At 64.9% G+C, this 57671-nt stretch carries 47 protein-coding genes, 1 tRNA gene and 1 riboswitch (1 of these 49 running past the window's edge); of the genes, 30 read left to right on the top strand and 18 right to left on the bottom strand.

Annotated elements, in window-relative coordinates:
* From xdhB to PEP31012_RS18960, 6 genes are all read left to right on the top strand, one after another.
* On the top strand, positions 1–1097 hold the 3' portion of the coding sequence (gene xdhB, locus PEP31012_RS18985) for a xanthine dehydrogenase molybdopterin binding subunit (RefSeq protein WP_150590859.1). Its footprint begins 1252 nt before the window's first position; only the last 1097 of its 2349 coding nucleotides appear in the window; the start codon falls outside the window, past its left edge; it ends in the stop codon at positions 1095–1097.
* The gene (gene xdhC / locus PEP31012_RS18980; RefSeq protein ID WP_150590858.1) at positions 1097–2176 is read left to right on the top strand and encodes a xanthine dehydrogenase accessory protein XdhC; all 1080 of its coding nucleotides are present in this window, start codon (positions 1097–1099) and stop codon (positions 2174–2176) included. The genes xdhB and xdhC overlap by 1 nt, the downstream gene beginning before the upstream one ends.
* 88 nt (positions 2177–2264) lie before the next feature.
* Positions 2265–3305 (top strand): adenosine deaminase, encoded by a 1041-nt coding sequence (locus tag PEP31012_RS18975; protein ID WP_150590857.1) that lies wholly within the window; start codon positions 2265–2267, stop codon positions 3303–3305.
* A 305-nt stretch (positions 3306–3610) separates the two neighbouring features.
* Positions 3611–5035 carry an NCS2 family permease gene (locus tag PEP31012_RS18970; protein ID WP_246171381.1) on the top strand — a complete coding sequence of 475 codons (1425 nt, stop codon included), beginning with the start codon at positions 3611–3613 and terminating at the stop codon, positions 5033–5035.
* Positions 5036–5054: 19 nt separating this feature from the next.
* The gene (gene guaD / locus PEP31012_RS18965; RefSeq protein ID WP_150590856.1) at positions 5055–6392 is read left to right on the top strand and encodes a guanine deaminase; all 1338 of its coding nucleotides are present in this window, start codon (positions 5055–5057) and stop codon (positions 6390–6392) included.
* Between the two features lie 340 nt (positions 6393–6732).
* A riboswitch (yybP-ykoY riboswitch) is annotated at positions 6733–6917 on the top strand.
* A gap of 16 nt (positions 6918–6933) precedes the next feature.
* On the top strand, positions 6934–7491 hold the full coding sequence (locus tag PEP31012_RS18960) for a TMEM165/GDT1 family protein (RefSeq protein ID WP_150590927.1): 558 nt from the start codon (positions 6934–6936) through the stop codon (positions 7489–7491).
* A gap of 287 nt (positions 7492–7778) precedes the next feature.
* Here PEP31012_RS18960 and PEP31012_RS18955 read toward each other — a convergent pair whose 3' ends face one another.
* On the bottom strand, positions 7779–8387 hold the full coding sequence (locus PEP31012_RS18955) for a DUF4136 domain-containing protein (protein WP_174978307.1): 609 nt from the start codon (positions 8385–8387) through the stop codon (positions 7779–7781).
* A 202-nt stretch (positions 8388–8589) separates the two neighbouring features.
* Between PEP31012_RS18955 and pepN the strand changes: the two genes are divergently transcribed.
* Positions 8590–11301: an aminopeptidase N gene (gene pepN, locus PEP31012_RS18950; RefSeq protein ID WP_150590854.1), complete on the top strand. Its 2712-nt coding sequence runs from the start codon at positions 8590–8592 to the stop codon at positions 11299–11301.
* 121 nt (positions 11302–11422) lie between these two features.
* Here pepN and metE read toward each other — a convergent pair whose 3' ends face one another.
* Positions 11423–13729: a 5-methyltetrahydropteroyltriglutamate--homocysteine S-methyltransferase gene (gene metE, locus PEP31012_RS18945; RefSeq protein WP_150590853.1), complete on the bottom strand. Its 2307-nt coding sequence runs from the start codon at positions 13727–13729 to the stop codon at positions 11423–11425.
* A gap of 135 nt (positions 13730–13864) precedes the next feature.
* Here metE and PEP31012_RS18940 point away from each other — a divergent pair, with 135 nt between their 5' ends.
* Positions 13865–14788: a LysR family transcriptional regulator gene (locus PEP31012_RS18940; protein WP_150590852.1), complete on the top strand. Its 924-nt coding sequence runs from the start codon at positions 13865–13867 to the stop codon at positions 14786–14788.
* A gap of 34 nt (positions 14789–14822) precedes the next feature.
* Here the strand turns inward: PEP31012_RS18940 and PEP31012_RS18935 are convergent, their stop codons facing one another.
* From PEP31012_RS18935 to PEP31012_RS18925, 3 genes are all read right to left on the bottom strand, one after another.
* Positions 14823–15416, bottom strand: a complete 594-nt coding sequence (locus tag PEP31012_RS18935) for a class I SAM-dependent methyltransferase (protein WP_150590851.1) — start codon at positions 15414–15416, stop codon at positions 14823–14825.
* Positions 15417–15473: 57 nt separating this feature from the next.
* On the bottom strand, positions 15474–16892 hold the full coding sequence (locus PEP31012_RS18930) for an MFS transporter (protein ID WP_150590850.1): 1419 nt from the start codon (positions 16890–16892) through the stop codon (positions 15474–15476).
* A gap of 512 nt (positions 16893–17404) precedes the next feature.
* Complete coding sequence (locus tag PEP31012_RS18925; protein ID WP_150590849.1) at positions 17405–18325, bottom strand: LysR substrate-binding domain-containing protein; 921 nt, start codon at positions 18323–18325, stop codon at positions 17405–17407.
* 135 nt (positions 18326–18460) lie between these two features.
* Here PEP31012_RS18925 and PEP31012_RS18920 point away from each other — a divergent pair, with 135 nt between their 5' ends.
* From PEP31012_RS18920 to PEP31012_RS18910, 3 genes are all read left to right on the top strand, one after another.
* On the top strand, positions 18461–19744 hold the full coding sequence (locus PEP31012_RS18920; RefSeq protein ID WP_150590848.1) for an aspartate carbamoyltransferase: 1284 nt from the start codon (positions 18461–18463) through the stop codon (positions 19742–19744).
* Positions 19745–19992: 248 nt separating this feature from the next.
* Positions 19993–21006 (top strand): class 1 fructose-bisphosphatase, encoded by a 1014-nt coding sequence (locus PEP31012_RS18915; RefSeq protein ID WP_150590847.1) that lies wholly within the window; start codon positions 19993–19995, stop codon positions 21004–21006.
* Between the two features lie 212 nt (positions 21007–21218).
* Positions 21219–21294, top strand: a tRNA-Thr gene (locus PEP31012_RS18910).
* 130 nt (positions 21295–21424) lie between these two features.
* On the opposite strand, the gene PEP31012_RS18905 is transcribed toward PEP31012_RS18910, so the two are convergent.
* Complete coding sequence (locus PEP31012_RS18905) at positions 21425–22057, bottom strand: DUF1415 domain-containing protein (RefSeq protein WP_150590926.1); 633 nt, start codon at positions 22055–22057, stop codon at positions 21425–21427.
* Positions 22058–22329: 272 nt separating this feature from the next.
* Here PEP31012_RS18905 and PEP31012_RS18900 point away from each other — a divergent pair, with 272 nt between their 5' ends.
* From PEP31012_RS18900 to hmpA, 3 genes are all read left to right on the top strand, one after another.
* On the top strand, positions 22330–23535 hold the full coding sequence (locus tag PEP31012_RS18900; RefSeq protein WP_150590846.1) for a hypothetical protein: 1206 nt from the start codon (positions 22330–22332) through the stop codon (positions 23533–23535).
* 327 nt (positions 23536–23862) lie between these two features.
* A complete protein-coding gene (locus PEP31012_RS18895; protein WP_150590845.1) occupies positions 23863–25440 on the top strand; it encodes an ankyrin repeat domain-containing protein in 1578 nt (525 codons plus the stop codon).
* Positions 25441–25798: 358 nt separating this feature from the next.
* The gene (gene hmpA, locus PEP31012_RS18890) at positions 25799–27001 is read left to right on the top strand and encodes an NO-inducible flavohemoprotein (protein WP_150590844.1); all 1203 of its coding nucleotides are present in this window, start codon (positions 25799–25801) and stop codon (positions 26999–27001) included.
* Between the two features lie 105 nt (positions 27002–27106).
* On the opposite strand, the gene PEP31012_RS18885 is transcribed toward hmpA, so the two are convergent.
* The 6 genes from PEP31012_RS18885 to PEP31012_RS18860 all read right to left on the bottom strand — a co-directional run bounded on the left by PEP31012_RS18885 (position 27107) and on the right by PEP31012_RS18860 (position 33007).
* The gene (locus tag PEP31012_RS18885) at positions 27107–27934 is read right to left on the bottom strand and encodes a phosphodiesterase (protein WP_150590843.1); all 828 of its coding nucleotides are present in this window, start codon (positions 27932–27934) and stop codon (positions 27107–27109) included.
* A 7-nt stretch (positions 27935–27941) separates the two neighbouring features.
* Positions 27942–28985 carry an ABC transporter ATP-binding protein gene (locus PEP31012_RS18880; RefSeq protein ID WP_150590842.1) on the bottom strand — a complete coding sequence of 348 codons (1044 nt, stop codon included), beginning with the start codon at positions 28983–28985 and terminating at the stop codon, positions 27942–27944.
* A gap of 43 nt (positions 28986–29028) precedes the next feature.
* Positions 29029–29844 (bottom strand): ABC transporter permease, encoded by an 816-nt coding sequence (locus PEP31012_RS18875; protein ID WP_150590841.1) that lies wholly within the window; start codon positions 29842–29844, stop codon positions 29029–29031.
* Between the two features lie 5 nt (positions 29845–29849).
* Positions 29850–30674, bottom strand: a complete 825-nt coding sequence (locus tag PEP31012_RS18870) for an ABC transporter permease (protein ID WP_150590840.1) — start codon at positions 30672–30674, stop codon at positions 29850–29852.
* 81 nt (positions 30675–30755) lie between these two features.
* Positions 30756–31769, bottom strand: coding sequence for an extracellular solute-binding protein (locus PEP31012_RS18865; RefSeq protein ID WP_150590839.1), 1014 nt, complete (start codon positions 31767–31769; stop codon positions 30756–30758).
* 194 nt (positions 31770–31963) lie between these two features.
* Positions 31964–33007 carry a LacI family DNA-binding transcriptional regulator gene (locus tag PEP31012_RS18860; RefSeq protein ID WP_246171380.1) on the bottom strand — a complete coding sequence of 348 codons (1044 nt, stop codon included), beginning with the start codon at positions 33005–33007 and terminating at the stop codon, positions 31964–31966.
* Between the two features lie 440 nt (positions 33008–33447).
* On the opposite strand from PEP31012_RS18860, the gene PEP31012_RS18855 reads away from it, so the two are divergent.
* From PEP31012_RS18855 to PEP31012_RS18800, 12 genes are all read left to right on the top strand, one after another.
* Complete coding sequence (locus PEP31012_RS18855; RefSeq protein ID WP_150590837.1) at positions 33448–34014, top strand: SRPBCC family protein; 567 nt, start codon at positions 33448–33450, stop codon at positions 34012–34014.
* A gap of 152 nt (positions 34015–34166) precedes the next feature.
* The gene (locus tag PEP31012_RS18850) at positions 34167–35639 is read left to right on the top strand and encodes a 2-hydroxymuconic semialdehyde dehydrogenase (protein ID WP_150590836.1); all 1473 of its coding nucleotides are present in this window, start codon (positions 34167–34169) and stop codon (positions 35637–35639) included.
* Positions 35640–35727: 88 nt separating this feature from the next.
* Positions 35728–36162: a RidA family protein gene (locus PEP31012_RS18845; protein WP_150590835.1), complete on the top strand. Its 435-nt coding sequence runs from the start codon at positions 35728–35730 to the stop codon at positions 36160–36162.
* Positions 36163–36208: 46 nt separating this feature from the next.
* Entirely contained in the window at positions 36209–36763 is a 555-nt protein-coding gene (locus PEP31012_RS18840) for a 3-hydroxyanthranilate 3,4-dioxygenase (RefSeq protein ID WP_150590834.1), read from the top strand.
* Positions 36764–36800: 37 nt separating this feature from the next.
* The gene (locus tag PEP31012_RS18835; protein WP_150590833.1) at positions 36801–37796 is read left to right on the top strand and encodes an amidohydrolase family protein; all 996 of its coding nucleotides are present in this window, start codon (positions 36801–36803) and stop codon (positions 37794–37796) included.
* 209 nt (positions 37797–38005) lie between these two features.
* Positions 38006–39199: an ABC transporter substrate-binding protein gene (locus PEP31012_RS18830; RefSeq protein WP_150590925.1), complete on the top strand. Its 1194-nt coding sequence runs from the start codon at positions 38006–38008 to the stop codon at positions 39197–39199.
* A gap of 197 nt (positions 39200–39396) precedes the next feature.
* Entirely contained in the window at positions 39397–40269 is an 873-nt protein-coding gene (locus PEP31012_RS18825; protein WP_150590832.1) for an alpha/beta hydrolase, read from the top strand.
* Positions 40266–41186 carry a branched-chain amino acid ABC transporter permease gene (locus PEP31012_RS18820; RefSeq protein WP_150590831.1) on the top strand — a complete coding sequence of 307 codons (921 nt, stop codon included), beginning with the start codon at positions 40266–40268 and terminating at the stop codon, positions 41184–41186. Before PEP31012_RS18825 ends, PEP31012_RS18820 begins: the two co-directional genes overlap by 4 nt.
* A gap of 8 nt (positions 41187–41194) precedes the next feature.
* Positions 41195–42169, top strand: a complete 975-nt coding sequence (locus PEP31012_RS18815; RefSeq protein WP_150590830.1) for a branched-chain amino acid ABC transporter permease — start codon at positions 41195–41197, stop codon at positions 42167–42169.
* On the top strand, positions 42166–42936 hold the full coding sequence (locus PEP31012_RS18810; protein ID WP_150590829.1) for an ABC transporter ATP-binding protein: 771 nt from the start codon (positions 42166–42168) through the stop codon (positions 42934–42936). Before PEP31012_RS18815 ends, PEP31012_RS18810 begins: the two co-directional genes overlap by 4 nt.
* On the top strand, positions 42933–43643 hold the full coding sequence (locus PEP31012_RS18805) for an ABC transporter ATP-binding protein (RefSeq protein ID WP_150590828.1): 711 nt from the start codon (positions 42933–42935) through the stop codon (positions 43641–43643). Before PEP31012_RS18810 ends, PEP31012_RS18805 begins: the two co-directional genes overlap by 4 nt.
* A gap of 212 nt (positions 43644–43855) precedes the next feature.
* Positions 43856–44215, top strand: a complete 360-nt coding sequence (locus PEP31012_RS18800) for a helix-turn-helix domain-containing protein (RefSeq protein ID WP_017234237.1) — start codon at positions 43856–43858, stop codon at positions 44213–44215.
* 119 nt (positions 44216–44334) lie between these two features.
* Here PEP31012_RS18800 and PEP31012_RS18795 read toward each other — a convergent pair whose 3' ends face one another.
* The gene (locus PEP31012_RS18795) at positions 44335–45291 is read right to left on the bottom strand and encodes a LysR substrate-binding domain-containing protein (RefSeq protein ID WP_150590827.1); all 957 of its coding nucleotides are present in this window, start codon (positions 45289–45291) and stop codon (positions 44335–44337) included.
* Positions 45292–45302: 11 nt separating this feature from the next.
* The gene (locus PEP31012_RS18790) at positions 45303–45977 is read right to left on the bottom strand and encodes a TetR/AcrR family transcriptional regulator (RefSeq protein ID WP_150590826.1); all 675 of its coding nucleotides are present in this window, start codon (positions 45975–45977) and stop codon (positions 45303–45305) included.
* 817 nt (positions 45978–46794) lie between these two features.
* Between PEP31012_RS18790 and PEP31012_RS18785 the strand changes: the two genes are divergently transcribed.
* Positions 46795–47061, top strand: coding sequence for a hypothetical protein (locus PEP31012_RS18785; protein ID WP_150590825.1), 267 nt, complete (start codon positions 46795–46797; stop codon positions 47059–47061).
* Between the two features lie 229 nt (positions 47062–47290).
* Here the strand turns inward: PEP31012_RS18785 and PEP31012_RS18780 are convergent, their stop codons facing one another.
* The 3 genes from PEP31012_RS18780 to PEP31012_RS18770 form a co-directional block, all read right to left on the bottom strand.
* Positions 47291–48658 (bottom strand): DUF3100 domain-containing protein, encoded by a 1368-nt coding sequence (locus PEP31012_RS18780; protein ID WP_150590824.1) that lies wholly within the window; start codon positions 48656–48658, stop codon positions 47291–47293.
* Between the two features lie 420 nt (positions 48659–49078).
* Positions 49079–50593 (bottom strand): aldehyde dehydrogenase family protein, encoded by a 1515-nt coding sequence (locus PEP31012_RS18775; RefSeq protein WP_150590823.1) that lies wholly within the window; start codon positions 50591–50593, stop codon positions 49079–49081.
* Positions 50594–50692: 99 nt separating this feature from the next.
* Positions 50693–51667, bottom strand: a complete 975-nt coding sequence (locus PEP31012_RS18770) for an NAD(P)-dependent oxidoreductase (RefSeq protein ID WP_246171385.1) — start codon at positions 51665–51667, stop codon at positions 50693–50695.
* A 296-nt stretch (positions 51668–51963) separates the two neighbouring features.
* On the opposite strand from PEP31012_RS18770, the gene PEP31012_RS18765 reads away from it, so the two are divergent.
* Together PEP31012_RS18765 and PEP31012_RS18760 are read left to right on the top strand one after the other, a co-directional pair.
* Complete coding sequence (locus PEP31012_RS18765) at positions 51964–52893, top strand: LysR family transcriptional regulator (RefSeq protein WP_150590821.1); 930 nt, start codon at positions 51964–51966, stop codon at positions 52891–52893.
* Between the two features lie 520 nt (positions 52894–53413).
* On the top strand, positions 53414–54478 hold the full coding sequence (locus PEP31012_RS18760) for a porin (RefSeq protein ID WP_150590820.1): 1065 nt from the start codon (positions 53414–53416) through the stop codon (positions 54476–54478).
* Between the two features lie 247 nt (positions 54479–54725).
* On the opposite strand, the gene PEP31012_RS18755 is transcribed toward PEP31012_RS18760, so the two are convergent.
* Positions 54726–57002 (bottom strand): autotransporter outer membrane beta-barrel domain-containing protein, encoded by a 2277-nt coding sequence (locus PEP31012_RS18755; RefSeq protein WP_150590819.1) that lies wholly within the window; start codon positions 57000–57002, stop codon positions 54726–54728.
* A gap of 182 nt (positions 57003–57184) precedes the next feature.
* On the opposite strand from PEP31012_RS18755, the gene PEP31012_RS23730 reads away from it, so the two are divergent.
* Positions 57185–57343, top strand: a complete 159-nt coding sequence (locus PEP31012_RS23730; RefSeq protein WP_174978306.1) for a hypothetical protein — start codon at positions 57185–57187, stop codon at positions 57341–57343.
* Positions 57344–57671: the final 328 nt, after the last annotated feature.

Here is a 57671-nt window from a genome sequence, read left to right as displayed (position 1 = left end):
TCGTCGCGCAACTGGAGCAGACGAGCGAGTACCGTGCGCGACGCGACGCGGTGCGCGCGTTCAACCGCACCAGTCCCGTGCTGCGCAAGGGACTCGCGCTCACGCCCCTGAAGTTCGGCATTTCGTTCAATGTGCAGGCCTTCAACCAGGCGGGCGCGCTGGTGCACATCTATCGTGACGGCTCGATGCTGGTCAATCATGGTGGCACCGAGATGGGCCAGGGCCTGAACACGAAGGTCGCGCAGGTGGTGGCGCACGAACTGGGCGTCGATCTCTCGCATGTGCGCGTGACGGCGACAGACACGAGCAAGGTGGCGAACACGTCGGCCACGGCCGCCTCGACAGGCGCCGACCTGAACGGCAAGGCCGCGCAGAACGCCGCGTGGCAGATTCGCCAGCGTCTGGCCGCGTTTGCCGCGCAGACGTACGGCGGCTCGCCCGACGACGTGCAGTTTGCCAACGATGTCGTGAGCGCGAACGGCCACGACATCCCCTTCCCCGATCTGGTGGAAGCGGCCTACTGGGCGCGCGTGCAGCTTTGGTCTGACGGCTTCTATGCGACGCCAGGCCTGTCGTGGGATGCCGCGAGCATGAACGGCAACCCGTTCTTCTACTTCGCCTACGGCGCGGCCGTCTCCGAAGTGGTACTCGACACGCTCACGGGCGAATGGCGGCTGCTGCGCGCCGACGTGCTTCACGATGCCGGCAAATCGATCAACCCCGCGCTCGACATCGGGCAGGTCGAAGGGGCGTTCATTCAAGGCATGGGCTGGCTGACGACCGAAGAACTGTGGTGGAACCAGGCGGGCAAGCTCATGACGCATGCACCGTCCACGTACAAGATCCCCGGCATCAGCGATTGCCCGACGGACTTCCGCGTGGCGCTGTTCGAGAACACGAACGTGTCGGATTCCATCCACCGCTCCAAGGCCGTCGGCGAGCCGCCGCTGCTGCTGCCGTTCTCGGTGTTCAACGCATTGCGCGACGCCGTGGCGAGCGTGAACGACTATCGCGACGAGCCGGTGCTCAATGCGCCGGCAACGTCCGAAGCGCTGCTCACGGCGATCACCGAGCTGCGCACGCGCAGCGCCGCCTGATGCATCGCTGGGTCGACGCCGCCCATAAGCTGCTGGTCCGCGGCGAGGCCGCGGTCCTGGTAACGATCGCGCGCGTGGAAGGCTCCGCGCCGCGCGAAGCGGGCACGCATCTGCTCGTGACGCGCGAGCACGTCTGGGAAACCATCGGTGGCGGCCATCTCGAATGGCGGGCGATGGACGTCGCCCGCCAGTTGCTGCGCCAGTACGGCCATCAAGGCGCGCGGCACGTCGAGCGTTTCGCGCTCGGCCCGAGCCTCGGGCAGTGCTGCGGCGGCGCGGTCACCCTCGCCTTCGAGGTGCTCACGCTGGCCGATCTGGCGTGGGTGAGCGACCTGCACAAGCGGCTCGCGGCCGGTGTTGCCAGTCTGCGCAGCGTGGCGTTCGGGGCGCCCGGGGCCGATGCGGCGGCCAGCCAGCAGCAGGGCGGCCCCGTCCTGCTGAGCGCACTCGACCCGAACGAGCCGCTCGCGCATCCGCACACGCTCACCCGCGACGCCGACGACGCCGCCTGCTCGTTCTGGCAAGGCAGCGACGGTTGGCTCTGGCTGAGCGAGCGGCTGGCGCCGAGCGATTTCCATATTGCGCTGTTCGGTGCCGGCCACGTGGGACAGGCGCTCGTGCAGGTGCTGGCGACGCTGCCGTGCCGCGTGACCTGGGCCGACGAGCGTACCGAAACCTTCCCGGAGACGGTGCCGCCGAACACCGTCGTCGAGTCGACCGACACCCCCGAGGCCGTCGTCGATGAGGTGCCAGCGGGTGCGTATTTCCTGGTCATGACGCACAACCATGCGCTGGATCAGCGCCTGTGCGAGGCCATTTTCAAGCGCGACGACTTTGCCTACTTCGGCCTGATCGGATCGATGACCAAACGCCGTCAGTTCGAGCATCGCCTGCGCGATCGCGGTGTGCCGCCCGAGCGTTTCGCGCAGATGATCTGCCCCATCGGCGTGGCCGGCATCACCGGCAAGGCGCCGGCGACGATCGCGATTGCCGTCGCCGCGCAACTCCTGCGCGTGCGCGAACAACAGATGCAACACAGCGGGCCGGCCGTACCGCAGCACACCGGCGATCCCGTTTGACGGCCGTGCCCCGCACCTGGGACACCGAGTACCTCGTCGTCGCGGGCGACGGTAAAATCCTGCCCATCCCCCTCAACAAGACCTATTCATGCCACTCACGCCCGAACTCGCCAAGACCCTTTGCGCCATGCCCAAGGCGGAGCTGCACGTGCATATCGAGGGCACGCTGGAGCCCGAACTGATCTTCCGGCTCGCCGAGCGCAACCACGTCACGCTGCCCTACCCGAGTGTGGAGGCCCTGCGCGACGCCTACGCCTTCACCGATCTGCAGTCGTTCCTGGACATTTACTACGCGGGCGCGAGTGTCTTGCTCACCGAAGACGATTTCTACGACATGACGCGCGCCTATCTCGCACGCGCCGCCGCCGACAACATCCGCCACACCGAACTCTTTTTCGATCCTCAAACGCACACGGCGCGCGGCGTGTCGATGGCCACGGTCATCAACGGCATCGAACGTGCGCTGGCCGAAGCCGAGACGCAATACGGCATGACGAGCCGATTGATCCTTTGCTTCCTGCGCCATCTGCCGGAAGCAGACGCCCTCCAAACACTGGAGACGGCGCTGCCGTACTTCAACAGCCACGGGCACCGGCTCGTCGGCGTGGGCCTCGATTCGTCAGAGCAGGGCCATCCGCCCGCCAAGTTCGCGCGCGTGTTCGCGCGGTGCCGCGAGTTGGGACTGCACCTCGTGGCGCACGCCGGAGAAGAAGGACCGCCCGCGTATATTTACGAGGCGCTGGACGTGCTGCACGTCCAGCGCGTGGATCACGGCGTTCGCGCGATTGAGGACGAGGCGTTGCTCGATCGCCTGGCCCGGGAGAAGATCGCGCTGACGGTGTGCCCGCTGTCGAACGTCCGTCTCAAGGTGTTCGAGCACATGGGTCAGCACACGCTGCACGCGTTGCTCAAGCGCGGGCTGGCCGTCACGATCAATTCGGATGACCCGGCGTACTTCGGCGGCTACCTGAACGAGAACTTCCTCGCCACGTTCGACGCCCTGGACATGACGCTCGATGACGCTTACACGTTGGCAAGGAACAGCTTCGAAGCCTCGTTCATCGACGACAGCGAAAAGCAACGGCTAGTGAGCGAACTGGAGCGTTTTCGCGCCGCGCAAGCCGGGTAAGCGCTCACCGGGACCCGTCGACCGGCCGCCCAGGACACCCTCGATACCAACCCCGCCCGAAGGCGGAACCGCACCCCAAAAGTTGGCGATCCACTTTTGGGGTGTTTTCATTCCCGCACGACGCACACCGCGCCCCCATGCATCGCCACATCACCTTGCGATGATGTGGAACATGCTGCGTGGGGAATATTTTCGCCGAGGCCCGATGCTATTTTTCGAGCGTGCCCAGATAGTCGTCACGCGGTGCCCCCACACCCGCGGCGTCACGCGAGCACGACACCTTAGAACATCGGAGACAACACCCCATGGACTCATCGCTCAGCCCTCCTGCGGGCAGTGCCGCGCCCGAAGCGGCCCACGACAGCACGCGCGTGGCGGGCGCGCAACCTGTCTCGACCCTCGACCGATATTTCGGCATCACCGCGCTCGGATCGACGTTCCGCACGGAAGTGATCGCAGGTATCACGACATTTCTCGCGGCGATGTACATCATCGTCGTCAACCCGGCCATTCTGTCGAAGACCGGCATGGCGTTTCCGGCAGCCTTGACCGCGACGGTGCTCATCAGCTTCTTCGGCAGTTGCGCGATGGGGCTCTACGCCCGCAATCCGGTGCTGGTCGCGCCGGGCATGGGACTGAACGCGCTGTTCGCGTTCACGATGGTGCACGGCGTCGGCATGCCCTGGCAGACGGCACTCGGCTGCGTGTTCTGGTCGGGCATCCTCTTCGCGCTGCTCGCCGCGCTCAATGTGCGACGCTTCGTCGTCGAGGCGATTCCGGCGAACCTGCGCTATGCGATTTCGTGCGGCATCGGCCTGTTCATCACCGTGATCGGCCTGGTCAACGCCAGGCTCGTGGTGGGCGACCCGGTCACCGTCGTGCGTCTGGCCCACTTGTCGCCGCCGACGGTCACGTTCCTGATCGGGCTGGCGCTCACGACCGTGCTCGTCGCGCGCCGCGTGAACGGTGCGTTGATGATCGGCATCATCGCGACCACGCTCATGGCCATTCCGGTCGGGCGCCTGTGGGGAGACGGCAGCGCGTATTTCCCCAAGGAAATCGCCACGGCCACGCTGGTGAACTTCCACGGCTTCTTCGCCGCCCCCGACTTCTCGGGCATCGGCCAGCTCGACCTGCTGGGCGCGCTCAAGGTCGCGTACCTGCCGTTCATCTTCGTGATGCTCTTCACCGCGTTCTTTGATACGCTCTCGACCTTCATGAGCATTGCCGAGGCAGGCAACATGAAGGATCGCAACGGCAATCCGCGCAATATGCGTCAGGCCATGATCGTCGATTCGTTCTCGGTGCTGATCTCCGGCCCGCTCGGTACGAGTCCGGCGAACGCCTACATCGAATCGGCCGCCGGCATTGCGCAGGGTGGACGTACCGGGCTGACCGCCGTCGTCTGCGCCTTGCTGTTCCTGCCCTTCCTGTTTGTGTCCCCGATGCTCTCGCTGGTGCCCGCCATCGCGACGGCGCCGGCGCTGATCCTGGTCGGGGTGTTTATGATGGAGTCCGTGGCGCGCATCGAATGGCACCGCATGGACGAGGCGATTCCGAGTTTCATCGCCGTGGTGATGATTCCGATTTCGTACTCGATCACCGACGGTATTGCCTATAGCTTCCTCGCGTTCGTGGTGCTCAAGCTGTTCACGGGCCGTGTGAAGGAGATCAAGCCGGCGATGTGGATCGTCGCCGCGCTGGCAGTGCTGCTGCTCACGCAAATGTAACGACGCAAGGACCCTGTACATGTCCACGACACACCAAGCCCTGCGCGCCGTGCGCGCGCAACTGGTCTACTTCACGCACGATCCGTCGCGCGCCTACCTCGACGGCTCGCCCGGCACCGTGCACCATACCGACGGCCTCATCGCCTTCGAGAATGGCCGCATCACCGCCGTCGGCGACTACGCCACGGTGGCGCCCACGCTGCCCGACGGCACGCCGATCGACGATCTGCGCGACAAGGTCGTCACGCCCGGCTTCATTGACACGCACATCCACTATCCGCAGACGGACATGATCGCGTCGCCCGCGCCGGGGCTGCTGCCGTGGCTCGAGAGGTACACGTTTCCGACCGAGCGCCGGTTCGAGAATCCGGCGTACGCGGCCGATGTCGCACAGTTCTTCCTCGACGAGCTGCTGCGCGTCGGCACCACGAGCGCGCTCGTGTACTGCACGGTGCATCCCGGCTCGGTCGATGCGTTCTTCAAGGCCAGCGACGCGCGCAATCTGCGCATGATCGCCGGCAAGGTGATGATGGATCGCAACTGCCCCGACTTCCTGCGCGACACGGCCGAGAGCGGCGCGCGCGACAGCGAGGCGCTGATTCAGCGCTGGCACAACCAGGGACGCCAGCTCTACGCGCTTACGCCACGCTTCGCGCCGACATCGACCGAAGCCCAGTTGGGCGTTTGCGGCGAACTCGCCACGCAGTACCAAGACGTGTTCATCCAGAGCCACGTGGCCGAAAACACCGACGAGGTCGAATGGGTGCGCTCGCTGTTTCCGGGGCACCGCAGCTACCTCGACGTGTACGACCACTACAAGCTGCTGCGCAAGCGCGCCGTGTACGGCCATTGCATCTGGCTCGACGAGCATGATCGTCGCCGCATGTTCGAGACGGGCACCGTCGCCGCGCACTGCCCAACGTCGAACCAGTTCCTCGGGAGCGGCCTGTTCGACTTCGCTGCGGCCGAAGCGAGCCGCATGCCGGTGACGCTCGCGACCGACGTCGGCGGCGGCTCGACCTTCTCGATGTTGCAGACGATGAACGAGGCCCACAAGGTGGCGCGGTTGTCGGGCTATCACCTCTCGGCCGAACGCATGTTCTATCTGGCCACCGAAGGCGCCGCGCACGCGCTGGATCTGCACGGCACCATCGGCACGCTGGCCGTGGGCGCGGAGGCCGATTTCGTGGTGCTCGACCCGAAGGCCACGCCCCTGCTCGCCCGTCGCACGGCACTGGCCGAGTCGCTCGAAGAGCTACTGTTCGCATTCGCCATGCTCGGCGACGATCGTGCCATCGCCACGACCTACGCCGCCGGCCAGCCGGTGCATCGCCGCGCTGACGCGTTGACGCGTTGACGCGCCAAGCGCGCCTGGCGCCCGCACGGACGTTCGGGCGTTTGGGCGTTTGGGGCGCTCGAGACGTCCGAGACGTTTGAGACATTCGAGACGCTGCGAGACATCACGGAGCGTCACGACTTACGCGAGAGAACGCGCGCCGTCGCCTTGGCTCGACGCGCGTTCCCTCGCGGTCACCGGTCGCGCGCAAGGGGCATGCGGCCGGGGATCTCCTTGGGCAGCCAATCGGCTGCCCTTTTTTCCATGCCCGGCATACGCCCGTCAGGTGCTCATCAAGAGCCAATTCAGCGGCCAACCCAACCCCGTCATGCCCTCGTCACGCGACGAATGCTATAATCCGCTCCGATTCATTGGGGAGTAGCCGCCCTGTCAGGGACACATGTCATCGACAGGGGCGTACGTCAACAGACTTGGCCGGTTCCGGCTATGGCGTGCGCAGCCCTCGGGCCTGGCGAGACCGATGACGATGCTTCCGCCATCCGGGCCGGGACGCATGGTCATTGGCTCGCGCATTCACGGCCCGGCGGAGATTCATAACAAGATGTCCCCTTTCCTCGTCTCGACCGGCGTAGTCGCCCTCGCCGAAATCGGCGACAAAACCCAACTGCTGTCCCTCGTGCTCGCCGCGCGCTTCAAGAAGCCCGTGCCGATCATCCTCGGTATTCTCGTCGCCACGCTCGTCAATCACGGCTTTGCCGGCGCCGTCGGCGAATGGCTCGCCACGGCGATCAGTCCGGTCATCATGAAGTGGGCCGTCGTCGCGTCGTTCCTCGGCATGGCAATCTGGATTCTCATCCCCGACAAGCTCGACGACGACGAGACCACCACGCGCCGCAAGTTCGGCGTGTTCGTGACGACCGTCTTCACGTTCTTCATCGCCGAGATGGGCGACAAGACGCAGATCGCCACGGTGATGCTCGCCGCGCGCTACCAGGACTTCTTCGGCGTGGTGGCCGGCACCACGCTCGGCATGATGCTGGCCAACGTGCCGGCCGTGCTCGTGGGCCACAAATTCGCCGGCCGTCTGCCGACCAAGGCCGTACACGCCGTCGCCGCCGTGATCTTCGCGGTGCTCGGCATCATCACGCTGCTGCAGTAAACAGCAAACGCCGAGGCAAGGCGCACGTCTCGATGACGCATCGCTTCGCCTCGGCGCGAGACACTCGCTTGCCGTTCGTCGGCTTCACGTCTGGGCCCCGGCCTGACCTCTGGATGTCCGACCGACGTCTGGTCGGTATCTGCCCTGGTACCGGCCCGCTTCCTGTCCGCTTCCTGTCCGCTTCCTGTCCGCTTCCTGCCCGCTTCCTGCCCGCTTCCTGCCCGCTTCCTGTCGGCTTCCTGTCGGCTTCCTTTCCGCTTGCTGTCCGCTACCGGCCCGATCTCCGCCTAGCGCCCGACCTTCTGCTCGACATTGACCGTGCGCCCGCTCGGGAACGGCAACTGCCCGAGCGCGGCGTCAATCAGGTATGGCATGGCGGAGGCGAGCGACGTGCCCGCGTCGCTGGTGTTGGCCTGCACGCGGTAGACTTCCTTGCCGCTCGCCCGGTCCGTGAAGCGCAACTGCAAACCGGCCAGCCCATACGGATAACTGCGCTCGACGTACGCCGGCGGCGCACCGAACGGATAGCCATATCCGCCCCATGGACGTCCCCAAGGCCCCCATGGGGCGGGCGCAAACATCGGATCGTAGACCGGTTCGGTCACACGCATCATCTGCTGGGTGATACCGTAAGTCATCCCGATCAGGTAGTGCGCACTCGACGGGCTCCGCTCGCTGAAGCCGTCTCCGGCCAGACGCGTGCGCAGCCACTGCTCGTAAGTCGCGTGCTCTTGATTGTTCTGCTGTTCGGGCGTGCGCGTGAGCGCGTAAGTCCGCGGGCCATCAAAACCCGGTGCATCGCCGAACGCAGTCACCTGGCTCGTGACCGTGCTGGCGCACCCCGCCAGCAAGACGCTGACGACGGCCAGCGTCGCCAAGGCCCATCGTTTCCCCATGATCGACTGCTCCATTGAAAGGCCAAAGGCACACCGCTGTGCGCCGCTCGCGCCGATTTAAGCACAGGACGCCACAACGCGCACATCCGACAACTTTGACGCCAACACGGAAGCAAAATTCAGCAAATCGCATGCGCGAACGCGAACGCCCCGCCACTCCGTTACAATTTACCCATCCTTGGCCGTCCGCAAAACACCGTCCATGCTCAGAACCGACCTCGCAGGCGTCATCCAACGCTCCGACTATACGCCCCCGGCGTATCTGATCGACACCGTCCAACTCGACTTCGACCTCGCCCCCGACGTCACCACCGTGACCAGCCGACTGCGCATCCGCCGCAACCCGGCCGGTCCCGGCGGCGCGCTCGAACTGGTGGGCCAAGGCCTGCAACTGGTGAGCCTCTCACTCGACGGCAAGCCCTGGCCCGACTATCGCATCGGCGAGGAAACGCTGACGGTCGACGCGCCGCCCGAGGCGTTCGAACTCACGCTCGTCACGCGCTGCCGCCCGCAGGAAAACACGTCGCTCATGGGGCTGTACGTCTCGGGCGGCAACTTCTTCACGCAATGCGAAGCCGAGGGCTTTCGCAAGATCACGTACTTCCTCGACCGTCCGGATGTGATGGCGACGTACACCGTGACGCTGCGCGCCGATCGCGAGGCGTATCCGGTGTTGCTGGCCAACGGCAACCTGATCGACCAGGGCGATCTGCCCCACGGCCGTCACTTCGCCGTCTGGGACGACCCGTTCAAGAAACCCAGCTACCTGTTCGCGCTGGTCGCCGGCCGGCTGGTGTGCCGTGAGGCGCGCCTCGTGGCCGGCGACGGCCGCGAGAAGCTGCTTCAGGTCTGGGTGCAGCCGCACGATCTGGAGAAGACGCAACATGCGATGGATTCGCTGATCAACTCGATCCGTTGGGACGAGCAGCGCTTCGGCCGCGTGCTCGATCTCGACCGCTTCATGATCGTGGCCGTGAGCGACTTCAACATGGGCGCGATGGAGAACAAGGGCCTGAACATCTTCAATACGAAGTATGTGCTGGCCGATGCCGCCACCGCGACCGACGACGACTTCGGCAACATCGAAGCCGTGGTGGGCCACGAGTACTTCCACAACTGGACCGGCAATCGCGTGACTTGCCGCGACTGGTTCCAGTTGAGCCTGAAGGAAGGCCTGACCGTGTTCCGCGATCAGGAGTTCTCGGCCGACATGATGGGCTCCGAATCGGGCCGCGCCGTCAAGCGCATCGATGACGTGCGCGTGCTGCGGCAGGCCCAGTTCCCGGAAGACGCCGGCCCGATGGCGCACCCGGTGCGCCCCGAGAGCTACGTCGAAATCAACAACTTCTATACGGTCACCGTCTACGAGAAGGGCGCCGAAGTTGTGCGCATGTATCAGACACTGCTCGGGCGCGACGGCTTCCGCCGGGGTATGGACCTGTACTTCGAGCGTCACGACGGCCAGGCAGTGACGTGCGACGAGTTCCGCGCCGCGATGGCCGATGCCAATCAACGCGATCTCACGCAGTTCGGCCGCTGGTACAGCCAGGCCGGCACCCCGCGCGTGACGGTCGAAGCCGCCTATGACGAGGCCGCGCGCACCTATACACTCACGCTCGCCCAGCGCTGCCCGAAGGTCGGCGTGGAGCTGCAGGACAGCACGCTCGTCAAGCAGCCATTCCACATCCCGTTCGCCGTCGGCCTGCTCGATCGCGACGGTCGCGACATGGCGGTGCGACTGGCCGGCGAGGCCACCGATGCGCCGGCGGCCACCACGCATGTGCTCGACTTCACGCAGGAACGGCAAAGCTTTACGTTCGTCGACGTGCCGCACAACCCGATGCCGTCGCTGCTGCGCGGCTTCTCGGCGCCGGTGATCGTCGAGTACGAGTCCACCATCGATGAACTCGCATTCCTGATGGCGCACGACAGCGATCCGTTCAACCGCTGGGAAGCGGGGCAACGGCTGGCAACGCGCCAGTTGCTGGCGCTCGTCGAATCGATTCAGATGGGCCAGTTGCCGAGCGTAGACAGCTATGTGCTTGAAGCCTTCCGCCAGGTGCTGCGCGACGAAACGCTCGACCCGGCCTTCCGCGCCCAGGCGCTCACGCTGCCGGCCGAGTCGTACCTCGGCGAGCAGATGACGGAAATCGACCCCGCCGCCATTCACGCCGCGCGCCAGTATCTGCGTCAGCGTCTGGCGGCGTCGCTGCATACCGAGTGGCTCGCGGCGTATCACAACCATCGCGTGCCGGGCGCCTACCGTCCAGACGCCGCCTCGGCCGGCGAGCGCGCGCTGAAGAACCTTGCGCTGTCGTACCTGATGGAACTGTCGGATGCCGCCGTGGCCCAGACCGCCCGCACCCAGTACGACTCGGCCGACAACATGACGGACCGTTTCTCCGCGCTCACCGCCCTCGTGCAACGCGGCGGCGCCGCGCGCGAAAGCGATGCGGCGCATGGGTCGAACCACGCCGCCGAAGCGCTGGCGGACTTCTATCAGCGCTTCGAGCACGAGCCGCTCGCCATCGACAAGTGGTTCGCGCTGCAAGCCATGCAACGCGGCGACGGCAGCCATTGCGTGATCGACGCCGTGCGCGCCCTCATGGCGCATCCGGCCTTCACGCTGAAGAACCCCAACCGCGCGCGTTCGCTGATTTTCAGCTTCTGCAGCGGCAATCCTGCGCAGTTCCATGCGGCCGACGGTTCCGGTTATCGATTCTGGGTCGAGCAGGTCCTCGCGCTCGACGCGCTGAACCCGCAGGTGGCCGCCCGGCTGGCTCGCGTGCTCGACCGCTGGCGCAAATACACGCCGGCCCTGCGCGAGCGCATGCGTGAGGCGTTGCAGCAAGTCGCTCAGCACGCGGCACTGTCGAAGGATGTGCGCGAGATCGTCGAAAAATCGCTCGCCTGAGCTTGACCTGAGCTGACCTGGGCTGACCGGCCCCGCAAAGCAAGAAACGCCGCCGATGCGCCCCTGCATCGGCGGCGTTTTGTTTTGTCGGGAATACCCCATGCAGGAGATGACGGCGACGTCAGGCAGCCAGCGCCGGCCGCTGCCCCGCCGACAGACGCTTGCGCACGGCATTCGCGGCGGCGACCATATTCGTCAACGCGCTATCGACCTGCGCCCAGTCTCGGGTCTTCAGACCGCAGTCGGGATTGATCCACAGACGCTCGGCTGGAATGCGAGCGAGCGCCGCCTCGATCAGACGCTCCATTTCCGCCTGCGACGGCACGCGCGGCGAGTGAGTGTCGTACACGCCGGGGCCGATCTCGTTCGGATACGCGAAGGCTTCGAAGGCGCCAAGCAGTTCCATGTCGGAGCGCGTGGTCTCGATGGAGATCACGTCGGCATCGAGCGCCGCAATCGACGGCAGAATGTCGTGGAATGCCGAATAGCACATATGCGTGTGGATCTGCGTGTCGTCGGCCACGCCCGACGAGCACACGCGATACGCATGCACCGCCCAAGCCAGATACGACGGCCAATCGCGCTCGCGCAGCGGCAGCCCCTCACGCAACGCAGGTTCGTCGATCTGAATCACCCGCACGCCCGCCTTTTCCAGCGCCGCCACTTCCTCGCGCAGCGCCAGCGCAATCTGCAACGCCGTGCGTTCGCGCGGCTGGTCGTCGCGCACAAACGACCATTGCAGCATCGTTACCGGCCCGGTCAGCATGCCCTTGACCGGCTTGTCGGTCAGTTGCTGCGCGTAAGCGCTCCACGTGACGGTCATCGGCTCGGGCAGGTACACGTCGCCATAGATCACCGGCGGCTTCACGCAGCGCGAACCGTAGCTCTGCACCCAGCCTTGCTCGGTGATCACGAAGCCCCACAGCAGATCGCCGAAGTACTCGACCATGTCGTTACGTTCGGCCTCGCCGTGCACGAGCACGTCGAGCCCATAGGCTTCCTGCCGCTCGACGGCCAGACGAATCTGCGCACGCATCGTCTCCAGGTAATCGAGATGCGACAGCGCGCGTCGCTTGAAGTCGGCACGCGCCCGACGAATCGCCGACGTCTGCGGGAACGATCCGATGGTCGTCGTCGGCAGTACGGGCAGCTTGAGCCACGCGCGCTGAGCGCTGGCACGCGTTGGGTAGTCGGACGCACGGCGCGCGTGCGCGTCGGTGAGCGCCGCCAGACGCTTTTGCACCAAGCTGTTGTGAATGCGCGGCGACGTCCGGCGCGCGGCCTGCGCGGTGGCATCGGCGACGAAGGCGGCGCTTACGTCGGCGCTCGCGAACGCCGCAGCGTCCAGCGAGCGGCGCAGCAGCGCTACTTCAGCAAGCTTCTGCACGGCAAAGGCGAGCCAAGTGCGCACTTGCTTGTCCAAACGCCCCTCGCTCGCCAGATCGACCGGGCAGTGCATCAGCGAGCCGCTCGACGCCACCCACAGCCGTTCCCCGAGCGCATCCGCCAACGGCGCGAGCAGCGCCCTCGCCTTCGTCAGATCGCAACGCCAGACGTTTCGGCTATCGACCACCCCCACAGACAGCACCTTCTGTTGCGGCCACTGCGCGACGAATGTGTCGAGTTGCTTCGGTGCACACACGCCGTCGAGATGCACCCCGGCCACGGGCAACGCCGCCAGCAGCGCCGCGTGCTCGCTGACATCGCCAAAGTACGTGGCGAGCAGCAATGATGGGGCGATGGGCACGAGACGGTGATACACAGACGTGAAGGCGTCGCGCCACGGCTCGGGCAGGTCGAGCGCCAGGATCGGCTCGTCGATCTGCACCCATGTCACGCCCTGCGTCTTCAGGCGCGCCAACACCCGCTCATATTGCGTGAGCAGGTCGGGCAGCAACGAGAGACGGTCGGCCAGGCCGTTCTTCTCTTTGCCCAGGTACAGGAGCGAAAGCGGGCCGAGCAATACCGGCTTGACGCTTCCGCCCTCGGCCAGCGCTTCCGCCACGTCGTCGAACAGCCACTCGGTGCCCTCGCCGAAACGCGTCTGCGGCGAGTATTCCGGCACGAGATAGTGGTAATTCGTATCGAACCACTTCGTCATTTCCATCGCGCTTTGACCAGCATCGCCCCGCGCAGCGACGAAGTAGTCGTCGAGGCTCAGCGCTGCGGGCGCCCGGCCAAAACGCGCCGGCAGCCCGCCGACGAGCGCCAGCGTCGAGAGCACGTGGTCGTACCAATGGAAGTCGCCAACGGTGATCCAGTCGAGCCCCGCCTTGCGCTGCGCGCGCCGGTTGGCCGCGCGAATCTGCCGTCCGGTCTCCTGCAACGCCGTGGCGCTCATCTCGCCGCGCCAGAACGCCTCGACGGCGAATTTGAGTTCACGGTGTACGCCGATGCGCGGCAATCCGAGTACGTGGGCCTGAGCCATGGGGGTGTCCTTCCGGGAAGCGTGCGATGTCGCGAAGTCGTCGTCTACGGGCAATGCCCGTCCAGGCTGGCAGTATCCGGGCCATCCGTGTATTATTCAAACGAAAGTTTTTGCCATTTATTATTAATTTTATTCATGCAACGTACCCCCATCGAACTACGCCATCTGCAGACGTTGCTCGCGCTGCGCGATACGGGCAGCGTTTCGCGTGCGGCGTTGTGGCTGCACCTGACGCAGTCGGCGCTCTCGCATCAGATCAAGGCATTGGAAGATTTCTATGGCTTGCCGCTGTTCGTGCGCAAGTCGTCGCCGCTGGTGTTCACCGCTGCGGGCAAGCGGCTGCTGGCGTTGGCGGAAGAAGTCGTACCGGCGCTCGACGAAGCGGGCCGCGACCTCACGCGGCTTGCACAAGGCACCCAGGGCACGCTGCGCATCGCGGTCGAATGCCACACGTGTTTCGATTGGCTGATGCCCGCGATGGATGCCTTCCGGCAACGCTGGCCGGAAGTCGAACTCGATATCGTGTCGGGCTTTCATGCCGACCCCATCGGGCTGTTGCATCAGGACCGCGCCGATCTGGCGATCATTTCCGAACGTGAGGAAGGCGAGGCGGTCGACTTCCACCCGCTGTTCCGTTTCCAGATGATGGCGCTCATGGCGAACGACCATCCGCTCGCCGGCAAACCGTATCTCGACGCCGTAGACTTCCGTGACGAAACGCTCATCACCTATCCCGTGCCCGACGACATGCTCGATATCGTGCGTCAGGTGCTGCGTCCCGCAGGGATCGAGCCGACACGCCGCACCACCGAGTTGACGGTGGCGATTCTGCAACTGGTGGCGAGCCGCCGCGGGCTGGCGGCTCTGCCGCTGTGGGCCGTGTCGGGATATCTCGAGCGACGCTATGTAAGCGCGCGCCCGATCACGCCGCAAGGGCTCACCGCGGAACTCTGGGCGGCAACATTGCCGGCGATCACCACGCGTCCCTATATCGGCGAGTTCGTCTCGCTCATGCGCGAGACGAGCCTGCTCACGCTGGCGGAAATCGAATTGCTCTGATACGGCGTCGCGCGGTCAATCGCCATGCCCGGTGTCAGGCCGGGCACCGTACGACCAGACGGCACACTCGCTTACCGGAACTCGCGCTGGTGACGTCTTCCTCGTGCAAGGCAACGCCGCCGTGAAGGGCAGCGCGCACCACGTCGGGCGAGAAGGCACTATAGAGCCGTCCGTCTGCATGGCGAAGATCGTCACCCTCGGTGACGCGCCATGAAACGTAAAGCACGCCCCCAGGACGCACGAGCGCCCAGAGCCGGACGGCCGCCTGCGGCACTTCATTCGCGGGCAGATGCATCAGCACCGTCTCGCACACCACGTTATCGAACTGCGCCGTCACGCCTTCCAGTCCCGGGAGGTGCCCGACGTGAAACGTCACCGACGGAAACGATTGACGCGCCAGCTCGACCAGTGCTGACGAACTGTCGTAGCCCACCACGTCGAACCCTTGCTGCGCGAGCCAGGCGGCATCGCGTCCGTTGCCGCAGCCCACATCGATCGTGCGTCCACCGGGGACGAAATGGCGCACCAGCAATGCGTACATGTCGTCCGGCGGCGGCTGGTTGCGCCAGTCCTCGTTGTAACGAACGGCGTTGGCCTCGTAGGCCGCTGCTGTTTGCAGATCCGTCATGATCGGCGACTCCGGAAGCAAGCGGGGAATGACTGCGTCAGCGCGCGGCGCTATGCCTTACTGCGAGATCTTCTCCAGCGCGATGTCACGCGTGCGCGGGCCCATCAGGCCGATGGCGAGCATGACGATCAGCATCGCACAGGAGATGAACACGAACACCCCGGTCACCCCGAAATGGCGCAGCGCGGCGGCGATCAGGAACGCCGTGAAGATCGCAGAGAAGCGGCTCCACGAATAGACGAAGCCGACGGCGCGCGCCCGAATCCCGGTGGGGAACAGTTCGGTCTGATACGCGTGATAGCTGTAAGACATGATGTTGTTCGCGAGCGTCAGGCCGATGCCCATCGCCACGAGCAGGAACGACGACGTCACCTGCGAGAACGCGATGCCGCACACGATACCGATGCCGGCCGTCCACACGATCGCGTGCTTGCGCTCAACCTTGTCGGCCATCCACAGCCCGATCAGCGGACCCACGGGGGCGGCCAGTGCGATCACGCTGGCGTATGCCAGACTCGTCGTCACGGTAATCCCCTGTTTGATGAGCAGCGTCGGCACCCAGTTGGCGAAGCCATAGAAGCCGACCGTCTGGAAGATGTTGAACAGAATCATCATGATGGCGCGCTTGCGATATGGCGGCACCCACATGTCGCGAAACGCGCCCTTCGGCACGACCTGCTCCGGCTTGCCCGGGAGCGGCAGCGGCTTGCCGTATTCGCGGGCGACCTTCGCTTCCAGTTCGCAGAGGACGCGGTCCGCCTCGTCGAGACGTCCCTTTTGGGCCAGCCAGCGCGGGCTCTCCGGCAGCGCACGACGAATCCACCAGATGAACACCGCGCCGTGGGCGCCGATGAGCACCACCCAGCGCCAGCCCTCCAGGCCAAGGAACTCGCGCGGCACAAGCCAGTAGGCGAGCAGCGCAACGACCGGCACCGCAGTGAAGCCGACCGCCTGTTCGCACGCGAATGCCCGGCCGCGAATCTGCTTGGGCACGAGTTCGGCGATATAGGTGCCGATCGTCACCAGCTCCACGCCGATGCCGAGGCCCACCACGAAGCGCCAGAAGTTGAGGCCCGTGGCGGTGTCCTGGAACGCCATGATGACGTTGGCCACCGTGTACCAGAGCAGCGAGCCGGTGAACACGGCGCGGCGGCCGAACCGGTCGGCGAGAAAGCCGCAGGCGATGGTGCCGATGAACAGCCCGGTGAACAGCGCGGCGATGAAGCTTGCCACGCCAGTCATACCGAACAGGCCCTGCGTCGTGGGCGTCAGGATGCCGCTTTTCACCAGCCCCGGCGCAACGTAGCCCGTGTAGAGCAGGTCGTAGAGTTCGAAGAAGAAGCCGAGACTGAGCAGCACCACCAGTTTCCAGACGGTGCGTGTCGGGGGCAGACGGTCGAGGCGGGCGGAAATATCGCCGGCGCTCAGGCGAGTTGCCGCCGCGGGGGCTTGGGCGGCGCGAGGCATGGAAGGCATTGAAGCGTCAGGGGATAGCATGGAAATCGTCTCCGGGCCCGTTCGGTCATGGCCGAACAGATCATTGTCCGACGCGTTCTGGCCGACCGGCTGGCAGGCAATCGCCAGACGAGCCGTGGCCGGCGCATCGGATACACCACGAATCGACAGGCAAGGGGGCGAAAATGTGCCACGAATGACACCGCGCCTGTCAGCTTTGCCACGTACTACGAAAAATGGCGATATTCATCAAGTCCGCGCACCGCGCACGATGACCGGAACGTCGGACAGGAACCGAATGCAGCCACCGAAACGAACGTCGCTGCCGGGCCGTGCTCCCGAAGACAGCATAGCGACGCGGTTTGCGCCCTGCCGTGCCGTCTTGGCAAGGCCGGCGTGACCGTTTGCGAAGTGAGGCGCGCGCGGCGGATCGCCGGTCCTGCGCGTCGGCGTGAGCCGTTGCGGGGGCGCCTCGGGCCGCCGGTGTGCCGCCGACGAGCCGATGAAAGGCCTTCGCGCGTCGCGAGTTTCCGTTACAGCCCGGATCCCGCCTGCCCTTGAGCGAGGAAATTCACCACGGCGGCCGCCGTCGCGCTCAACTGCTCGCGCGAGGGGAACACGAGCCAGAGCTGGCGATGCGCCCATTCGTCGGTCAGCGGGCGCACGACCACATCGAGCTTGCCCACGTAGAGTTGACCGACCTGCTCGGGCGCGATGGCAATGCCGAGACCCGCATGCGCCATGCGGCACAACGCGTCGAGACTGGACACGCGAATCTTGATCCGCAACGGCGTTCCCGCCGCGCTCGCCTGCTGGCGCAGCAACTGCGTGAGTGCGCTGTTGCCTTGAAGGCCCACCAGCGTCTCGCCCGCGCAAGCGGCGAACGGAATCTCGCCCGTGCGCGCGGCCAGCGGATGCCCGACGGGCAGAATCACGGCGAGCCGGTCGCGGCGGTACGGCACCATCGTGAACGCCTCGATGCCTTCGACGGCGTTGCAGATCCCCACGTCCACCGCCCGCTCGGCCACGCGCTGGAGCACTTCGTTGCTGTGCTGTTCGTCGAGTTCGACGTCCACGGCGGAAAACACGCGACCGAACGCGGCGAGATCTTCCGGCAGAAACTGTACGATGGCCGACAGGTTCGCCGCCATGCGCACGCTGCCGCGCGCCCCTTCGTGGAACTGCGACAACTCCGCCCCCAGCGATTCGATGGTGCCGAGAATGTGTTCGGCGTAGCGGCGCACCGTCTCGCCGACCGGCGTGACGGTAATGCCGCGTTGATGACGCTGGATGAGCGGGAGGCCGACGATCGCCTCGATGTCGGCAATGCGCCGGCTGATCGCCGACGGCGCAATGAATTCGCGCTCGGCGGCACGCGCCATACTCCGCTCCTGGCACACGGCCACGAAAAGGCGTAACGAGGTGAGGTCTAGCTTGCGGAGAAGGTTTTCCATACCCTGACGGCAATACGCCGAAAATGCCGGAAACGCCCGGCTGGCGTGGCCCCGCGCGGGGCACGTCTTTTGCTGGACAAACAACGAATCGGCGCCTATTATACGCATCGCGTACACCTCCCTGCCGACCCGACCATGAGTGCACAGCAGACTTTCCTGCGCGACGCGATGCGTCGCCTGAACATGACCCGCGACAGCTTCGCCGAGCGCATCGGTGTTCGCCGGCGCGCCCTCGACACCTGGCTGCTGCCGGAGGACTCGAGCGAATATCGCACGATGCCGAGCATTGTGGAGAAATTCGTCGGCGAAATCCTCGGTCGTGAAGCACCGTCCTCCGAATCTACGCAAAGCGCACACAAACCGCTGCGTGAACGCATGGGCCTCGACGGCAAGCCGCATCTCATCTCGGTCGACCAGTTCTCGCGCGATTCGCTCGAAGCCCTGTTCCACGTCGCCGATATCATGCAACCGATTGCGCGCCGTCAAAAGATCTCGCGCGTGCTCGAAGGCGCGGTGCTCGGCAATCTGTTCTTCGAAGCCAGCACGCGCACCCGCGTGAGCTTCGGCGCGGCCTTCTGTCGTCTGGGCGGCTCGGTGTGCGATACGACGGGCTTCACGTTCTCGTCGATGGCCAAGGGCGAATCGATCTACGACACGAGCCGCGTGATGAGCGGATACGTCGACGCGCTCGTCGTGCGTCACCCCGAAAAGGGCTCGGTCGCCGAATTTGCCCGCGCCACCAACATTCCCGTGATCAACGGCGGCGACGGCCCAGGCGAGCACCCAAGTCAGGCAATTCTCGACCTGTACACGATCGGGCGCGAATTCTCGCGTCTGGGCAAGTTGGTCGACGGCGCCCACGTCGCGATGGTCGGCGACTTGCGCTATGGCCGCACGGTGCACTCGCTCATCAAGCTGCTCGCGCTGTACCGCGGCCTGAAGTTTACGTTGATCTCGCCGCCGTCGCTGGAAATGCCGACGTACATTCTCGATCAGATCTCGCAGAACGGCCATGTGATCGCGCAGAGCCACTCGCTGGCCGATCTGAAGGGTGCCGATGTGGTCTACGCCACACGCATCCAGAAGGAGCGCTTTGCCGACGAGGCCATCGAGGGCTACACGCCGGACTTCCAGATCAACGAGGCACTGATCAATCAGTATTGCGACGCCCGCACGATCATCATGCACCCGCTGCCGCGCGACAGCCGGCCGGGCGCCAACGATCTGTCGACCGACCTGAATCACGATCCGCGCCTGGCGATCTTCCGCCAGACCGACAACGGCATTCCGGTGCGCATGGCGATCTTCGCGATTCTGCTCGGCGTGGACAAGCAAGTGCAGCACAGCATGCGCGACGCTGCCTGGCGTTCGCCGTCGCACATCGGCCCGGACGACGCGCTGTTCGACGGTCTCGACTGATCGACGGATCGATCCGCGCTCGCCCGGCCAACGCGCGGATTCCCTGTGGATTGCGCGCAACCCACGTGCGGCGCCCCTTCTGATGTTCGGATAGTGCTCGGCCCGCCCTCGGATCACGCTGAGCCGCGCATCAGCCAAACCCGATATTGCACTGCCCCCAAGGATTTTTCGCGGGGGCCGTGTGTCTTTACGAGTAAAATTGCGTCCATCTCGAATTGGTACGCTTTTTTGCTTTCCCGGAGGCCCACATGCGGCGCAAGACCCTAACCCAATATCTCATCGAACAGCAGCGGGAGTTCGACAATATTCCTGCCGAGCTGCGTCTGCTGATCGAAGTGGTCGCGCGCGCGTGCAAGTCGATCAGCCATGCCGTGTCCAAGGGCGCGCTTGGCGGCGTGCTGGGCAGTGCCGGCAGCGAGAACGTACAGGGCGAAGTGCAGAAGAAGCTCGACGTGATCTCCAACGAGATCATGCTCGAAGCGAACGAATGGGGCGGGCACCTGGCGGCGATGGCGTCGGAAGAGATGGAAGACGTCTTCCACATTCCGAACCGTTATCCGCAAGGCGAGTATCTGTTGATGTTCGATCCGCTCGACGGCTCGTCGAACATCGACGTGAACGTGTCGATCGGCACGATTTTCTCGGTGCTGCGTTGCCCGGATGGCGTGACGGATCCGACCGAGAAGGACTTCCTGCAGCCGGGCACACAACAGGTGGCGGCCGGCTATGCGGTGTATGGTCCGCAAACGGTGCTGGTGCTGACGACGGGTCACGGCGTGAACTGCTTCACGCTCGATCGCGAGATGGGCTCGTGGGTGCTTACGCAGGAAGGCATGCGCGTTCCGGAGGACACCAAGGAGTTCGCCATCAACATGTCGAACGAGCGTCATTGGTATGCGCCGGTGCAGCGTTACATCGACGAACTGCTGCAGGGCAAGGAAGGCGCGCGCGGCAAGGACTTCAACATGCGCTGGATCGCCTCGATGGTGGCGGACGTGCATCGCATTCTCACGCGCGGTGGCGTGTTCATGTACCCGGCCGACAAGCGCGAACCGGACAAGCCGGGCAAGCTGCGCATCATGTACGAAGCAAACCCGATGAGCTTCCTGATCGAACAGGCCGGCGGCGCGGCGACGAACGGCGTGCAGCGCATCCTGGAGATTCAACCGCAGAAGCTGCATGAACGCGTGGCTGTGTTCCTCGGCTCGAAGAATGAAGTCGAGCGCGTGACGCGCTATCACCACGAAGCGGACGCGAAATAAGACTGAGTGAGGCCGAACAAGGCGGGATGATCGTCGTTGCGAAGACCTCATGGCGCGAGTGTGCGATTGGGAAAATAGCTTCGCGACGACGAAAGCGTGGAATGTCTGAAATTTCAAAGATTTACGCGTAACTTACGCAGAGACGGTAAAAAATCTTTGGAAAAGGTAGTGACAAGCGCGCAAAGTCTGCTATTATCTCACTTCTTCGCAGCGCCGGAGTAGCTCAGTCGGTAGAGCAGCTCATTCGTAATGAGAAGGTCGGGGGTTCGATTCCTCTCTCCGGCACCAGCGACTTCTTCAGTCCCTGGTCATGCAAGCAAGACGTAGTCTTTAGCAGTCAACAAAAAAGCCGCCCGAATCTGTCGCGCGGCTTTTTTGTTTTTCTCGTTCGGATATTGATCGAGACATCCCCCAGCGTTCAGCGCTTCTCTTGAGCATCATCGGCCGCACCGCCGATCGCATTGTCGTTCGCCCCGTCCTCATCCTCCGCCGTCTGTGCCATCCACGCGTGATAACCCGCCACGCCCATCTGCCGCATCAGGGCTTCGTTGCGCTCGAAGATCACCTCGGCCTCCGGGAACGCCTCGACGGCGCGATCGATGCTTGACTCGCGCAGCAAATGCCATATCGGATACGGCGAGCGGTTCGTGTAATTCTCCACGTCGTCCGGGGACGTGCCCTCGAATTGATAGTCCGGATGAAAGCTCGCGATCTGCAATTCGCCTTCGAGACGCAACGACTTGAGCATGCGCTGCGCGAAGAACAAGGCGTCGTTGTACTCGTGAAAATCGAGCAGCGCGCCCGGCATGATCAGCAACGTCGTGTCCACGGCTTGCGGATCGGCCTGCGCCAACCCCTGCAACTCGCGTTCGAGATCGAGTAGCACGCCCTGTGCATCGCGCGCCGCGCTCACGACGTAGCGAATCTGGTCCTTGACGTGCACGGCCTTCGCAAACGGGCAAAGGTTTAGCCCGATCACCGCGCGAGTCAGCCAATGGCGCGTCGCCGCAATCACGGCCTCGGGGTCTTGAGCGTCCACCGAGGGGCGCATGGCGTCGGTGGTTGGGAACGTCTTCTCCGTCATACAGGGAATGGGCGATAAATCATGAATACCGCATTGTAATTCCCCGCGCGTCCCGTTCGCCTGTGCTCTCGCATGTCCTCTCTCGTTTTCTCCCGCAGTGCCTCCCACATGCCTCCCACATGCCCGCCACATTTCCGCTCGCATGCGCACCACCGATAAACCCAGGGCACGAATGCCAAAACCGACCGGCGGCATATGCGCCACCATGCGGCTTTTCCACCGCCACGCACCCAACGACTATGCCCGGTCCGTCGTCTCTTCCCTCTCCCGCCGCCAGCACGCCCGAAATCCTCTCGCCCGCCCCTGCCCTTGCCGAGAACGACGCCGCTCGCCGTATCTACAATCGAGATACGGCACCGCTCACGGCCATGACGCTCAGTCAATTGCTCGACGCACAGCGCTCGCGCCGCTATCGCACGCAAGATATCTGGCTCGCACTGGTCGACCCGCAAGCCTATGCAAGTCGCGAGCTGCGGCTCGCGTGTGAGAGTGCCTCCCCCAACGGACCGTTGTTCCTCCAGATGGCGACGCTGCTCACCACGCCCGAGGAAGAACGCACGCTGGATCAATTGATCGACGTCGGCATCTTCCTCGTGCCGGCCCGTGCCCGGCAACTGCGCGCCGACGACACCGCCTTGTTGCGAAGCGACGAAGGCCTGAAACTCTGGCTGCAATACGCCGCGTCGCCGACCTGCTATCTGAGCGTGTTCGACGGCTCCGACGTCTTCGGCGAAGCCACCACCAAAAGCCGCGCGCGCATCGACAAGATCCTTCGCGTGCTGGTGGCGGTCGGGCGCGACACGACCGACGCCACGCCGGCGAACCCGACCGCCACCGCCCCTCGCAATCCCCTCGCGCATTTGTGCAGCCAGACCGCACCGCAATGGCTGCGCCGCCTGCTCCAACTCGGCGCGTGCCCCGAGCAGACGAACGAGCAGGGCATGCCGCTGACGGTGGTCGCCATGCGCGCGCAGGCGCTTCGCCTGTACACCGCCGATCATGATCCCCTCGATCCGCACGACTCGCTGCACCAACTCGCGCAACTCCTCAGGCGCCAAGGTGCGGATCTCACCCAATCGAATCGCGAAGGCATGCCCGCGCCCGCCTTGCTCACGTTTCACGGACTTTGCGGCGCCGCCGAAGCCCTGCTCGCTGCCGGGGCCGATCCGAACGCTCCCGACCGGAGCGGCAACACGTTGATGCACCATCTCGCATACGTCGTCCGCTTGCAAGACACCCCGGTCAGGCTCGATTACGCCTGCCTTGCACGTCACGCCCTCGTCGTCGCGTCGGGCTACGGCGGCGACATGACGCGCGCCAACCATGCGGGACAAACGCCGCGCTCGTGGGTCCCCGACCCGTTGCCTGCCGCCCCGCAAATCGGCGATCAGCGCCTCGACACCGTGAGAACCACTGCGCGTCGACGGATTCGTGCACTGATCTAGCTTGCCCTCCGGCCCGCGTTACGCCGTCATCCGGCGCGCACGCCGCCTCTTGGCTGCCCTCGCAATGCGACGTGGCATCGGGCATCGGGCATCGGGCGTCGGGCGTCGGGCGTCGGGCGTCGGGCGTCGGCAGCTTGCCAAACCGCGCTTGCCTCGTCTTGCGCATCCCCACATTGCTTCGCATCCCTATCCTCCATGCCTAAATCGCCACTGGCTGCGCCGTCCTTTTGTGCCGGCGCTGCTTGCCCGAGTCCCACAGCGCAACCCAATCCTTCAGGCGTCGCGCCTAACGATGCAGTCGCCCCCGCCTCCTCGGCCGTGTCCGACATGACGCTCGATCGCCTGCTGATTGCCAAACGAGACGGCCATTGCTCGCCGCAGCAGGCATGGGAAATATTGATGAACCTGAACACGACGGCTGGCCGAGCGCTACGCGACAGTTGCCTGATCTCCGGCGCGTCCCGCCCCGAGGAATTGGCCTTTTCGATGGCCACGCTGTTCTGCATGCCTGCCCAGGACCGCACCCTGGCCAAACTCGACGACGCCGGCATCTTCATCGACCGGACCCGACGGGATCGGTTACGCCCCGAGGACGCCGCCTTGCTGTTGAGCGATGAAGGACTGCAACTCTGGCTGCGCTTTGCCGCAGCGCCATCGGGCTACCTCAGCGTGTTTGTCGATTCGATCCTGAACGCCCCCGCCCCCGCCGAGCCGACAGGGACACTCGCCGCGGCGCTCCGGGTGCTCGTCGCCTGCGGCCGCGACACGACCAACGACGTCGCGGCGTCCGACGTCCCGGGCAACGTCCATCTCCCGCTCTCGCATGTTTGCAGCCAGGTCGCGCCCGAATGCTTGCCGTCACTGCTGAGCTACGGCGCCGACGTCAATCAGCGCACCGCCAACGGTGTGCCGCTCGTGGCCACCGCCCTGGCGGCCCAGGCCCAACGACTTTATGCGCAGGGCCACGATTTGCTGGTCCCTCATGTGTCGTTTCACCAACTTGGCGCGATGTTCCAGTCATATGGCGCCGATCTGTCGCTGCGCTCCCGCACCGGGTCCCCTCCGGTCATGCTGCTCGCGCTGAACGGCTATTGCGCGGCGGCAGAAGCCCTGCTCTCGCTCAGCGCGGGCGATAGTGGCGCCGACCGTAACGGCAATACGCTCATGCACTATCTCGCGGCTGTGACGCATCTCCGGCAGCACGCCGTCTCCGCCTTCTTCCTGCTCAACCTCGCCATGCGATTCGGCCGCAATCCCGAAGCACCCAACCGGGAAGGCACGACACCGTGCGCGCTGCTTGGCGACGGCCTTGCGCAGTACCTGCGGCTCAATCAAACGATGATTGCGCAAGCGCGCGAGCGGGCAAGGCGTGGCGTGTCTACCTCCACCTCGCCCGTTGCCTCGGGCGCCAACCGTCATGTACCGCCCTTCGTCATCGCCATGGCCGCCGAGGCGCATCGACGCATCGCGCAGGGGCACGACCCGTTGCTGCCGCACGAATCGCTCTTCCAGTTGGGGATGTCGCTCCAGCGCGACGGCGTCGACATCGGGCAACGGCATACGGACGGTACGCCGCCGGTCCTGTGGCTGGCCCGGCAGGGATACTGCGGCGCCGCCGAAGTGCTGCTTGCGCTCCAACCGAACACCAACGCCTGCGGGCCGGACGGCAATACGCTCATGCACGCCCTGGCGGGCGCCACCCGCACGCGTGAGAGCGCCATCCTCGCCGACTACATGCTGACCACGGCGTTGCGCTATGGCGGCGACCCCACCCAGCCCAACCGATCCGGGAATACGGCACTCTCGTTCCTGTGCACCGATCGCACCCGGTTCGTGCGGGCCAGCTTCGCGTTCGTCAACGAAACACGCAACAGCGCGCAAAAAAAGGTGGCCAATCGGCAGTAGCTTGCCCCGGCATTGGCGCATTGGTCGCTTCGGCCGCTCCCTTTGCTCCCTTTGCTCCCTTTGCTTCCTTTGCTTCAGTCGCTTTGGCCATATCGGCTGTACCGATCGCACGCGTGACCTCGGCGCGCCAATGCGACATTCCGCCGCATCCCTATAACATGCATTTGATTTGCATCTTATAATGCTCTCGCCGAGCCCCTGAAGTGGTTGTTGTGCTGTGAGCCGAGGGCCCCCGGCGACCGAATGCCGCACCGAGAATCTTCCGCACAATAAGATCCGGCGGTGCTGATGGAATACCTATAAGTGCGCTCAAAAAGATGCATATGAATTGCATCTTACAATTTCAGGAGTTTTTGCCATGCTTTCCGCAGCTTCCCGCCCCTACATCGATGCGAGTGTTCCCGTTTTGCGCGAGCACGGCCTTGCGATCACGCGCCACTTCTACGCAAGCATGTTCGAAGCCCACCCTGAGCTGCGTAACCTCTTCAACATGGGCAATCAAGCCAGCGGCGCGCAGCAACAGTCGCTCGCCTCGGCCGTGTTCGCCTACGCCGCGAACATCGACAACGCCGCGGCGCTGGGTCCCGTGCTGGAGCGCATCGTGCACAAGCACGTGTCGGTCGGCATCACGCCGTCGCATTACCCGATCGTCGGCCGCCATCTGCTCGGCGCCATCAAGGACGTGTTGGGCGACGCCGCCACGCCCGAACTGATCGCCGCGTGGGACGAAGCCTACTGGCTGCTCGCCGGTGAACTGATCGCCGCCGAAGCCCGGTTGTCCGAGCGCACGCACGCGCCGCTGGGCGCATTGCGCGAACTGGTCGTGGCCGATGTCGACCGCGAAACGGATCACATCGTCTCCTACTACCTGACGACCCCCGAAGGTGGCTCGCCGGGCGAATTCGCGCCGGGACAATACGTGAGCATCTCGGTGACCTTGCCGGACGGCCTGCAACAACGCCGTCAGTACAGCCTGTCGGACGCTCCGCAAGCCGCGCACTGGCGCATCACCGTCAAGGCTGAGGCCGCCGACGAAACGAAGCCGGCCGGTCAGGTCTCGAACTGGCTGCACGCCAATGTGAAGGCCGGCGACCGTCTGCTCGTGAGCGCGCCGTACGGCGAATTCACGACGTCGCTCGACGAGGCTCGTCCGCTCGTGCTGCTCAGCGCCGGCGTCGGTATCACGCCGATGATGTCGATGGTGGCCGCACTGGCCGCCAAGGGGTCGCGCCGCGAGATCCTGTTTGCGCATGCTGCCCGTCACGGCTCGCACGTTGCGCTTCGCCGTCACCTGACGTTCGCCGCGTCGCAACTGCCGAACCTGCGCGTGGCGACGTTCTTCGAAACGCCGCAAAGCGACGAGCGCGAAGGCACTGACTACACCTACGCCGGCCGGATGGACATCGCCCGCCTCGCCTTGCCCGCCAACGCCGACTACCTGCTGTGCGGCCCGGTGCCGTTCATGCAGACGCAATGGCGTGCCCTGCGCGACGCCGGCGTGCCGGCCGAGCGTTTGCATCGTGAAGTCTTCGGTCCGGACGCCCTCGACCACCTGCTCTGATTCAGCCCCGCGGTAAACGACACGAGGCCCCCAATTCGGGGGCCTCGTGTCGTTTTGTCATTGCGATACCGCGCACTCGCCGCGAGGGCTGCCGCCGAGGGCGCTTCAGTCGATCAAAGCGCCCGACGCGTCATAGAACGGATGCGAACCGCCCGCATCGTCGACGAAGGCCAGATGCGAGACCAGCCCGATCTGCGGCGTGAAACGATGCAACTGGAACGCCGGCGGATCGAGCGCCCACGCAGACGGTCCGCCCTCGCGCAGATCGAGCGCGACCTGGTGCGCCGGTGACGGGCATACGCTCGCAATCGTGCCGGCAAAGCGCGTGTGAATCGGTCGATGGACGTGGCCACAAATCAATCGCTCGACATTGTCGAAACGGCGCACCACGCCCGCGAGCTTCACCGCATCGGCGGCGTCCAGCGCCTGAACGTCCATGTGCTCGATGCCGCACGCGAAAGGCGGATGGTGCATGGCGATCACGGTTGGCGTGACGGTATCGCTTGCGAGCGTCGCTTCGAGCCATTGCAGACGCGCATCGCACAGCCGCCCGCCGCCGTTGGGCGGATCCTGCGTATCCAGCGCCACGAGCCGCAACGCACCGAGCATTGCCGTGTATTGCACGAAGCTGCCCGACTCGCCGAGATAGGTGTGCTCGGGAAATACCTCACGCAGGGCATCGCGCCCGTCGTGATTGCCGATGACCAGGTAGTAGGGAATCTGCAACGGCGCGAGCAAACGACGCAGATGCTCGTATTCCTCACGCGCGCCAAAGTCGACGAGATCGCCCGTCAGTACGACGAAGTCGGGACGCGGCACGAGCGCATTCAGACGCGCCACGCAGCGTTCGAGATAGGCGGCGGTATCCACGCGCCGATAGGCCAGCTTGCCGGGCCGTTTGATGTGAAGGTCGCTGATTTGCGCGAACAGCATGGGCAGATTATCCGTGGAGCGAAAAGACATGGGCGGCGGGCAGCGACAACCCGACCTGTTCGCCGACGCGACACTCGCGACGGCTGGACACTTCGACCAGCACCGCCCCCCCGGCGGACACGCCGCCCAGCGTCAGGCGGGTACGGTCGCCGAGAAACTGCACTTCCTCGATTCGGCCGACGATCGAAGCATCGCCCGCCGGCACCACGACCGCATCTTCCGGGCGGAAGTACAACTCCTGCACGTCGGCGCGCACGTTCGGGCAGGCAACGCGGCCGCCCTCCAGATGGAAATGCCCGTCGCGCCACACGCCGGCCAGACGATTGAGCGTGCCGACGAAGTTGGCCACGTGGCGAGATGCCGGCTGATAGTAGATGTCGCGCGGCGCGCCGATCTGTTCGATGCGCCCCGCGCTCATCACCACGATGCGATCACCCAGCGCCATCGCCTCGTCCTGATCGTGGGTCACGTACACGGTCGTCACGCCGAGCCCGCGCAGCAGACGATCCATATCGGCGCGCACGGTCTCGCGCAGTTTGGCGTCGAGGGCCGTGAGCGGTTCGTCGAGCAGCAGCACGCGCGGCTCCGGCGCGAGCGCGCGCGCCAGCGCCACGCGCTGCTTCTGACCGCCCGAGAGTTGCGCAATGGCGCGCTCGGCGAACGGGGTGAGCTGCACGAGTTCGAGCAGCTCGTTGACGCGTTTGTCGATCTGCGCGGAAGGCAGGCCACGCAGCTTCAATCCATACGCAACATTGCCCCGCACAGTGAAGTTCGGGAACAGCGCGTAGTTCTGGAACACCATGCCCACGCGACGCTTCTCGATGGGCAGGCGCGTGACGTCCTCGTCGCCGAAACGCACGCGGCCGCCCGCATCGGGCCGCTCGAGCCCGGCGATCATGCGCAGGGTCGTGGTCTTGCCGCACCCCGACGGGCCGAGCAACACCAGCGTCTCGCCCGCGCCGATTGTCAGATCGAGCGGTTGCAGCACGGTGTTGCCGTGAAACGTCTTGGCACAGCGTTCCAGATGAATCGGGATGGAAGTCAGTTTCATCGTCATATCCTTGGCATTCGGTGGCGTACGTGCGTCGATCGGATCAGGCGCGGCCACGCGTCGAGGCTTTGCCCTTCGACGCTTTGGCCCGCTGCGCGGTCATCTGCATGACGACCAGCAGCGGCACGATCAACACGAAAAACACCGCCGTGTACGCGCTGCCGATCTCCAGTCGCAGCGACGCATAGGCGTCCGCCAGCCCCACGGGAAGCGTCTTGGTGTCGGGCGTGTGCAGCATCCACGTCAGGTTGAATTCGCCGAGCGAGAGCGTCACCACGATGAGCGCGGCCGCCACGATCTCGCTGCGGATGTTGGGCAGCACGACCGTCGTGAAGCGACGCAGGAAACCCGCGCCGAGGCTTGCCGCGCCCTCTTCCATCAGCTTGATGCGCGCGTCGGCGCACGCCGCCGCCACGGCACGCACCATGAACGGCAGCGTGAAGATCACGTGTCCCACGACGATGAACGCCAGACTTTCGCGAAAGCCGCGCATGCCACCGTACACGCTGATCAGCGCGAGCGCGCTGGCCAACCCCGGCAGCGCGATGGGCAGCGTCAGCAGTTCCTCGATCCAGCGCGCCATGCGACTGCGCCAGCGCGCCAGCACGTAGCCGGCCGGCACGCCGAGCAGCGTCACCAACACGAGCGTCGCAGCACCGACGTACAGCGAATTCAGAATCGCGTCGTGATAGTCCTGCCAGACCTGGATCACCCACTTGAACGTGAGGCCGGCCGACGGTCCCCGGAAATAGTTCACCGACAGCCCGGCGAGAATCGACATGCCCACCGGCACCAGCAGGAATGCACACATCAGCAGCGTAAGCAGCAGTTGTAGCGTGAAAAGCGTTTTCTTGAGCATGCGCATCAACCTCCGGCAGCGACCGTCGGCCCGGTGAAATTTCGGGCCAGCATGAGCACCGCCCAGGTCACGATGCCGAGAACGACCGAGAGCGCCGCCGCCGTCGCCACGTTGGCGTTGAGCGTGAACTCGGTGTAGATGGTCATCGGCAATACATCGATGTCGGTCGCCAGCGTGAAGGCAGTGCCGAACGCGCCGACCGAGGTGGCGAAACACATCGCCCCCGATGCGATCAGCGCCGGCGCCAGCGCGGGCAGCGTCACGTCGCGCGCGATGGCGAACGGGCCGGCCCCCAGCGACGCCGCCGCTTCCGTGAGCGAATGATCGAGCGACTCCGCCGCCGCCATCACGGCAAGAATCACGCGCGGAATCGAGAAATACAGGTACCCGATGAAGAGCCCCGCAAGCGAATACGCGAACACGAGCTTGTGGCCGAGAAGTTTCGCCGTCAGGTCACCGATGAGGCCCTGGCGGCCTGCGAGCATGATGACCATGAATCCGACCACCACGCCGGGGAACGCCAGCGGCAGGGTCAGCATCGACACAAGGGCCGATTTACCGAGGAAGTCGTGACGGGTGAGGAAGAGGCCCGCCACCAGCGATAACGCCAACGTGGCCAGCGTGACCAGTGCCGAGAGCACGATGGTCTGCCACAGGCTGTCGAGATAACGCGCATTGGTGAGAATGGCGCGATAGGTCTCGAACGCGTGACCGTCCCCGCTGACCTGCACCAGGGCAGCCATCGGCAACAGCCAGAACGCCAGAAAGACCGCCAGCGCCGGTAGCAGCAGTGCCACGCGCCAGCCGCGCGGCAGAGTCAGGTCACGCATCGCTTGTTTTGCTCCTCTTCCTCGTTGAACGACGGGCCGAACCGGCCCAACGTGCTAACACGCTTAACGCGCTTAACGCGCTTAACGCACGTTCTTCAGATACTGCTGACCAAACGCATCCTGCTGCGCAGCGAGCTTCTGCAAATCGACCGGCTTCACCCGTGCATAGTCGCTCGCCGGCAGGAACTTGGCGGCCACCTCCGCCGGCATCGTGCTCGCACGCACCGGACGCAGGAAGGCTTGCGCCCAATGGGCCTGGCCCTTGTCGGACAGCGTGTAGTCGATCACCTTCTTGCCGTTATCCGCGTGCGGTCCGTTCTTCACGAGCGCGATCACATACGGCAGCGACACGGTGCCCTCCTTCGGGATCACGAACTGCACATTGGCGCGGTCCTTGTAGATGGCACGGTAGGCGTTGAAATCGAAGTCGATCAGGATGGGGATCTCGCCCGAGAGCACGCGCGCATACGCCGTTTGCTTCGGCACGATCGGTGAGTTGGCCTTGAGCTTCTGGAAGTAGCCGATGGCCGGACCGAAGTTGTCCATCGAACCGCCGAGCGCCTGGTTGGCGGCAATCGCGGCGGCATAGCCGGCGAACGCGCTGCTCGGATCCAGATACCCCACCATGCCGCGATACTCCGGCTTGAGCAGGTCGGCCCACGAACGCGGCACCGGCTTGCCTTCCAGGGCGTCTCGGTTCACGAAGAAGCCGACCGTGCCCGAGTGGATCGTCGTCCACATGCCGTTCGGATCCTTCATGGCGGCCGGCACCTGATCCCAGTTCGCCGGCTTGTACGGTGCGAGCAGGCCCTTCTTTGCCGCCTCGATGGCCGAGGTGATGCCCAGGTAGACGATGTCGGCCACCGGCGCTTTTTGCTCGGCGATCAACTGCGCGACCGCCTGGCCCGAGTTCTTGTTGTCGAGCGGCACGCGAATGCCGGTGTCCTGCGCAATCGCCTTGACCTGACCGGCCCAGTCGGCCCATTCCGGCGGGCAGTTATAGCAGATGGCCGTTGGCTGGGCCTGCGCGGCGCCAGCGCCCAGCAGGGTGAACAGCGCCAGCGTGCGAGCGGCGCGGGTGATCCAAAGCTTCATGTCAGTAGGCTCCTGAATGTCTGAGCGGTGGCGGCACTCACGTGCCGCCGGATAAGTGCGGGCCTCTCGCCCGGATGCCTGATTGCCTCAGCCGGCGCTGGACTCTCTTTACGGAGCCAGTCGTCGGCCGCTTTCCTTGCGACTGCGTTCACTGCAAAACCGTTGGTTACCGTGACTTGTCGTTCACTCTCGCCTCAGCCCTGACGACGCGGCGGCGCCGACACCGTGCCGCCTCGACGAATCTGGTGTGGCAACATCAAGGCATGCTCGAGTGAGGCGTCGTGCGAGGGTGTCGTCCCGGCACGCGTGTCGATCTGCGCGAGCAAGCGTTGCGCGGCATGGCGGCCGATCTCCACGCTCGGCTGCACGACGGTGGCGAGTGTGGGCGAGAGCAGTTCGCCCACGGCCAGCCCGTCGAAGCCCAGCACCGACATATCGTCGGGCACGCGCAGACCGGCCTCGCGCAGGGCGCGCATCACCCCGAGCGCGAGCAGATCGTTGGAGCAAAACAATGCCGTGGGGCGCGCGCCGTCGCGCTCACGCTGCGCCAGCCATTCGCGCACCCGCTCACCACGGGCCCCGCTGTTGAAGTCGATTTCGAACGCCGGCAGCGGCGTGAGGCCGGCGGCGCGCATGGCATCGCCATAGCCGAGATACCGGCGCTTGGCTCGGTCTGACGCGTGCAAGGCGCCCGTCACCATCACGATGTCGCGATGCCCCGCCTCGATCAGCATGGCTACACCCTGCGCGGCGGCGGCCCGGTTGTCCACGGAGACGCACGGACGCTGCGGCGCATCGTTATAGACGAGCTGGCACGCCACGCCCTCGGCCGCGAGATCGTCGAGAAGCACGCTGTGCTCGGCGTCGGCGAGCGTGAGCAACAGGCCATCCACCCGCTGTTGCAGCAACGTCTCAATGGCGTTGCGCTCGCGCTCCGGGTCGTATTGCGTGGTGACGAGCAACAAGCGCCGCCCGGTGCCGTCGATGGCGGCTTCAATGCCTTCAAGGCAATCGGCAAAGACCGGGTTGCCGAGCGTGGGCAGCATCACGCCGATCAATCCCGTGCGCTCGCCGCGCAACTGACGGCCAAGCGCATTGGGACGGAATTTCAACTCGGCGGCGGCAGCCTGCACGCGCGCCAGCGTCTCGGGACGCACCAATTGAGGTGAGTTGAGCGCGCGCGACACTGTCGCTATCGAACACCCCGCGCGCTGCGCCACGTCCCGAATATCTGCCACGCCATTCCCCCTGTGTGTCATGCCGTCGAATCACGCCGTTGACGGAAGTTGTACAAATGTAAACGTTTACGAAAACGTTTTCACTTCGGGATTCTATGGAGACAATGTGATGAATTCGTGACAAGGCACAACCTCGGACAATGTCCGATACCCCGCTCGCCGAGTAGCGGGTCGAGTAGCAGGTCGAGTAGCAGGTCGAGTAGCACGCCGAGGGGTACGCTGAGTAGCGCCCCAAGCAGCAGACCGAGCAGTACGCCAATGAGCAGACCGAGTGTCGCGCCAGTCTGTCTGCCGATTGGCGCCCCGACGCGCCGCGCGCTGCCCACGTCATCGGCGCGGGGGCAGCGGCGGCATGCCGGACGCCAGGATGGCGCCTATACTGAAATTCCCCCGCGCGACGGGGACAACGGCACCCCCTCCCTCCACGACCGGGATCGGCCATGAACGACTATCACTTCCTCACCTTGTGGCGGCTCACGGCGCCGCTCGACGAAGTCTGGGACGCGATTCGCGATGTCGACCATTGGGCGCGGTGGTGGCCCTGCGTGCGCGACGTGCGTACGCTCGATCCGGGCGATGCCGATGGCGTGGGCGCCATACGCGTGCTGACCTGGCACGGCGCGCTACCTTACTCGCTCACCATCGAGACACGCGTCACGCACGTCGACCCGATGCGCGAGGTGCGCAGTGTCGCGTCGGGCGAGCTGGCGGGCACCGGCCTCTGGTGCTTCGACACGGAAGGGCCGATCACGGCCGTGCGCTATGCCTGGGATGTCCACACGGAGCGCGTCTGGATGAACAAGCTCGCGCCGCTTGCCCGGCCGCTGTTCCGCTGGAATCACAACTACGTCATGCGACGTGGCGGCGAAGGGCTCGCGGCGTTGCTCAATGCCCATCTGGTCGAGTGTCTCGATACCGACCTGCCGCCCGCTGCCATCGGCGAAGCGCGCAATCCGCGCGACTTGCGCGAGGCACGCGCACGCATGAGCCACGACGCCCATCACTGAGCCACCCTGATATTCCATTCAGGAATAGACGATCCGATAGTTTTCATTATTTTTTATAGATCCGGATGCCTAGACTGGAGGGCATCCGGCGGTCGTGTCATGGCGTCTGAGCCCGCGCCGCCCCGCAAAAAAACCCTGCTCCAGGAGACCTCGTGAGCCTTGCGACTCCGCCGCTGCTGCGGCACTACGTGGACGGTGCATTCCTCGCCACCGATCGCCAGTTCGATAACGTCAGCCCCGTGGACGGGCGGCTGGTCGCGAAGGTTTGCGAAGCCGACGCCGCCACGGTCGATCGCGCTGTGCGCGCCGCGCATCGCGCCCTGCATGACGGTCCGTGGGGCAAGACCACCCCCGCCGAGCGCGCGGCCGTGCTGCACCGCATCGCCGACGGCATCCAGGCGCGCTTCGACGACTTCGTCGCGGCCGAAGTGGCCGACACCGGCCGGCCCATCGAGCAGGCCCGCACCCTCGACATCGCGCGCGGCATTGCCAACTTCCGCATGTTCGCCGACCTCGTCAAGACAGCCGGCAACGAGATGTACGACATGCGCGCCGCCGACGGGGGCGACGTCATGAGCTATGTCACGCGCAAACCGCTCGGGGTGATCGGCATCATTTCGCCGTGGAACCTGCCGCTGCTGCTCTTCACGTGGAAGGTGGCCCCCGCGCTGGCGATGGGCAACTGCGTGGTCGCCAAGCCGTCGGAGGAAACGCCCTCCTCCGCCACGCTGCTCGCCGAGGTGATGGACGCCGCCGGCGTGCCGCCCGGTGTCTTCAATCTCGTGCACGGCTTCGGACCGGGCTCGGCCGGCGAGCATCTGACGAAGCACCCGGGCGTGGCGGCGATCACCTTTACCGGCGAGTCGCGCACCGGTAGCGCGATCATGAAGGCCGTGGCCGACGGCGTGAAGGAAATCTCGTTCGAGCTCGGCGGCAAGAACGCCGCCGTCGTCTTCGCGGACGCCGACTTCGAGCGTGCGCTCGACGGCGTGGTGCGCTCGTCGTTCACCAACGCGGGTCAGGTGTGCCTGTGTTCGGAGCGCGTCTATGTCGAGCGGCCGATCTTCGACCGGTTCGTGGCCGCCCTGGCCGAACGCGCCGCCGCGCTGCGCATCGATGCCCCCGATGCCCAAGGCGTGCAGATGGGACCGCTCGTGTCGCGCAAGCATCGCGACAAGGTGCTCGCCTACTATCGCCTGGCCGTCGAAGAAGGCGCGACGGTCGTCACCGGCGGCGGCGTGCCCGCCTTCGGCGATGCGCGCGACGACGGCGCCTTCGTGCAACCGACGGTCTGGACCGGCCTGCCCGACACGGCGCGCTGCGTGCGCGAAGAGATCTTCGGTCCGGTGTGCCACGTCGCCCCGTTCGACAGCGAGGACGAAGTGATTCGCCGGGTCAACGACAGCGAGTACGGTCTTGCCGGTTGCGTATGGACGACGAACCTGTCGCGCGCGCATCGCGTGGCGCGTCAGTTCCAGACAGGGCTCGTGTGGGTGAACACCTGGTTCCTGCGCGACCTGCGCACCCCGTTCGGCGGTGTGAAGCGCTCGGGACTGGGCCGCGAAGGCGGACGCCACTCGCTCGACTTCTATTCCGAAATCACCAACATCTGCATCAAACTGTGAGGCGACGGTGCGGGGGGATCGATGGGGGTCGAGCCCTCCGCACCCGTGCGCCATCTCAAGAACAAAGCCCAACGGAGACTGACGACTCATGAGCGCATCGCAAGACACACAGGCCCGCGTGGTCGCCGGCAAGGCCAAACCGCGCGGCCGATTCCCGCACATCAAGCGCGCCGGCGACTTCCTGTTCGTCTCGGGCACCAGTTCGCGTCGCCCGGACAATACCTACGCCGGCGCAGACGTCGATGCACTGGGCGTGACGCAGCTCGACATCCGCGAGCAGACGCGCGCTGTCATCGAAAACATCCGCGACATTCTCGCCAGTGAAGGCGCCACGCTTGCCGACGTGGTCGAGGTCGGCGCGTTCCTCGTGAACATGAACGACTTCGGCGGCTACAACGCGGTGTACGGCGAGTACTTCGACGAGAGCGGCCCGACGCGTACCACGGTGGCCGTTCACCAGTTGCCGCATCCGCTGCTGCTCATCGAAATCAAGTGCGTGGCGTACGCGCCGCGTTCGCGCTGACGCCCCCCACGGACTCCACCTGACGCCGCATGACCCGGGAGACAGCATGTTGACGTATGGCAAGCCTTTCAATTTCCAGCGCTGGATCGACGATCACGCGCATCTGCTCAAGCCGCCCGTCGGCAATCAGCAGGTCTGGCAGGACAGCGATTTCATCGTCACGGTGGTGGGTGGACCGAACCATCGCACCGACTATCACGACGATCCGCTCGAAGAGTTCTTCTATCAGTTCAAGGGCAACGCGTGGGTCAATCTGTGGATCGACGGCCGCCCCGAGCGCATCGACCTCAAGGAAGGCGACATCTTCCTGCTGCCGCCGCACGTACGCCATTCGCCGCAGCGGCCCGAAGCGGGAAGCCTGTGCCTGGTGATCGAGCGCCAGCGCCCGCCCGGCCTGCTCGACGGCTTCGAGTGGTACTGCCTCCAATGCGGCACGCTGGTGCATCGCGTGGAGGTGCAACTCAAGAGCATCGTGACCGACCTGCCGCCGCTGTTCGAAGCGTTCTACGGCACCGAGACGCTGCGCCGGTGTCCAGGCTGCGGCGAGATCCACCCGGGCCGCGCCGCGCAACCCAAGACCACCGCCCCGGCGTCCGCCTGACCCGCGACGCCGCTTCCAGAACCTCACACGTCACGTCATGAAGAAAATCGACATGCACGCCCACTTCTTCCCGCGCATCACGCGGGAGGAGGCGGCCCGCCTCGACCCCGCCAACGCGCCGTGGCTGCGCATCGACGAGGGCGGCGAGACCGGCAACATCATGCTCGACGACCGCGCGTTCCGCCCGGTCTACCGCGCGTTGTGGGACCCCGCGCTGCGCGTCGAAGAACTCGACCGTCACGGCATCGACCTGCAAGTGGTGTGCGCCACGCCGATCATGTTCGGCTACCGGTACGACGGGCACGCGGTCATGGACTGGGTGCAACGCATGAACGATCTGGCACTCGAGCACTGCGCCTACGCGCCGACGCGTCTGAAGGCCATGGCGCAAGTGCCGCTGCAGGATCTCGATCTGGCCTGCGCGGAAGCGTCGCGCGCCAAGGCAAGCGGCCATATCGGCGTGCAGATCGGCAACCATCTGGGTGACAAGGACCTGGACGACGAGCCACTCGTGGCCTTCTTGCGGCACTGCGGCAACGAACACATTCCCGTGCTCGTGCATCCGTGGGACATGATGACCGACGGCCGCATGAAGCGATGGATGATGCCGTGGCTCGTGGCCATGCCCGCCGAGACGCAGCTCTCGATCCTCTCGCTGATCCTCTCGGGCGCGTTCGAGCGCCTGCCGCGCTCGCTCAAGCTGTGCTTTGCCCACGGCGGCGGCGCCTTCCCGTATCTGCTGGGCCGTGCCGAGAACGCGTGGCACTGCCGCGACATCGTGCGCGCCGACAGCCCGCATCCGCCGTCCCATTATCTGGACCGCTTCTACGTGGACAGCGCCGTGTTCGACCCGCGCGCCTTGCGCCTGCTGGTCGACACCCTGGGCGTGGAGCGCATCATGCTGGGCTCCGACCATCCGTTCCCGCTCGGCGAGCAGAACATCGGCCGCCTGGTGGCCGAACAGCCCGATCTGGACGACGCGGCCCGCCATCGCATCCTGGCCGCGAACGCCCGCGAGTTCTTCGATCTGTAACTGGGGGTTTCCCGAAGTGTTTTTGAAATCGCTTGCCTACGTAAAAGGCGTCGTTTACGCTGGGCACTTAAATATTTGATGCTTAAACAATTTAACTGACGTGACGCGCCTGTCCGGCGATGACCGACGTGAAGAAGCGGTCAAGTGTGTCGGCGCAAGTCCTCTGCGAGAAGTGTTTGCCTGTTTCGGAACTTAGTTTGGAGACCATGATGACGGGAACGAAGACCACGCAACGCAAAGCCATCGCCGTGCTGGGCGCCCTTGCCGCCGGCGCGGCGATGTTCGCCTCGAGCGGCGCGCACGCCCAGGTGAAGATCGGCTTCATCGGTACGCTCTCCGGCCCGGGCGGCGCGCTCGGCCAGGACCAGTACGACGCCTTCATGCTCGCCATCGAGCAAAAGGGCGGCAAACTGGGCGGCGTGCCGGTGCAGGTGATCAAGGAAGACGACCAGCTCAAGCCCGACGTGGGTGTGCAGGCCGCGCAGAAGCTGGTGGAGCGCGACAAGGTGTCGCTCATCACCGGCGTGACGTTCTCGAACGTCATGATGGCCATCCACAAGAACGTGACGAACGCGGGCGTGGTCATGGTCGGCTCGAACGCCGGCCCGGCCCCGATTGCCGGCGCGCAATGCTCGCCGAACTTCTTCTCGACGTCGTGGGATAACGACGAGCTGCATGAAGCCGGCGGCCAGCTCTCGAGCGACCTGGGCTACAAGAAGATGTATGTGATGGCCCCGAACTATCAGGCCGGACGCGACGCCGTGAACGGCTTCAAGCGCGACTACAAGGGCCAGATCGTCGACGAGGTGTACACGCAGGTCAACCAACCCGACTACTCGGCCGAAATCGCCCAGTTGCAGGCCGCCAAGCCCGATGCCGTCTACGTGTTCTACCCGGGCGGTATGGGCGTGAACTTCGTCAAGCAATACCGTCAGGCCGGGCTGCTCGGCAAGATTCCGCTGATCTCTGTGTCGACCATTGACGGCTCCACCCTGCCCGCCCTGAAGGAATTGGCGGTCGGCGCCATCACCAGCGCCCCGTACTCGCCCGATCTCGACAATGCCCAGAACAAGCAGTTCGTGGCGGCGTTCCAGAAGAAGTACCACCGTTTGCCGTCGATGTACGCCGCACAGTCATACGATGCCGCCAACCTGATCGACTCGGCGCTCGCCAAGACCAAGGGCAGCGTGGCGGATCGCGAAGCGCTGCGTGCCGCACTCAAGGCGGCCGACTTCGCGTCGGTGCGCGGGCCGTTCAAGTTCGCCAGCAACCAGTTCCCGGTGGCGCAGTTCTACCGCGTCGATGTCGTGAAGGACGCCAACGGCGCCGCGTTTTTGACCAAGGGACAGATCCAGATCAAGACGCGTGCCGACCTGGCCGCGCAGTGCAAGATCAAGTCGTAAGGAGATGGTCGGGCATCGTGCGCGTGAGGGTTGACGCGCGCGCTGCCCGCCGTTGCCGATTTGCCGCCCGGCTGCCGGGAGGACGCGAGACAACGCGAGACAACGCGATGCAACGCGACACAACGTGAAGCAACGCGATAGGCCGGCGGCACCGCCGTTGCACGCCCCGAGCCGCACCTGAGCACTATCGAGGGTATATGAAGCGCTACCGCAATTTCGACGACGCCGAGCTGGACGTACAGTACAACGCTCGCGCCACCACCCCCAACGTTCTCGACATCCTGACGCAGTACGCCACCGAGAGCGCGCATGCCCGCGCGACCACGCCCTGCGTGCTCGATGTCGCCTACGGGGATCACCCCGACGAGACACTCGACATCTTCCCATCGCCGATTCCCGGCGCCCCCGTGTTCTTCTTCGTTCACGGCGGCTACTGGCGCGCGCTCGGCAAGGACGATTCGAGCAACATGGCCCCCGCCTTCACGCGCGCGGGCGCCACTGTCGTCACGATCAACTATTCGCTGGCGCCCGGCGCCTCGCTCGACACCATCGTCGACCAGACGCGCCGCGCCCTGGCCTGGGTGTACCGCCACATTGGCGAGCATCACGGCGACGCGCGTCGCATCCACGTGTGCGGCAGCTCGGCCGGCGGCCACCTCGTGGGCATGCTGCTCGCCCACGGCTGGCACAACGATTACGGCGTGCCGCACGACGTCATCGCCGGCGCCATCCCGCTCTCCGGCCTGTTCGATCTCACGCCGATCCCGTTCACGCACATCAACGACTGGATGAAGCTGTCCGCCGACGATGCGCATCGCAACAGTCCCCGCTTCCTCTTGCCCGCGCACGGCTGCCCGATCGTGGTGTCGTACGGCGAGAGCGAGACGGCGGAATTCAAGCGCCAGAGCGAGGACTATCTCGCGGCGTGGCGCGCCCGCGGCTTTGCGGGCGACTATGTCCCGATGCCCGGCACCAATCATTTCGATATCGTGCTCACGCTCAACGACACCGCCAGCCCGCTCACGCAAGCCGTCTTTCGCCTGATGGGGCTGCCCCGGGAGGCCACATGAGTCCGACACTCTTCATCATGCAGTGCCTGAACGGGCTGCAACTCGGGGTGCTGCTGTTCCTGATGGCCGCCGGCCTCACGCTGGTGTTCGGCATCATGAACTTCGTCAACCTCGCCCACGGCTCGCTCTACATGATCGGGGCGTTCATCGCGGCCACCGTGTACAACACCACGGGATCGTTCGCGCTCGCCGCGATCGCCATCTTCCCCGCGATGCTGGTGATCGGCCTGATCGTCGAATTCGTCGCACTCAAGACGCTGTACGATCGCGATCACCTCGATCAGGTGCTGGCCACCTTCGGCCTGATCCTGTTCTTCAACGAACTCGCGCGCATGATCTGGGGGCCGTCGCCGTATTACATGGAAGTGCCCGACTGGCTCTCCGGCACGGTGAACCTGTTCGGCCTCGCGTATCCGGCGTATCGCTTCCTCATCATCGTGGTGGGGCTGGCGGTGGCGCTGGGCTGCTATCTGCTGATTCACCGCACGCGCATCGGCATGCTGATTCGCGCCGGCTCGACACACCGCCAGATGGTTGGCGCGCTCGGCGTGAACATCGTGCTGCTCAACTCGCTGCTGTTCGGGCTGGGCGCGATTCTCGCCGGGATTGCCGGGCTCATGGCCGGCCCCATCCTGTCGGTGCAGCCGGGCATGGGCGAGCCGATCCTCATCCTGACCATGGTCGTGATCGTGATCGGCGGCATCGGCTCGGTACGCGGGGCGTTTCTCGCGGCGCTGATCGTCGGTGTAGTCGATACGGTGGGACGCACCGCCCTGCCCACGCTGCTGCGCAGCCTCATGGAGCGCAGCAGCGCCGACACCGCCGGACCCGCCATCGCGTCGATGCTCATCTACCTTGTCATGGCCGCGGTGCTTGCCGTGCGTCCGCAAGGTCTCTTCCCGGTCAAACACGGTTGATGATGGAAATGAAACTGAATCTTCGCACCGCCGTGCCGCTGCTGTTGCTCGCCGTACTGGCGCTGGTGCCCCTTTACGCGACGTTTGCCCAGCAACCGTTCTATCTCACCCTGTTCGGGCGCATCGTCGTGTTCGCCATTGCGGCCGTCTCGCTCGACCTGATTCTCGGCTACGGCGGCATGGTGAGTTTCGGCCACGCGCTGTATCTGGGCTTGGGCGCGTATGTCGTCGGCATCCTCAGCTATCACGGCATCGACAACGGCTTCGTCCATCTTGGGGCGACGCTGCTGCTGTGCGCCGTCGTCGGCGCCGTCACCGGCCTGCTTTCGCTGCGCACGACCGGCATCGCCTTCATCATGATCACGCTGGCGTTCGCCCAGATGTTCTACTTCCTCGCCGTCGGGCTGAAGCAGTACGGCGGCGACGACGGCCTGCCGGTCTCCGCCGGAAGCCGCTTCGGCAGCGTGACGCTGGACGACCCCGCCACGCTGTACTACGTGGCGTTCGCCGTGCTGTGCCTGTGCGTGTGGGCCGGTCGCCGGCTGGTCGATGCACGCTTCGGCATGGTGCTTCGCGGCGCGCGCCAGAACGACCGCCGCATGCGCGCGCTCGGCTTTCCGACGTTGCGCTACAAGCTGGTGGCCTACGTCATCAGCGCCATGACCTGCGGCGTCGCCGGCATGCTCTACGCCAATCTCACGCACTTCGTCTCGCCCGCGTATATGGCCTGGACGGCGTCGGGCGACTTGATCGTGATGGTCGTGCTCGGCGGGCTGGGATCGTTCTTCGGGCCGGTACTGGGCAGCGCCGCCATGCTGCTCATCGAGGAGTGGCTCAAGGGCATGACGGAGCACTGGATGATTATCTTCGGGCCGCTCATCGTCGTGGCGGTACTGGTGTCGCGACGCGGCCTGTATGGCCTGCTCGGCGACCTGCAGGTGCGACTCGCCCGTCGCGCCCGCACCGTGGAGGGCAAGGCATGACGCTGCTTCGAGTCGACCAACTGGTCAAACGCTACGGCGGGCTGACCGCCACCGATCATTTCTGCCTGGACGTCGCGCCGGGGGAGCTGCACGCCATCATCGGCCCGAACGGCGCCGGCAAGAGCACGCTCATCGGCCAACTGGCCGGCGAGCTGCGCGCCGACGAAGGCAGCATCCATTTCGACGGACACGACATCACGGCCATGCCGATCGAGCAGCGTGCGCGCGCGGGGCTCACGCGCTCGTATCAGATCACGTCGGTGTTTCGGGAGTTCACCGCGCTGGAGAACGTGCTCGTGGCGGTGCAGGCGATGCAAGGCCATAGCTTTGGCTTCTGGCGGCCGGCCATTCGCGAAACGGCGCTCGTCGAACCCGCGCGCGAGATCCTGGCGCGCACCGGTCTGGCCGCGCGCATGCACGTGCCGGCCAGCGCCCTCGCCCACGGCGAACATCGCCAGCTCGAACTGGCCATGGCGCTCGCGGGACGCCCGAAACTGCTGCTGCTCGACGAGCCGATGGCCGGCATGTCGCAGGCCGAGTCCGAACAGATGACGCATCTGCTTGCCGATCTCAAGGGCGATTACGCCATCGTGCTGGTGGAGCACGACATGGATGCCGTCTTCGCGCTGGCCGACCGCATCACCGTGCTCGTCTACGGACGCGCCATCGCTTGCGGGACCGCCGACGCCATCCGCAACGATGCGGGCGTGCGTGAAGCCTATCTCGGGGATGACACCCGCAACGAAATGCTGGGAGCAACCGCATGAGCCCCTTGTTGTCTTTGTCCGGCGTCGAGTCGTACTACGGCGCGAGCCAGGCGCTGTTCGGCATGCAACTGGAAATTGAGCGCGGCGCATTTGTTACGCTGCTCGGCCGCAACGGCATGGGCAAGTCGACCACCGTCAAGTCGATGACGGGCCTCATGCGTGCGGCCCGTGGCGAGATCGTGTTCGATGGACAGCCGGTGCACGCCAGCCCGTCTCACCGTATCGCGCGCGCGGGCATGGGTCTGGTGCCGGAGGGACGCCAGATATTCCCGACGCTGACGGTGCGCGAGAACCTCGTCGCCACCGCCGGCAATCGTCATGGCGCGCGCTCGCCATGGACGCTGGAGCGCATCTACGGCCTGTTCCCGCGGCTGCGCGAACGCGAGAAAAACCTCGGCAGCAACCTGTCCGGCGGCGAGCAGCAGATGCTCGCGATCGGCCGCGCGCTGATGACGAATCCGAAATTACTCATTCTTGACGAAGCGACCGAGGGGCTGGCACCGCTCATTCGCGGTGAAATCTGGCAATGCCTGAAGCAACTCAAAGGCAGCGGGCTGTCGATCCTGTGCATCGACAAGAATCTCGCACCGATGCTCGAACTCGGCGATCGCCACTACATCGTCGACAAAGGCCGTGTGGCTTGGCAAGGCGACTCGCCGAGCCTGCGTCAGGCGCTGCCGGAATTGCAGGCCTATCTGGGCGTCTGAGGCACGCGCCACACTGCGTACCGCACCGTTTTGCGTACACTCTACGGCACCTCGTCTCGGCGGGGTGCTTAGTACTCGATAGGTGTCAGACGCGAAAATCCGGAGTGATTTGTGAAAGCACCCAGCAGAACTCTGTGGTGCAATCGATTCCGCTTGATTGACTTTGCAAGCGTGCTTATCCCTTCACTTAACACCGACACCCGGGTAGGACTATGGCTTACTCCAATACGCCTTCGAATCCCTTCCGCTGGCTGCTCTCTCAGGACACCGGTGCGCCACCGCCTGCCGAACCGGCGCACGTCAAGAACGGCCTGCCTGCGGATCTTCCGCTCAATATCAAGGAGCTGCCGCGCACACCGCTTCCCAAGCTGGAAGTTTTTCCCGACGAATTGCTCGCCCTGCGCAAACACCTCGGTATGTCGCGCAACGTCTTCGCGCACTATTTGCGTACGAATCCGCGCACGCTGGAGAACTGGGAGCAGGGTCGCGCGCGGCCCAATGCGCAAGCCGCCTGCCTGATTCGGCTCGTGCAGCAGAACCCGGGGCTCGTCTCCTCGCTCGCGCGTCTCTGACTCGCCTTCCCGTCGTTTCGTGCGCCGCACGTGCCGATGCATGGCAAAAGGCGGCATGCCGATGTACCGGCATGCCGCCTTTTGTTTATTGGGGAATCGATGGGCAGGATAGCCAGGCGCTACGGCTTGAGGCCACACGCTTCGCGAAGACACGCGACGAAGCGCTCGCACGCCGGGCTGGGCGACTTGTCGGCGCGCAGCGAATAGCCCACGTCGCCAAAGCTGCCCGGCATGGTGTCGGCCAGTACGCGCAGCAATCCCGACTCCACGAAGGGCGTGGCCGCCACCCGCGGCATCAGCGCCACACGGGGCGTCTCCAGCATCAAGCCGATGTTGGTCAGCACCGAGAGCGATTCGACGACATCGTCGGGCAACGCGAGCCCCGCGTCGCGGAAGAGCCGCTCGGCCGCGAGCCGCGACGGCGATTCCGGCACCGGCAAAATCCAGGCCCCCTCACGCAGTTGCGCGAGCGGCACACGCGCCGGCGCCTGGGTCCAGTGACGCGCCCCGCCGACCACGCTGAGCGATTCGTTGAAGAGCACTTCGTGCGTCAGCGCGAAGGCATTGGCGACAGGCAAGGCCTGCTCGGGCAGACGGCCCACCACAACGTCCAAGTCGCCGCTCGCCAGTGCGGGGAAGAGTTGCGCGGTCGTCGCTTCGCGCACCGTGACCCGTACCCCCGGAGTCCGCGCCTTGAGCATCGCGATCGTGCGCGGCAGCAGATCCGCCGCGGCCGAGATAAGCGTACCGACGATGACGTGTCCACTGGTACCCGCGCTGAACGCGTTCACTTCGTCCGTCAGGTAGCGCAGCTCCGCCATCAGCGACTTCACGCGGTGCCCGAGCAATTCGCCCAGCTCGGTGGGCTGCATGCCACGGTTGCTGCGCACGAAGAGCGGCCCTTCGAAACACGACTCCAGTTCGTGCACGATCTTGCTCACGGCCGGCTGCGTGAGACCGGTTTCATTGGCGGCGCGCACGAGTGAACCCGTCTCGAGCACGCGATCGAAGACCTGAAGCTGGTGAAACTTGAGCTTTCGTCCGAGATTGAGGGCGGTCCAGGGCAATGAGCGCATCGGCGTGCTGTTCAGGCCGCCGCGGCCGAGCCGGACGGCATCACCGACGCCGCGCCCGGCACGCCCTGCGCCGAGGGCGCCACCGATGCCACGGCATCGGATTCGGCGGGCTCAGCCGACAGGAAGGCCGCAACATACTCCTCGAGCATCGCGGCGTCCGGCAGCGAGGCCGGATTGACAGGGTGGTTGACGAGGCACCCGTCGAACGTCAGCACAAGCATCTCCACCACACGCGCGCGTCGTACGCCATCGCGCGCCAGACTCGGCGCGACGGCGGCCAGCATGTCCGACAGTCGCTCGCGAAACCAGTGCAGCAACGACGCGTCATAGGGATCGCCCGGGCCGACAGTGGCCAGCGCCTGCACCAGATTGTGCGAAAAGCCGTTGTCCAGTCTTGGCATCTGGACCAGCAGCCCCCCGAGCAATGTACGCATGCGCGCATGTGCGCCGTGTGCCGCCATGACCTCGGCTTCCAGCGCGCCAATGCGCGCCTTGAACCAGGTTTCGTAGACGCAGAAGAAGACCTGCAGCTTCGCGGTGAAGTAGCTGTATATGTTCGCGTGGGAAATTCCCGCACGCTTCGCGATCTGCACCATCGTGGTTTCCACGTAGCCCTTTTCGAGAAACAGGGCGTGAGACGCTTCCAGGATGGCCAGACGAATGTCTTCTTTCTTGACTTGTGGCATGGATAAGCCTGCACGGATAGGCCGAGCACCTCAATCGATTTGTCTCAACGATCGCTGAATTCAATAGCAAACTTCAGCGCGCACAGTATGCCAGCGCAAACGCAGCTTGCGGCGAAAACTAAGCGCAAACACTCCCCCGGATTTTCCCGATGCTTCACCGCATTCGGCGCGGATGGCGATGACAGCCATCGCGTTATACGCCGCGTAATCGCATGTTTCGCACGTTTCGCGCATCCGGGACTCGTGGACATCCACGGCGCCTTTTCGCGACCCACCCAAAGTATTTCAAATTTGAACAATTTCGGCATCATGTTGTCGGCATGCCTCGGTGCCTCGGCGATGTCGACGGTGGCGCATCGGGGACGAACATGCGCGACGGCGCAGCACTGGAAGTACTCGCAGCACTCGCAGAACCACGATACAAAATGATTTCCATCGCACACGCCAATTAATTCGGATTGCAAATTATCAACCGTTAGGCAAGCGTACAGTCAGATACGCATCGACGCCCCGCGATCAGGCGTGACAAAAGGGCTTTACAAAGTCTTACAAGATCGGGCGATCCAAATGTCGCAACTTGCGTCAAACCGGTGTCAGACATTCGTCAGTCCACGCCGACGACCGGCGCAATGAACGCCGCGCGATACCCGTATACCGCGATGCCCCTGTGGACTGCGCATCGACTTCGCACCATCTGGGCTTGGATCGGGCATTGCACTTTCGCCTTGCCGGCACCGTCGGTCAGCGCTTGTTTTAACGGCAGGTCACACCTGCAAATTCCCGGGGCCCGACGCCCCGTTTGAAGGAGCCACGCGTCATGAAAACTACACAACGATGGATCTCGCACCTCTCCAAGATTTCGCGCTCCGCAGGCCCGGTACTCGTGGGCGCCGCCTTGGTCGGCACGCTGGCCGGTTGCGGCGGCATGACGCCTCGCGAGTCGCGTAATACGGCCGTCGGTGCCGGCGTCGGCGCGCTTGGCGGCGCCCTCATCTCCGGCGGCGACCTCGGCACAACCGTGGGGGGCGCGGTCGTCGGTGGCGTGATCGGTAACGTCGTCACGGACGATCGCCATCGCCGCTGATCGCCGTCACCGCAGCATCGGGCGGCACTCAGCTCGACCGGCATCGCGTCGCGAGCACGTTGTCGCCGCCACCGTTCAATGTCATGAGCGCTCGCAAGCCGACGCGGCCACCACCAAGCCCTGAGCCCGCCCCTTCCGACGCGCAAAAAAATACGCCACGGCATGCCGTGGCGTATTCGTTTTCCCTGCCTGCATGCGGCGCGTGACTGCCGCGCAGGTCGAGTCGGCCTTACACGTGGAAGAACTCGGCGATGAACGCTGCGCCGAGGAACGTGCCGGCGTTCGCGAGGAACGACACGACCACGATGCGCCAACCGAGGCGACGGAACGCCGGCACATCCTTGGCGACCGACAGGCCGGCGTAGGTCAGCATCGGCGTGACCAGCGAGAGGAAGTTGATCTTGCCGGTGAACTGCTCGACGACCGGTGCGAACGGAAAGGCCGGCGAGGTCAGGAACATCGCGATGAGCGACACCCAGCACACGGCGGGCACCTTGCGGCGCGTAACGAAGTACAGCGCTTCGCCCACGATCACGGCACCGATCATGATGACCATGCCCGGCACGCCATCGAGAAACGGCGTCTTGAAGGCGATAGTGTTACCGACCAGTGCCAGCGCGCCCGAGAACACCCAGGCGAACAAACGCGCCCCGAAATTCATCTCGACGGTATGCGCCGTGCTCGCTTGCTTGAGTTCCTTGGCGGCTTCGGCATCGGCCACGGCCGCGGCTTCCGCGTTGGCACGCCCGCGGCGGCTCATGCGGCCCAGCACCGGCTCCATGACGCGGTAGCCCCACACGGCCAGCGGCAGCGAGATGAACAGCGTGAAGTACGTGCCGATGGTCGTCGTGATCAGGTTCGATGCGGCGGCAAACGTGGCCACTTCCTTGGCGACTTCCGGCGTTTGCTGCGCGGCGATGGCGCCGGCGGCGGCGGCCATCATCGAGCCCGAGCCCACGCCGGCGCCCATGGCGAGAGAATGCGGATGGAACAGGTTCAGGCTGGCGACGAAGCCCGCGAACAGCGAAATGAACACTGCGCCGAACACCGTGCCCGTGAGGTACTCGGCCAGCACGCCGCGGCCTTCGGGCGAATCGAAGCCGTACTTTTCACCGATGATGGCGAGGCTCGGTTCACGGCCAACCGAGAAGGTTGCGCCAATGGCTTCGCGCTTGATGCCAAGCATCAAGGCCACTGGCAACCCCAGGATGATCGTGCCCACGAAGTGGCCGAACTCCTGGAATACGAGCGCCCAACCGGCGGCCACCAGCTTGGGCAGCGAACCGCCCACGAGCAAACCCAGTTTCGCCACGAACAGCAGCAGTGCGGGTTGCAGAATGGCGGACGCCTGATGCTGCATCGACAGGTTGATCTGCGCAAAACGCGGCAGACGGGCTTGCGACAGGCCCAACGCCGCGCCGAGCAGCAACGCCCAGACCATCGGCAACAACACGATCTTGCCGTGACCGGCATTGATGCTGATCGCCCCGATCAGCTCTGCGATCACGAGAATCACGATTGCCCAAATATATAGGCGCACACCATCGCTGAAGGCGCCCCCTTGCGGTTGGCCCGCACTTTTTTCCATGACTGCCATCTGGGTCTCCCCTGCACTTGCGATTGAACCGGTCCGATGCCGTCCGGTCGCCCGGAAGGTGTACGAACATTTCGGTGGTTAAGGAAATTCGGCACGCCATCCGCCGGTCCCCAGACCGTCGGACTTCCCCATGACGCCTGACGGCTCGCCAGGTCGGCACGCCTCGGTGACAGCAACAGCGTTCCGCGCCGAACCACCCGAGGGCGGCATTATACGCGGTCAAAATCGCCGTTTCAGCCCCGAATCCCGCAGGCTGAAACGGCTTCGTACCCAGCTCGGTCTCACGACCGGTGCTCGGTCGCTTTCTCATTCATCGACGCGACGTTTCCCATCGCGGAACGCGGGATGACAACTCACCGCTTGCCGCGGCCCGGCCAATGACTTACCACTGACCGACCACCGACTTACCGCACGCCAGGATCAGACGTAGCCGAACGGCGTGGCCGGGTTTGCGGCGGTCTCGACCCACACGCTCTTGGTCTGCGTGTACTCGTACAACGCCTCCACGCCGCTGGAGCGGCCGTAGCCGCTGTGGTGGTAGCCGCCGAATGGCGACGCGACGTTGATCGTCTTGTAGCCGTTGATCCAGAACGTGCCGGCATTGACCTGTGCCGCCACGCGGTGTGCGCGGGCGACGTCTTGCGTCCACACCGCACCGGCCAGCCCGAACTCGCTGTCATTCGCGATCGCCAGTGCCTCTTCCTCCGTGTCGAACGGAATCGCCACGACGACCGGGCCGAAGATTTCGGTACGCGCCACGCCCATCGCATTGGTGGCGTCGGCCAGCACCGTCGGGCGCACGAAGAAGCCGCCGTCGCTGCGCTGCTGCGAACCGGCCGCCAGACGCGCACCGCCCGCGACGCCCGCATCGATCATGTTCATCACGTGCTGATATTGGGTGCGGTTGCAGATCGGACCGACTTCGGTGGTGTCGTCGAGCGGTTCGCCCACACGGATCTTCTGCGCGCCGCGCGCAAGCATGTCGACCATCTCGTCGTACACGCCGCGCTGCACCAGCAGACGCGAACCGGCCACGCAGCTCTGACCCGCGCTCGAGAAGATGGCGGCCTGGGCGCCGAGGCAGGCGCGCTTCAGGTCGGCATCGTTGAACACGATATTGGCCGACTTCCCCCCCAACTCCAGCACGCTGGGCAGCAGGCGCTGCGCAGCGGCCGCGGCGATCTTGCTGCCCGTGGCCGGCGAGCCGACGAACACCACCTTCTTGACGACCGGATGCGAGATCGCCGCCTGACCGGTGGTGTGACCAAACCCGGCGAGCACGTTGATGAGACCGCGCGGCACGCCGGCCTGCTCGGCGAGCGCGGCCACCACGAGCGAGCTGGCCGGGGTGAGTTCCGATGGCTTGAGCAACACGCCGTTGCCCATGGCGATGGCTGGGGCAAGCTGCCAGCCGCAGGTAAAGACCGGGGCGTTCCACGGCGTAATCTGCAACACCACGCCCATGGCTTCGCGACGCGTGTAGTTCAGGTGCGTGCTCGGCACGGGGATGACATCGCCGTAGAACTTGTCGGTCCAGCCCGCGTAGTACTCGAACATCTCGGCGACCTTGGCGACTTCGCCCCGGCAGTCGCGGATCGGCTTGCCTGCGCCGAGCGATTCGAGCTGGGCGAGCGCTTCGGCGTTTTCGCGAATCTTGCCGCCGACGGCCTGCATCACACGACCGCGGGCCGCATGCGTCAACGCCCACCAGGTTTTCTGTGCGGCTTGCGCGGCGTCGGCCGCCTGGGCCACGACGGCCGCGCCGGCGTCGCGGTATGTCAGCACCGTCTGGCCAGTGGCCGGGTTCACGATCTCGATGCTCGCTTCGCCCGAGCCTTCGAGCAGCTCACCGTTCACGAACGAGCCGATAGTGGTGGCCTTGGGGAAGAACTTTGCGAATGCGCCGAGCAAAGCGGCGGCTTGTTGGTCTGCCATGAGAACACTCCGTGCGACGCGCCCCGCGGGCGCATCGTATCGTCAAACAAAAAGGAGAATCAAACGCCGAGGCGTAACGCCACGAGCACTGCCGCGTGATTACGCCCGACCCGGCTCGATGAACTGCACGATGCGGTTGAAGTCCTCGTCATCGCCCACGGTCGCCGCGCTCGCGGCCCACAGACGGCCGACTTCGGCCGAGAGCGGTCCGGTGGCGAGCGTGCCCGTCTGCTGCGCGAGCGCCATCGCCAGACGCACGTCCTTGCGCATGAGCTTCATCGTGAAACCGGAGTCGAACGCGTTGTTGAGGATCCACGTCGGGTAGTGGGTCTGCGTCACGCCGCTGCGGCCCGAGCCGGCATTCAAGCCCTCCAGCACTTGTGCCGGCGCGACGCCCGCCGCCTCGGCCAGACGCATCGCTTCGCCGGCCACGACGAGATGCGCCGCGCACATCAGGTTGTTGATCAGCTTGGTCACGTGACCGGCGCCCACATCGCCGATGTGCACGCGCTTGGCCGACATGGCGGCGAGCACTGGCTCGACGCGCGCGACGTCTTCCACCGAACCGCCCAGCACCATCGTGAGCGCACCGTTCAGGGCGCCCTTCGGGCCGCCGGAGACCGGGGCGTCGACCAGCGCGATGCCCGTCTCGCGCAGCGTGGCGGCCAGCGCCCGCGTGCTGGCCGGATCGGCTGTCGATGTGTCGATGACGACCAGCCCTTCGCGACCGTTCGCGGCAATCCCGTCGGCACCGTTCACCACGGCTTCGACCACTTGCGACGTCGGCAGCGACAGCACGAGGGCGTCGGCTTCGCGGGCGAGGTCCGCGACCGAAGCCCGCAGGCCGATGCCCGCGTCGGCCAAGGCGCGAGCCGCGGCCGGCGACGGATCGAAACCGAGCACCGTGAAGCCGCCGCGCTGCAACGACAGCGCCATGCCGCGTCCCATGTTGCCCAGTCCGACCACTCCGATGATTTTCATGTTGACTCCAGATTGACTGCGAGAATGACACCGCCCCCACGGGCGACGTCGCGTTGCTTGGTCAGCCGGACCCTCCGGCCAACGCTTGGGAATTCCCGGGATGCCCGGTGCAGAGGGGAATCGATACGGCCCTGTGCCTTCAACGCGGCCTGCATGAGGCGCGTGTGGTCGGCCCTGGCATCCCGACGGATGGCCGGTGCGCCAGTCCCCGAACCGCCTGAGGTGTCACGTTGAAGCGGGCGCGGAGTCGGGCCGCCGTCGGTGGGCCTCGCCTGGGTTCGTTGCCCGCCAACAGGGCCGATCCGCATGTTTTGCAGTGTGGATTGAAAAAAAACGACGCTCAATGACAACGCTTGAAGATTTTTGTTCTAAAAATTAGTCTTTAGGGTATGACACCTGCCATCAATGAAAGCCGTCTGTTGTATCTATTTGAAGCCGTTCAGTGCGGCACCGTGCGCGCCGCGGCGGACCGGCTCGATATCGCGCCCTCGGCCGTCAGCCGCCAGATCGCCCTGCTCGAAGCCGAATTGGCGCTGCCGCTCATCGAACGCCACAAGCGCGGCGTCCACCTGACGCAGGCTGGCCGGCTGCTCATGGAGTATTACCGGGAGCAGCGCGCGCATCAGGAGGACTTGCTTGCCAAGCTGCAGGAAGTCCGGGGATTGCGGCGCGGACATATCCGGCTGGCCGTCGGCGAAGGGTTTATCAGCGATTTGATGGGCCCGCCGCTGCAGTTCTTCTGCAAGCGCTATCCCGACATCACGCTGACGCTCGATCTGGCGGGAACCAACGAAGTCATGCGGCTCGTGGCGGAAGACGACGCGGATATCGGGCTGGTCTACAACCCGCCGGCCGAACCCAAGATCGTGTCGCGCGCGCAAATGCGCCAGCCGGTGCACGCCATCGTCGCGCCCGACTCGCCGCTCGTCGAGCGATGCGCCGCGACCGGGGGGCTCAAGCTCGACGCGCTGTATGACGTACCGCTTGCCCTCATGCACGGGGCGTACGGCACGCGCCAATTGATGGCACTGGCCGAACAGTCGGAAAAATATCGGTTGACGCCCGCGGTCGCGACGAACTCGATTTCCGTGCTAAAGCATTTCGTGCGCGCCGGGCTGGGCGCGACCTTCCTGCCCGCGTTTGCCGTGTCGCAGGAGATCGAGGCCGGCGAGTTGCGGGCGCTACCGATCGATCACCCGATTCTCGAGCGGGCCGAGGCCCATCTCGTCACGCGCGCCGGCCGTCGACTGTCCGGCGCGGCCAACCGTCTGCTGACCCACCTGGAGAGCAAGATGGAAGCGTTCGGGGCTCCGGACTGACGCGAGCGGTCGACATTGCCGGATGCGCTCCGGGTCGCCGCGCCCCGCCGCGTCGGTTGCGGGCACGCAACAATCGGGCTACTAAGCCTTTACCCGATGTTGCGCGGCGCGGAATTCGGATATAAAAGAAGTCATCCGGGCCAGGGGGTCACGTTGCGTCGCAGTCCATCACATGCGACGTATCGCGTGCCGCCTCGCCAGCCAAATCCGGTCGTACGGCCGCGCGTGGGCCTGTCTTGACGCCGCGCAGCCGTCGGCCCTACGCCAGTGGACTGCCATGACGACGATCTCTGACGACCAGAGCGTGACGGCATCACTCGCAACCGCCCGCATTTCTCCATGCGGCGCCCGTTGCCCAGGCGTGGCCGCCTCCCGAAGCTTTGTCGTTCGTAACGAATTTTCAGGCTTTTCAAGCTTTTTCGACGGCATCACGTGTCGTCGTCGCACGGTCGCTGCGCGACGACGACGGCCATCACTACGCTCGAAGGCGCGGGGCAAAACGTAACCTGGGGGGCAGACCATGAAAAAGAAGCTCATCGCAGCCAGCCTGCTTTGCAGCATCGGCACGTTCGCGCACGCGCAATCGAGCGTGCAACTCTATGGCCGCGTGGACGGCGGCTTTCAGTTCATGAACCATATTCAGGACGGCAACGGCGGCACGGTCTCGCGCTGGAGCGCGCAAGGCGGCGACTACGGCACGAGCCTGTTCGGCCTGCGCGGCTATGAAGATCTCGGGCAGGGTTTGCATGCGGTATTCAATCTGGAGAGCGGCTTCCAGTTGATGAACGGCTTCAACAACCGTGGCACGGGCTCGATCTTCGACCGGCGAGCGCTGGTCGGCTTCAACTCCCGTTCTTGGGGGCAGCTGACGATCGGGCGAAACCTGTTCATCAGCAACGGGGTCTGGGACTTCGACCCGTTCCAGCAGCAGGCCTTCTCCTCGGCGTCGCTCGTGCGCGGACGCAACTGGCCGCAGGCAAGCAACACCGTCAACTATCAAAGTCCGAACTGGTACGGCTTCGACGTGGCGGGCCAGTATGCGTTCTCGAATATCGCCGGGCAGTTCAACAACGGGCGCGGCATGGGGGCGCAGTTGACCTACACGCACGACCGGTTCCAGTTGCGCGCCCTGTATGACGAAATTCGCGACAGCACCGGGCGCTTCACCGACGTCTTCGCCACGTCGCGCGAGTACTTCGCCGGTGCGAACGTGTTCCTGAACCGCTTCACGATTTCGCTGGGCTACACGCACATGTCCGCTCCGGACGCGCCCTCGCCCGACTTCGCCACACGTGCCGACCATTACTGGGCGGGCGTGAGGTATCAAGCCACGCAGGTCTGGGCGGCGAATGCGGCGGTCTATCACGTCAACGTGCCGGGCGGTTTCGGCAACGCCACGATGTTCGAAGTGGGCACGACGTACAGCCTCTCGAAGCGCACGTTCCTGTATGGCACGCTCGCCTACGTGAAGAACAGCGCCAATCAGAGCTTCTCCGTCGCCGCCATTCCGAGCGATTCGCTCGACAACCCGCCCGCCGGGAAGAGCCAGACCGGTGCCTACATCGGCGTGTCGCACTCGTTCTGATCGAATAGCGCGCACGTAACGCGCGAACGTCGACGACGAACGCAAGATGAAAAAAAAGCCGTCCGGCGCATTGCCGGACGGCTTTTTCTTGACTGCTTGGACAAACGTTACTGCGATTACTGCTGCCGTTACTTCTGCGACTGCTGCCGTTACTGTAGAGACCGCTGCTACTGCTACCGCTACTGCTACTACTGCTACTACCTCGCGAAGTGGGTGCCGGACGTGCCGGCACCCGCTCACCTCTGGATTACCAGACGTACTTGAGCGAGCCGGCCACACCGGCTTGCGTTTGACCCTGACGCAGGCTGCCGTTCACGCCACCGCGCAACGAGAGCTTCTTGCCGAACTTCACATCGACACCGGCTTCCGCGCTCACGATATCGCGGCCGAGCTTGTGGCCCGTGACCGTCATCGAACCCGCGTTCGCGGCGTTGGCGAGGGCGACGTCCATCGACGGCGCCGCATGCGCCAACTCCCGCTCGTAAGCGATGCGCAGCGACGGCGTGATGCTGTGCGACGCGTCGCCGAATTCCTTCCACAGGCGGGCACCGATGCCCACGCGTGCCGAGTTGAATTGGCTACCGTCGACCTTGAGGCCGCCTTCGCCGTTTTCGGTGAACCCCTTGACCGACGTGTTCGACACCTTGAGCGTAACGCTCGGATCGATGTTCACGGCGTGGGTGACGATATGCTTGCCGAACTGCGCGAAGCCGCCGACGGTTGCGGCGCTCGTCTTGCCGGAGAGGCCATAGATCTCGCCACCGAGCTTGGCCGCGCGCTGGCTCTTGATGGTGTGTGCGCTGTACGACACGCCACCGTTCGCGAACCAGCCGTCGACTTCGTGGGCGCCATACAAACCGACGCTGTACGTGCCGACCTTCGACGAAGCGTTCTGGCTGTGCTCGCCGTTGGCATCGACATTGGCATCCGCGTAGCCGACGGCCACACCGATGCGCGTATTGTTCTTCTTGACGTCGATGCCGGCGACCATGCCAGCGCCGCGCATGGAGAATCCGGCGGCATCACCACGCGCCTGGCCGGTCGTCTGGCCGCCCATGGCTTGCGCCCAAGTGGAGATACCGCTCGTTGCCGAGGCGATGTCCGTGGGCTGCATGAACGCATCGTCGCCCGACAGGCGGTCTTGCATGCCCTTGCGGAACAGGTCAGCGTTCTGCTGCGCCGCGTTGGCCATCTGCGTCAGCACGACACCGGCGGCCATGGCCTGGATGGCCGGGTTGACGGGTTGCACCGAAGCTTCCGATTCGGTGGGCTCCGCAGGCGACTCGGTGGCGACGGATTCGTCGACACCCACAACGGTATCCGTCGAATCGTCACCCACGTCGCTGTCCGTCGAATCCACACCCGCGCGGGTGACGTCATCGGGGTTGGTTTCCTTGCCATCGTCGCCGGTCGACTCGCCACGTTCCTGTTCCAGCGTTTCAATGACTTCGGTCAGCACTTGACGCGTCGTCACCTTTTCCTCATCGGTGGCATGCTCGCTCGTCTCGACGATGCGAGCCGTCGTCTCGGTACCTTCCTTGATCTCGCGGGTCTTGTCGTCCAACCACTTGCGCCAGTCGACATCCGAGGCATCTGCCATCACGACGGTGGGCATTGCTTTCGCTGCAGACTCGGTCGCGGCGGCGGCCACTTCGCCGATCTCGGCGACCGCAGGTGCCGGTGCGGGCACGCTGAGTGCCGAAGCGGTTTCGACCAGCGGGGCCTTCGCCACCATCAGCTTGGCCTTCTGCTTGGACTTCAGAAGTTCGAGGGCGCGCTTGGCTTTCGCAATTTCGTGGTCTTTCTGCTTCAGGAACGCCGGCTTGTCGAGTTCCGCGGCCATTTTCGCGTTGTTTTCCTTGCCGCGGGCGATGGCGTCGTCGATGCGCTTGAAGAAGTCGTCCGTCGAAAGGCCCGACGCATCGGTGAACGTGCGCTCGTGCTTGACCGTCAGCGACTCGGTCGGCTCCTGGTTCGAGGCACCGGCCGTCAACTGCGCAGCCGCGTTTTGCCACAGCGTCAGCGTCGCATTGGCCTTCTCTTGCGCCAAGGACTCATGACGTGCCTGGGTCGCTTCACGCATCTGCGTTGCCTTGCTCAGGTTGGCGCGCGCCTTGTCGAGGCGCTTCTCGGCTTGATCAAGTCCACGCTGAAAGAAATTGCCTTCGGCCTTGAGCACGGCATCGCTGGCATCCATGAGCGCTTTCGTCTGCTTGCGCTCAACCGTGAGGGCCATGACCAACTCGGCCTTCTTGTCCGCCGCGTCGGCGATCACCTGAGCCGCACGGTCCATCGACAGGCCCGACTGTTTGGCCGCCGTCCGACCCATTCGCTTCCAGTTCTCTTCCGCGGCACTCGATTCGGCCACCATTTCCGTTGCGGCGTTGGCGCTCACCATGCCGCCGCCCGTCAGGGCGACAGCCGCCGCGCCAGCAATGGCCGTACGTCGTACACGTGCCGCAAGCGTGTCGGCGTCGTGGGTGGAATGGAGACCGGTGTTGGTGTCGATAGCGTTGACCTTCATGTTCTACGTCCCTCTTAAATTCGTGATTGGCAATGTCGAATGCCAATCCGCAAGTTGCGTTGCATTCGATGAGTGACACGAATCTTAGGACGTGATTAACGTATTAACGGTCTTTGGGCTGGGGCATTGGGAATTTACTCACCCAAAACCCTCGCCTTGGGACATATCCCACGGAAAACAAGGTGAAAATCCCCATCAATATCATCGAAACGCAAAAAATCCACCATAAAATCGCGGAATTTATAGCCATTAGCCCTCACAACATGGGAAGCAGCACGACGTCACCGGCAACGCGAAGTGCGCATGGCATTCACCGAATCGATTCACACGGCATCGAATGATCGGCGCTCCGATCCGCGCATTGTTTTCAGCGGTGTTGTCTCCGCTTTCTGAAAGCGTTTTCCAATAGCAAAACCCCCGTTACCGATCAGTAACGGGGGTTTCGACCCAATCGTGGGAAACCTATGGCGCGTCGATCATGACAGCTCGTCGCGCCAGACGGATCGCCTTGGGAAGCGATCTGTGCTTTCCCCTTGCGAGGGAAGCGTCCTGCTCACGCCTTTAGAAGCGATACTTCGCCGAGATACCGCCGCCCAGCGCGCTTTCGCCCTTGCGCACGCTGACGTTGCCGCCCACGCGCACTTCCAGTTGCTTCTTGAGCTGCATGTC

It is taken from the genome of Pandoraea eparura (assembly GCF_902459725.1).
In the GTDB taxonomy this organism is placed as follows: Bacteria; Pseudomonadota; Gammaproteobacteria; order Burkholderiales; family Burkholderiaceae; genus Pandoraea; species Pandoraea eparura.
The sequence above is the reverse complement of the archived record's forward strand: the minus strand, read 5'-3'. Positions and strand labels throughout refer to the sequence as shown.

What these genes read in the sequence shown, in the direction of transcription:
- PEP31012_RS18820 (WP_150590831.1), top strand. Translation starts at nt 40,266, where the DNA reads ATGAGTCCGACACTCTTCATCATGCAGTGCCTGAACGGGCTGCAACTC.
- PEP31012_RS18865 (WP_150590839.1), bottom strand. Translation starts at nt 31,769, where the DNA reads ATGAAGCTTTGGATCACCCGCGCCGCTCGCACGCTGGCGCTGTTCACC.
- PEP31012_RS18810 (WP_150590829.1), top strand. Translation starts at nt 42,166, where the DNA reads ATGACGCTGCTTCGAGTCGACCAACTGGTCAAACGCTACGGCGGGCTG.
- PEP31012_RS18915 (WP_150590847.1), top strand. Translation starts at nt 19,993, where the DNA reads ATGCGGCGCAAGACCCTAACCCAATATCTCATCGAACAGCAGCGGGAG.
- PEP31012_RS18785 (WP_150590825.1), top strand. Translation starts at nt 46,795, where the DNA reads ATGAAAACTACACAACGATGGATCTCGCACCTCTCCAAGATTTCGCGC.
- PEP31012_RS18825 (WP_150590832.1), top strand. Translation starts at nt 39,397, where the DNA reads ATGAAGCGCTACCGCAATTTCGACGACGCCGAGCTGGACGTACAGTAC.
- PEP31012_RS18925 (WP_150590849.1), bottom strand. Translation starts at nt 18,325, where the DNA reads ATGGAAAACCTTCTCCGCAAGCTAGACCTCACCTCGTTACGCCTTTTC.
- PEP31012_RS18895 (WP_150590845.1), top strand. Translation starts at nt 23,863, where the DNA reads ATGACGCTCGATCGCCTGCTGATTGCCAAACGAGACGGCCATTGCTCG.
- PEP31012_RS18905 (WP_150590926.1), bottom strand. Translation starts at nt 22,057, where the DNA reads ATGCGCCCCTCGGTGGACGCTCAAGACCCCGAGGCCGTGATTGCGGCG.
- PEP31012_RS18875 (WP_150590841.1), bottom strand. Translation starts at nt 29,844, where the DNA reads ATGCTCAAGAAAACGCTTTTCACGCTACAACTGCTGCTTACGCTGCTG.
- PEP31012_RS18900 (WP_150590846.1), top strand. Translation starts at nt 22,330, where the DNA reads ATGCCCGGTCCGTCGTCTCTTCCCTCTCCCGCCGCCAGCACGCCCGAA.
- PEP31012_RS18815 (WP_150590830.1), top strand. Translation starts at nt 41,195, where the DNA reads ATGAAACTGAATCTTCGCACCGCCGTGCCGCTGCTGTTGCTCGCCGTA.
- PEP31012_RS18795 (WP_150590827.1), bottom strand. Translation starts at nt 45,291, where the DNA reads ATGCGCTCATTGCCCTGGACCGCCCTCAATCTCGGACGAAAGCTCAAG.
- PEP31012_RS18855 (WP_150590837.1), top strand. Translation starts at nt 33,448, where the DNA reads ATGAACGACTATCACTTCCTCACCTTGTGGCGGCTCACGGCGCCGCTC.
- xdhC (WP_150590858.1), top strand. Translation starts at nt 1,097, where the DNA reads ATGCATCGCTGGGTCGACGCCGCCCATAAGCTGCTGGTCCGCGGCGAG.
- PEP31012_RS18920 (WP_150590848.1), top strand. Translation starts at nt 18,461, where the DNA reads ATGAGTGCACAGCAGACTTTCCTGCGCGACGCGATGCGTCGCCTGAAC.
- PEP31012_RS18840 (WP_150590834.1), top strand. Translation starts at nt 36,209, where the DNA reads ATGTTGACGTATGGCAAGCCTTTCAATTTCCAGCGCTGGATCGACGAT.
- guaD (WP_150590856.1), top strand. Translation starts at nt 5,055, where the DNA reads ATGTCCACGACACACCAAGCCCTGCGCGCCGTGCGCGCGCAACTGGTC.
- PEP31012_RS18790 (WP_150590826.1), bottom strand. Translation starts at nt 45,977, where the DNA reads ATGCCACAAGTCAAGAAAGAAGACATTCGTCTGGCCATCCTGGAAGCG.
- PEP31012_RS18955 (WP_174978307.1), bottom strand. Translation starts at nt 8,387, where the DNA reads ATGGGGAAACGATGGGCCTTGGCGACGCTGGCCGTCGTCAGCGTCTTG.
- PEP31012_RS18870 (WP_150590840.1), bottom strand. Translation starts at nt 30,674, where the DNA reads ATGCGTGACCTGACTCTGCCGCGCGGCTGGCGCGTGGCACTGCTGCTA.
- PEP31012_RS18845 (WP_150590835.1), top strand. Translation starts at nt 35,728, where the DNA reads ATGAGCGCATCGCAAGACACACAGGCCCGCGTGGTCGCCGGCAAGGCC.
- pepN (WP_150590854.1), top strand. Translation starts at nt 8,590, where the DNA reads ATGCTCAGAACCGACCTCGCAGGCGTCATCCAACGCTCCGACTATACG.
- PEP31012_RS18930 (WP_150590850.1), bottom strand. Translation starts at nt 16,892, where the DNA reads ATGCCTTCCATGCCTCGCGCCGCCCAAGCCCCCGCGGCGGCAACTCGC.
- PEP31012_RS18835 (WP_150590833.1), top strand. Translation starts at nt 36,801, where the DNA reads ATGAAGAAAATCGACATGCACGCCCACTTCTTCCCGCGCATCACGCGG.
- PEP31012_RS18975 (WP_150590857.1), top strand. Translation starts at nt 2,265, where the DNA reads ATGCCACTCACGCCCGAACTCGCCAAGACCCTTTGCGCCATGCCCAAG.
- PEP31012_RS18765 (WP_150590821.1), top strand. Translation starts at nt 51,964, where the DNA reads ATGACACCTGCCATCAATGAAAGCCGTCTGTTGTATCTATTTGAAGCC.
- PEP31012_RS18935 (WP_150590851.1), bottom strand. Translation starts at nt 15,416, where the DNA reads ATGACGGATCTGCAAACAGCAGCGGCCTACGAGGCCAACGCCGTTCGT.
- PEP31012_RS18885 (WP_150590843.1), bottom strand. Translation starts at nt 27,934, where the DNA reads ATGCTGTTCGCGCAAATCAGCGACCTTCACATCAAACGGCCCGGCAAG.
- PEP31012_RS18830 (WP_150590925.1), top strand. Translation starts at nt 38,006, where the DNA reads ATGACGGGAACGAAGACCACGCAACGCAAAGCCATCGCCGTGCTGGGC.
- metE (WP_150590853.1), bottom strand. Translation starts at nt 13,729, where the DNA reads ATGGCTCAGGCCCACGTACTCGGATTGCCGCGCATCGGCGTACACCGT.
- PEP31012_RS18755 (WP_150590819.1), bottom strand. Translation starts at nt 57,002, where the DNA reads ATGAAGGTCAACGCTATCGACACCAACACCGGTCTCCATTCCACCCAC.
- PEP31012_RS18960 (WP_150590927.1), top strand. Translation starts at nt 6,934, where the DNA reads ATGTCCCCTTTCCTCGTCTCGACCGGCGTAGTCGCCCTCGCCGAAATC.
- PEP31012_RS18940 (WP_150590852.1), top strand. Translation starts at nt 13,865, where the DNA reads ATGCAACGTACCCCCATCGAACTACGCCATCTGCAGACGTTGCTCGCG.
- PEP31012_RS18775 (WP_150590823.1), bottom strand. Translation starts at nt 50,593, where the DNA reads ATGGCAGACCAACAAGCCGCCGCTTTGCTCGGCGCATTCGCAAAGTTC.
- PEP31012_RS18760 (WP_150590820.1), top strand. Translation starts at nt 53,414, where the DNA reads ATGAAAAAGAAGCTCATCGCAGCCAGCCTGCTTTGCAGCATCGGCACG.
- hmpA (WP_150590844.1), top strand. Translation starts at nt 25,799, where the DNA reads ATGCTTTCCGCAGCTTCCCGCCCCTACATCGATGCGAGTGTTCCCGTT.
- PEP31012_RS18780 (WP_150590824.1), bottom strand. Translation starts at nt 48,658, where the DNA reads ATGGCAGTCATGGAAAAAAGTGCGGGCCAACCGCAAGGGGGCGCCTTC.
- PEP31012_RS18805 (WP_150590828.1), top strand. Translation starts at nt 42,933, where the DNA reads ATGAGCCCCTTGTTGTCTTTGTCCGGCGTCGAGTCGTACTACGGCGCG.
- PEP31012_RS18800 (WP_017234237.1), top strand. Translation starts at nt 43,856, where the DNA reads ATGGCTTACTCCAATACGCCTTCGAATCCCTTCCGCTGGCTGCTCTCT.
- PEP31012_RS18970 (WP_246171381.1), top strand. Translation starts at nt 3,611, where the DNA reads ATGGACTCATCGCTCAGCCCTCCTGCGGGCAGTGCCGCGCCCGAAGCG.
- PEP31012_RS18880 (WP_150590842.1), bottom strand. Translation starts at nt 28,985, where the DNA reads ATGAAACTGACTTCCATCCCGATTCATCTGGAACGCTGTGCCAAGACG.